This is a genomic window from Psychroserpens sp. S379A (genome assembly GCF_049800755.1).
In the GTDB taxonomy this organism is placed as follows: Bacteria; Bacteroidota; Bacteroidia; order Flavobacteriales; family Flavobacteriaceae; genus Psychroserpens.
The window spans coordinates 812,400-870,070 of the sequence record NZ_JBNAFQ010000001.1; the positions used below are offsets into that span (position 1 = coordinate 812,400).

At 32.3% G+C, this 57,671-nt stretch carries 52 protein-coding genes and 1 tRNA gene (2 of these 53 cut by a window edge); 28 read left to right on the forward strand and 25 right to left on the reverse strand.

The window, feature by feature from the left end; translation table 11 throughout:
• The 3 genes from ACP15M_RS03645 to ACP15M_RS03655 form a co-directional block, all read right to left on the reverse strand.
• Positions 1 to 6, reverse strand: partial view of an outer membrane protein assembly factor BamD gene (locus ACP15M_RS03645; protein WP_425075814.1) — the beginning only. Its footprint begins 810 nt before the window's first position; the window shows 6 of its 816 coding nt (coding positions 1-6); it begins with the start codon at positions 4 to 6; the stop codon falls past the left edge of the window.
• A gap of 123 nt (positions 7 to 129) precedes the next feature.
• On the reverse strand, positions 130 to 1,008 hold the full coding sequence (gene dapA, locus ACP15M_RS03650) for a 4-hydroxy-tetrahydrodipicolinate synthase (protein ID WP_425075815.1): 879 nt from the start codon (positions 1,006 to 1,008) through the stop codon (positions 130 to 132).
• Positions 1,009 to 1,527, reverse strand: coding sequence for a DUF6913 domain-containing protein (locus tag ACP15M_RS03655; protein ID WP_425075816.1), 519 nt, complete (start codon positions 1,525 to 1,527; stop codon positions 1,009 to 1,011).
• Between the two features lie 72 nt (positions 1,528 to 1,599).
• Between ACP15M_RS03655 and ACP15M_RS03660 the strand changes: the two genes are divergently transcribed.
• Positions 1,600 to 2,355 (forward strand): 5'-nucleotidase C-terminal domain-containing protein, encoded by a 756-nt coding sequence (locus ACP15M_RS03660; RefSeq protein ID WP_425075817.1) that lies wholly within the window; start codon positions 1,600 to 1,602, stop codon positions 2,353 to 2,355.
• 4 nt (positions 2,356 to 2,359) lie between these two features.
• The gene (locus ACP15M_RS03665; protein ID WP_425075818.1) at positions 2,360 to 3,271 is read left to right on the forward strand and encodes a bifunctional metallophosphatase/5'-nucleotidase; all 912 of its coding nucleotides are present in this window, start codon (positions 2,360 to 2,362) and stop codon (positions 3,269 to 3,271) included.
• On the opposite strand, the gene ACP15M_RS03670 is transcribed toward ACP15M_RS03665, so the two are convergent.
• Positions 3,272 to 4,057, reverse strand: coding sequence for a hypothetical protein (locus tag ACP15M_RS03670; protein ID WP_425075819.1), 786 nt, complete (start codon positions 4,055 to 4,057; stop codon positions 3,272 to 3,274).
• Between the two features lie 148 nt (positions 4,058 to 4,205).
• On the opposite strand from ACP15M_RS03670, the gene ACP15M_RS03675 reads away from it, so the two are divergent.
• Complete coding sequence (locus tag ACP15M_RS03675; protein WP_425075820.1) at positions 4,206 to 4,601, forward strand: DoxX family membrane protein; 396 nt, start codon at positions 4,206 to 4,208, stop codon at positions 4,599 to 4,601.
• Here ACP15M_RS03675 and ACP15M_RS03680 read toward each other — a convergent pair.
• From ACP15M_RS03680 to ACP15M_RS03695, 4 genes are all read right to left on the reverse strand, one after another.
• Positions 4,586 to 5,326, reverse strand: coding sequence for a hypothetical protein (locus tag ACP15M_RS03680; protein ID WP_425075821.1), 741 nt, complete (start codon positions 5,324 to 5,326; stop codon positions 4,586 to 4,588). The two genes, ACP15M_RS03675 and ACP15M_RS03680, sit on opposite strands and share 16 nt — an antisense overlap.
• A gap of 98 nt (positions 5,327 to 5,424) precedes the next feature.
• Entirely contained in the window at positions 5,425 to 7,419 is a 1,995-nt protein-coding gene (gene ligA / locus ACP15M_RS03685; protein ID WP_425075822.1) for an NAD-dependent DNA ligase LigA, read from the reverse strand.
• Between the two features lie 101 nt (positions 7,420 to 7,520).
• Positions 7,521 to 8,384: a peptide chain release factor N(5)-glutamine methyltransferase gene (prmC, locus tag ACP15M_RS03690; RefSeq protein WP_425075823.1), complete on the reverse strand. Its 864-nt coding sequence runs from the start codon at positions 8,382 to 8,384 to the stop codon at positions 7,521 to 7,523.
• Complete coding sequence (locus ACP15M_RS03695; RefSeq protein WP_425075824.1) at positions 8,381 to 8,872, reverse strand: GNAT family N-acetyltransferase; 492 nt, start codon at positions 8,870 to 8,872, stop codon at positions 8,381 to 8,383. The genes prmC and ACP15M_RS03695 overlap by 4 nt, the downstream gene beginning before the upstream one ends.
• Positions 8,873 to 8,924: 52 nt before the next feature.
• Here ACP15M_RS03695 and ACP15M_RS03700 point away from each other — a divergent pair, with 52 nt between their 5' ends.
• From ACP15M_RS03700 to ACP15M_RS03720, 5 genes are read left to right on the forward strand one after another with little or no spacing between them, the layout of a single operon-like run.
• A complete protein-coding gene (locus tag ACP15M_RS03700) occupies positions 8,925 to 9,380 on the forward strand; it encodes an LEA type 2 family protein (RefSeq protein WP_425075825.1) in 456 nt (151 codons plus the stop codon).
• Positions 9,381 to 10,385 (forward strand): bifunctional diaminohydroxyphosphoribosylaminopyrimidine deaminase/5-amino-6-(5-phosphoribosylamino)uracil reductase RibD, encoded by a 1,005-nt coding sequence (gene ribD / locus ACP15M_RS03705; RefSeq protein WP_425075826.1) that lies wholly within the window; start codon positions 9,381 to 9,383, stop codon positions 10,383 to 10,385.
• The gene (locus tag ACP15M_RS03710) at positions 10,372 to 10,989 is read left to right on the forward strand and encodes an HAD family hydrolase (RefSeq protein ID WP_425075827.1); all 618 of its coding nucleotides are present in this window, start codon (positions 10,372 to 10,374) and stop codon (positions 10,987 to 10,989) included. Before ribD ends, ACP15M_RS03710 begins: the two co-directional genes overlap by 14 nt.
• Positions 10,986 to 11,849 (forward strand): EamA family transporter, encoded by an 864-nt coding sequence (locus tag ACP15M_RS03715; RefSeq protein WP_425075828.1) that lies wholly within the window; start codon positions 10,986 to 10,988, stop codon positions 11,847 to 11,849. The genes ACP15M_RS03710 and ACP15M_RS03715 overlap by 4 nt, the downstream gene beginning before the upstream one ends.
• Positions 11,849 to 12,469, forward strand: coding sequence for an IMPACT family protein (locus ACP15M_RS03720; RefSeq protein ID WP_425075829.1), 621 nt, complete (start codon positions 11,849 to 11,851; stop codon positions 12,467 to 12,469). The genes ACP15M_RS03715 and ACP15M_RS03720 overlap by 1 nt, the downstream gene beginning before the upstream one ends.
• Here ACP15M_RS03720 and ACP15M_RS03725 read toward each other — a convergent pair.
• A complete protein-coding gene (locus ACP15M_RS03725; protein WP_425075830.1) occupies positions 12,466 to 12,876 on the reverse strand; it encodes an acyl-CoA thioesterase in 411 nt (136 codons plus the stop codon). The genes ACP15M_RS03720 and ACP15M_RS03725 overlap by 4 nt on opposite strands.
• Positions 12,877 to 13,069: 193 nt before the next feature.
• On the opposite strand from ACP15M_RS03725, the gene dnaA reads away from it, so the two are divergent.
• The 6 genes from dnaA (at position 13,070) to ACP15M_RS03755 (ending at position 21,564) form a co-directional block, all read left to right on the forward strand.
• A complete protein-coding gene (gene dnaA / locus ACP15M_RS03730; protein ID WP_425075831.1) occupies positions 13,070 to 14,497 on the forward strand; it encodes a chromosomal replication initiator protein DnaA in 1,428 nt (475 codons plus the stop codon).
• Between the two features lie 9 nt (positions 14,498 to 14,506).
• The gene (locus ACP15M_RS03735; RefSeq protein ID WP_425075832.1) at positions 14,507 to 14,971 is read left to right on the forward strand and encodes a low molecular weight protein-tyrosine-phosphatase; all 465 of its coding nucleotides are present in this window, start codon (positions 14,507 to 14,509) and stop codon (positions 14,969 to 14,971) included.
• A gap of 70 nt (positions 14,972 to 15,041) precedes the next feature.
• A complete protein-coding gene (locus ACP15M_RS03740) occupies positions 15,042 to 16,439 on the forward strand; it encodes a PQQ-dependent sugar dehydrogenase (RefSeq protein WP_425075833.1) in 1,398 nt (465 codons plus the stop codon).
• Positions 16,440 to 16,441: 2 nt separating this feature from the next.
• On the forward strand, positions 16,442 to 17,158 hold the full coding sequence (locus ACP15M_RS03745; protein ID WP_425075834.1) for an SAM-dependent methyltransferase: 717 nt from the start codon (positions 16,442 to 16,444) through the stop codon (positions 17,156 to 17,158).
• Between the two features lie 85 nt (positions 17,159 to 17,243).
• Positions 17,244 to 19,751: a PIG-L family deacetylase gene (locus tag ACP15M_RS03750; RefSeq protein ID WP_425075835.1), complete on the forward strand. Its 2,508-nt coding sequence runs from the start codon at positions 17,244 to 17,246 to the stop codon at positions 19,749 to 19,751.
• Between the two features lie 109 nt (positions 19,752 to 19,860).
• Positions 19,861 to 21,564, forward strand: coding sequence for a sodium:solute symporter (locus tag ACP15M_RS03755; protein ID WP_425075836.1), 1,704 nt, complete (start codon positions 19,861 to 19,863; stop codon positions 21,562 to 21,564).
• Between the two features lie 78 nt (positions 21,565 to 21,642).
• Here ACP15M_RS03755 and ACP15M_RS03760 read toward each other — a convergent pair whose 3' ends face one another.
• Positions 21,643 to 22,491 (reverse strand): DUF2911 domain-containing protein, encoded by an 849-nt coding sequence (locus tag ACP15M_RS03760; protein ID WP_425075837.1) that lies wholly within the window; start codon positions 22,489 to 22,491, stop codon positions 21,643 to 21,645.
• A gap of 348 nt (positions 22,492 to 22,839) precedes the next feature.
• Here ACP15M_RS03760 and ACP15M_RS03765 point away from each other — a divergent pair, with 348 nt between their 5' ends.
• Positions 22,840 to 23,163, forward strand: coding sequence for a SnoaL-like domain-containing protein (locus tag ACP15M_RS03765; RefSeq protein ID WP_425075838.1), 324 nt, complete (start codon positions 22,840 to 22,842; stop codon positions 23,161 to 23,163).
• A 114-nt stretch (positions 23,164 to 23,277) separates the two neighbouring features.
• Here ACP15M_RS03765 and murA read toward each other — a convergent pair whose 3' ends face one another.
• The 3 genes from murA to ACP15M_RS03780 form a co-directional block, all read right to left on the reverse strand.
• Positions 23,278 to 24,594 carry a UDP-N-acetylglucosamine 1-carboxyvinyltransferase gene (murA, locus tag ACP15M_RS03770; protein ID WP_425075839.1) on the reverse strand — a complete coding sequence of 439 codons (1,317 nt, stop codon included), beginning with the start codon at positions 24,592 to 24,594 and terminating at the stop codon, positions 23,278 to 23,280.
• Between the two features lie 10 nt (positions 24,595 to 24,604).
• Positions 24,605 to 25,252, reverse strand: a complete 648-nt coding sequence (locus tag ACP15M_RS03775) for a DUF4290 domain-containing protein (protein WP_425075840.1) — start codon at positions 25,250 to 25,252, stop codon at positions 24,605 to 24,607.
• Positions 25,253 to 25,339: 87 nt separating this feature from the next.
• Positions 25,340 to 25,633 (reverse strand): DUF493 domain-containing protein, encoded by a 294-nt coding sequence (locus ACP15M_RS03780; protein ID WP_425075841.1) that lies wholly within the window; start codon positions 25,631 to 25,633, stop codon positions 25,340 to 25,342.
• Positions 25,634 to 25,723: 90 nt separating this feature from the next.
• On the opposite strand from ACP15M_RS03780, the gene ACP15M_RS03785 reads away from it, so the two are divergent.
• The 5 genes from ACP15M_RS03785 to ACP15M_RS03805 all read left to right on the forward strand — a co-directional run bounded on the left by ACP15M_RS03785 (position 25,724) and on the right by ACP15M_RS03805 (position 30,309).
• The gene (locus tag ACP15M_RS03785) at positions 25,724 to 26,263 is read left to right on the forward strand and encodes an AAA family ATPase (RefSeq protein ID WP_425075842.1); all 540 of its coding nucleotides are present in this window, start codon (positions 25,724 to 25,726) and stop codon (positions 26,261 to 26,263) included.
• 2 nt (positions 26,264 to 26,265) lie between these two features.
• A complete protein-coding gene (locus ACP15M_RS03790) occupies positions 26,266 to 28,164 on the forward strand; it encodes a RecQ family ATP-dependent DNA helicase (protein WP_425075843.1) in 1,899 nt (632 codons plus the stop codon).
• A 2-nt stretch (positions 28,165 to 28,166) separates the two neighbouring features.
• A complete protein-coding gene (fmt, locus tag ACP15M_RS03795) occupies positions 28,167 to 29,120 on the forward strand; it encodes a methionyl-tRNA formyltransferase (protein WP_425075844.1) in 954 nt (317 codons plus the stop codon).
• Positions 29,121 to 29,315: 195 nt separating this feature from the next.
• On the forward strand, positions 29,316 to 29,588 hold the full coding sequence (locus tag ACP15M_RS03800) for an HU family DNA-binding protein (protein WP_091424321.1): 273 nt from the start codon (positions 29,316 to 29,318) through the stop codon (positions 29,586 to 29,588).
• A gap of 160 nt (positions 29,589 to 29,748) precedes the next feature.
• Positions 29,749 to 30,309 carry a YqgE/AlgH family protein gene (locus ACP15M_RS03805; protein WP_425075845.1) on the forward strand — a complete coding sequence of 187 codons (561 nt, stop codon included), beginning with the start codon at positions 29,749 to 29,751 and terminating at the stop codon, positions 30,307 to 30,309.
• On the opposite strand, the gene ACP15M_RS03810 is transcribed toward ACP15M_RS03805, so the two are convergent.
• The gene (locus tag ACP15M_RS03810; RefSeq protein ID WP_425075846.1) at positions 30,306 to 31,151 is read right to left on the reverse strand and encodes an aminotransferase class IV; all 846 of its coding nucleotides are present in this window, start codon (positions 31,149 to 31,151) and stop codon (positions 30,306 to 30,308) included. The genes ACP15M_RS03805 and ACP15M_RS03810 overlap by 4 nt on opposite strands.
• A 57-nt stretch (positions 31,152 to 31,208) precedes the next feature.
• Positions 31,209 to 31,601 carry an START-like domain-containing protein gene (locus ACP15M_RS03815; protein WP_425075847.1) on the reverse strand — a complete coding sequence of 131 codons (393 nt, stop codon included), beginning with the start codon at positions 31,599 to 31,601 and terminating at the stop codon, positions 31,209 to 31,211.
• A gap of 129 nt (positions 31,602 to 31,730) precedes the next feature.
• Here ACP15M_RS03815 and ACP15M_RS03820 point away from each other — a divergent pair.
• The 4 genes from ACP15M_RS03820 to ACP15M_RS03835 all read left to right on the forward strand — a co-directional run bounded on the left by ACP15M_RS03820 (position 31,731) and on the right by ACP15M_RS03835 (position 43,786).
• Positions 31,731 to 31,804 (forward strand) — tRNA-Met (locus ACP15M_RS03820).
• Positions 31,805 to 32,082: 278 nt separating this feature from the next.
• Positions 32,083 to 33,207 (forward strand): T9SS type A sorting domain-containing protein, encoded by a 1,125-nt coding sequence (locus ACP15M_RS03825; RefSeq protein WP_425075848.1) that lies wholly within the window; start codon positions 32,083 to 32,085, stop codon positions 33,205 to 33,207.
• A 271-nt stretch (positions 33,208 to 33,478) separates the two neighbouring features.
• Positions 33,479 to 35,872: a M14 family zinc carboxypeptidase gene (locus ACP15M_RS03830; protein WP_425075849.1), complete on the forward strand. Its 2,394-nt coding sequence runs from the start codon at positions 33,479 to 33,481 to the stop codon at positions 35,870 to 35,872.
• 174 nt (positions 35,873 to 36,046) lie between these two features.
• A complete protein-coding gene (locus ACP15M_RS03835; protein ID WP_425075850.1) occupies positions 36,047 to 43,786 on the forward strand; it encodes a choice-of-anchor D domain-containing protein in 7,740 nt (2,579 codons plus the stop codon).
• 62 nt (positions 43,787 to 43,848) lie between these two features.
• Here ACP15M_RS03835 and hisS read toward each other — a convergent pair whose 3' ends face one another.
• Entirely contained in the window at positions 43,849 to 45,219 is a 1,371-nt protein-coding gene (gene hisS, locus ACP15M_RS03840; protein WP_425075851.1) for a histidine--tRNA ligase, read from the reverse strand.
• Between the two features lie 294 nt (positions 45,220 to 45,513).
• Between hisS and ACP15M_RS03845 the strand changes: the two genes are divergently transcribed.
• A complete protein-coding gene (locus tag ACP15M_RS03845; RefSeq protein ID WP_425075852.1) occupies positions 45,514 to 46,752 on the forward strand; it encodes an ABC transporter permease in 1,239 nt (412 codons plus the stop codon).
• 394 nt (positions 46,753 to 47,146) lie between these two features.
• Positions 47,147 to 48,559 carry a T9SS type A sorting domain-containing protein gene (locus ACP15M_RS03850; RefSeq protein WP_425075853.1) on the forward strand — a complete coding sequence of 471 codons (1,413 nt, stop codon included), beginning with the start codon at positions 47,147 to 47,149 and terminating at the stop codon, positions 48,557 to 48,559.
• A gap of 51 nt (positions 48,560 to 48,610) precedes the next feature.
• Here ACP15M_RS03850 and ACP15M_RS03855 read toward each other — a convergent pair whose 3' ends face one another.
• From ACP15M_RS03855 to rpsF, 5 genes are all read right to left on the reverse strand, one after another.
• Positions 48,611 to 49,681: a thioredoxin-like domain-containing protein gene (locus tag ACP15M_RS03855; protein ID WP_425075854.1), complete on the reverse strand. Its 1,071-nt coding sequence runs from the start codon at positions 49,679 to 49,681 to the stop codon at positions 48,611 to 48,613.
• 44 nt (positions 49,682 to 49,725) lie between these two features.
• Positions 49,726 to 50,199 (reverse strand): DUF6495 family protein, encoded by a 474-nt coding sequence (locus tag ACP15M_RS03860; protein WP_425075855.1) that lies wholly within the window; start codon positions 50,197 to 50,199, stop codon positions 49,726 to 49,728.
• Positions 50,200 to 50,271: 72 nt separating this feature from the next.
• The gene (rplI, locus tag ACP15M_RS03865; protein ID WP_425075856.1) at positions 50,272 to 50,721 is read right to left on the reverse strand and encodes a 50S ribosomal protein L9; all 450 of its coding nucleotides are present in this window, start codon (positions 50,719 to 50,721) and stop codon (positions 50,272 to 50,274) included.
• 13 nt (positions 50,722 to 50,734) lie between these two features.
• The gene (gene rpsR, locus ACP15M_RS03870; protein ID WP_033961670.1) at positions 50,735 to 51,031 is read right to left on the reverse strand and encodes a 30S ribosomal protein S18; all 297 of its coding nucleotides are present in this window, start codon (positions 51,029 to 51,031) and stop codon (positions 50,735 to 50,737) included.
• Positions 51,032 to 51,033: 2 nt separating this feature from the next.
• Positions 51,034 to 51,372, reverse strand: a complete 339-nt coding sequence (gene rpsF, locus ACP15M_RS03875; protein ID WP_425075857.1) for a 30S ribosomal protein S6 — start codon at positions 51,370 to 51,372, stop codon at positions 51,034 to 51,036.
• A gap of 199 nt (positions 51,373 to 51,571) precedes the next feature.
• On the opposite strand from rpsF, the gene ACP15M_RS03880 reads away from it, so the two are divergent.
• Positions 51,572 to 52,267, forward strand: coding sequence for a LytR/AlgR family response regulator transcription factor (locus ACP15M_RS03880; protein ID WP_040254020.1), 696 nt, complete (start codon positions 51,572 to 51,574; stop codon positions 52,265 to 52,267).
• Between the two features lie 54 nt (positions 52,268 to 52,321).
• On the opposite strand, the gene priA is transcribed toward ACP15M_RS03880, so the two are convergent.
• From priA to ACP15M_RS03900, 4 genes are all read right to left on the reverse strand, one after another.
• Positions 52,322 to 54,778: a replication restart helicase PriA gene (gene priA / locus ACP15M_RS03885; protein WP_425075858.1), complete on the reverse strand. Its 2,457-nt coding sequence runs from the start codon at positions 54,776 to 54,778 to the stop codon at positions 52,322 to 52,324.
• Positions 54,779 to 54,857: 79 nt separating this feature from the next.
• Positions 54,858 to 55,367 (reverse strand): hypothetical protein, encoded by a 510-nt coding sequence (locus ACP15M_RS03890; RefSeq protein WP_425075859.1) that lies wholly within the window; start codon positions 55,365 to 55,367, stop codon positions 54,858 to 54,860.
• A 101-nt stretch (positions 55,368 to 55,468) separates the two neighbouring features.
• Positions 55,469 to 55,900: a DUF2147 domain-containing protein gene (locus ACP15M_RS03895; protein WP_425075860.1), complete on the reverse strand. Its 432-nt coding sequence runs from the start codon at positions 55,898 to 55,900 to the stop codon at positions 55,469 to 55,471.
• A gap of 1 nt (position 55,901) precedes the next feature.
• Positions 55,902 to 56,822, reverse strand: a complete 921-nt coding sequence (locus ACP15M_RS03900) for a YihY/virulence factor BrkB family protein (protein WP_425075861.1) — start codon at positions 56,820 to 56,822, stop codon at positions 55,902 to 55,904.
• Positions 56,823 to 57,000: 178 nt separating this feature from the next.
• Here ACP15M_RS03900 and purB point away from each other — a divergent pair, with 178 nt between their 5' ends.
• Positions 57,001 to 57,671: the start of an adenylosuccinate lyase gene (gene purB, locus ACP15M_RS03905; protein ID WP_425075862.1), read on the forward strand. The gene runs 673 nt beyond the window's last position; 671 of the gene's 1,344 nt are visible here — the first part of the coding sequence; the start codon lies at positions 57,001 to 57,003; its stop codon lies off the right edge, out of view.

A 57,671-nucleotide genomic window follows, 5' to 3' on the forward strand; every position in this document is an offset into this window, starting at 1 on the left:
CTTCATAAATAAAAAACAGGTTGCAAAAGTACGTATTTATAACGTATTATAAAAACTAATATTTGATGCTAAAATAAACGTTGAGCAGAGACCAAAAGTATGTTTAAGTATATTTTAACTTTTTAGAAATCAACTAAATACTTTAAGGGCTTCTTTTACATCTTGTTTTAAGGATGTTGAAGCTTCTACCAATGGTAATCTTACATGCGATTTGGCTAGATTTAATTCTTCTAGTACTGCTTTAATTCCTGCTGGATTATTTTCAGAAAAGATTAAATTAATAATATCCATTAATTGAAAGTGCAAAGCGTAAGCATTGTTGTTTTTTCCTTCTAAACCTAAACGAATCATTTTAGAAAATTGTTTAGGTAAAGCCTGACCAATAACAGAAATCACTCCTGCTCCTCCTGCTAACACCACACTTAACGCTAAATCATCGTCTCCTGATATAATATCAAAATCATTTGGCGCAGCTTTTAGCAATTCTAAATATTGTTGCATATGACCTGCTGCTTCTTTTACAGCTATAATATTATCAAAATCCTTTGCTAAACGAATTACGGTTTCTGGTAACATATTTGACGACGTTCTACCAGGAACATTATACATAATAACATCTACAGGACAAGCTTTTGATATGGTTTTAAAATGCTGATAAATGCCTTCTTGCGTTGGCTTACTATAATATGGAGATACAGATAAAATCGCATCGATTTGACTTAAATCTGTAGATTCAATTTCATTGACAACCTCAGCAGTATTGTTTCCTCCAATTCCTAAAACCAAAGGCACTCTACCTTTATTTGCTTCAATAATACAAGATACGATTTGTTGCTTTTCTTCTTTTGTAATGGTAACACTTTCACCAGTAGTTCCAGAGATTACAATATAATCTGTACCATTATCAATATTATAATTTACCAGATTAGAAAGTGCGTTATAATCTACAGTTAGGTCATCCTTAAATGGTGTAATTATGGCAACTCCTGTGCCTTGAAATTTTGTCATTTATAATTTATTTAAAACCGTTAAATATTTCTTTAGTTCTATTTTGAATAGCTGAAAATCTTTAGTTTTTACATCTATCATTAAATCAAACATACGTTTATCATCTTGAATCAAACCGACTTTAAAATTGGCTTTTGAAGCTGCAGTAATCAATTTTAATTCTAAGCTTTCTCTTGTATAATAACTTATCAAGACATCAAACTCTGTATTGATAAACGATTGTAAATCGACATTATTGATTTTTCCTCTCCATCCAAAATCTTTAGGGTCAAAATAGGTATCCCAAAGCGGATTAGCATCTTTAGCATCTTCAACAAATGCAATTATTTTTGTTTTAGCTGGCGAAATCCCAAGCGTTTTAAAATAAGTTCTAAAAGCATCAAAATCTGAAAACTCATTCATATTCAAAATCACTCCAACCGAATTCATCTTCAAACTACTAACTGCAACCTGACGTGCATTTAGCAGTTTGTTAACATATTTTTGATTAGAATTTGTCTTAAATACTTTTAAAATCATTTATATTTATGCTTTGTACAAATGTAGTAAAAAAGTCACTGCATGTTTTGTTAACAACGGCATAAATCTCTTATGAAAAACACCTTTTTTTTAATAAGTTTATCCTTTATTCTTTTTACATCCTGTAAGTCAAAACAGCTTTATAAAATTGAAGGACAACAAATAGCTATTACAGATAGTCTTAAAACAAATCCATCTATTGAAGCCTTTGTAAAACCATATAGAATTCAGATTAATAAAAGTTTAGATAGTGTCATTTCTTACGCTAAAGACACCTATTCAAAAAAAGATGGTCAATTTAATACTGCAATTGGCAATATGATGGCAGATGCTGTTTATGAACAAGCCAACCCTGTGTTTCAATCGAGAACAGAAAACAATATAGATTTTGTATTGCTAAATCATGGAGGCATACGTGCTATTATTTCTAAAGGAAACATCACAACAAGAACTGCTTATAATGTGATGCCTTTTGAAAATTCTGTTGTGGTTGTGAAAATGAAAGGAAACAAAGTTAAAGAGTTGGTTGAATATTTAGTTAGAGAACAACGTGCTCATCCGATACATGGTTTACAAATCATTTTAGACAGTTCGTCACAACTAAAGTCAGCTACTATTAATAACAAACCTATTGATGAAACAAAATCGTACTATGTAGCTACAAATGATTATTTATACAATGGTGGAGACCGAATGACGTTTTTTAAGCCTAATGAAGAATTACATGTTCTTAATTACAAAATTAGAAATGTGCTTATAGATTATTTCACAAAAAAAGATACAATTGCTCCAGAAATTGACAAACGATTTATCAAGATAACACAATAACCAAATGAAGAGAAGAGATTTTATACAACAAACAGCAGCTGCTTCTGCGTTAATTTCGTTAGGAGGTTTAGGTTTGTCATCATTTAAATCATCGCAAAAAAAAATTACGATTTTACACACCAATGATGTTCACAGTCATATTGATCCTTTTGGTCCAGATGATGGTAGAAATCCTAACAAAGGAGGTGTTGCAAGACGAGCAAGTTTGATTGAATCTATTAGAAAAGAAAATCCTAACACCTTATTGCTAGATGCTGGTGATATTTTTCAAGGCACTCCATATTTTAACTATTATGGAGGCGAATTAGAATTTAAATTAATGAGCATGCTTAAATACGATGTCGCTACAATTGGAAATCATGATTTTGATAATGGTATTGATGGATTATTTGCGCAATTACCTCATGCCGATTTTGACTTTGTCTCTGCCAATTATGATTTTTCTAATACCATTATGGATACGCATGTGAAACCGTACAAAATCATTTCTAAAGATGGCATAAAAATTGGCATATTTGGTTTAGGCGTAGAACTACAAGGACTGGTAGATAAAGACTTATACAAAGAAACTGTTTATAACGATCCTACCGAAACTGCACAAGAAATGACTCGTATATTAAAAGAAGACCAACAATGCGACCTCATTATTTGTTTGTCGCATTTAGGCTATAAATACAATCATTTACCTAATAAAATTAGTGATTTAAAACTTGCTGAAACGACTAAAGGTATTGATTTAATTATTGGAGGACACACGCATACATTTTTAGACAAACCAACTGTTGTGAATAATCTTGAAGGCAAAAAGACTTTGGTTAATCAAGTTGGTTGCTACGGCATCAACCTTGGAAGAATCGATTTTTATTTTGATTCAAATAAAAATAAATCTGCCAACGGAACATCAATTATAGTATAACTATTCTAACACTCCTCTTACACTAATATCTCTTAATTTTTGAGTGGTTGCTATAAAGTAATCACAAAGATTCATTTTCTTATCATTATTCCTCATTGTATGATGATCAAAAACGAACTTATAAAGTAAGAACAAACCACTAATATGTAGTGCTCTTTCAAAAATTTCAAATATCCAATAGTAAATATATAAGACATTTATATAATGTAATACATCAGAAAACACAAAACAAAATACCATAAGCAAGAAGGTTATTGATTGTCCTGTCTCTTTGCTTAAATAAGCAGCAAAAGAAAAATAAGTTAACGCTATTAGTGTGATGCCATGTAAAATATAAAAAACCAAATTAGTACTATCGACAAAGTTTTCTTTAGCAACTTCATATAAAACATATAAAAAATACGAATTAAGCAAGAGCACTAAAACCAAATAGACTGATACCAAGCCATCAAATTTGATTTTTTTCAATTTTCCGGATAATACAAAAATGAGAAGCAAATAAGCTCCAATATACATGATTTTAGACAGTTTTAGCATGATATCTCCAAAGCTAAATACTGCACAAGCATCACCTATAAAAAACACTAAAAATGTAGTAAGAAAAACATTTGCCATTTTATTTAACTGACAAAAATAAAATGTCATCAATATCGTAACTGCAATAAGTTTAACAACTTTTGGAACCAAAATAGAATCAAAAAAAGTTGCTATTGAAGAACCAACAACAATAGTTACAAATACAATTGCCAAAATTAAATTTGGCTTTAATTTGTGGGCACTTTTCATAATGTTTTTAATAAGCAGGTAAACAAATATACAACAAAATACGCGTTTTATCGATAAAAAATTGCATTTTATCGATAAATATACGACATTTCTCTTTCATATGTAGTTTTTCATGTTTGTTACGTCTAAATAGAAAACTATAATTAATATGAAAAAACACATTCCTTTAGCATTAAGAATTATCGTCGCTTTTATTTTAATTCAAACCTTAAGATTTAAATTTACTGCGCATCCAGATAGTGTTTATATTTTTACAAAAGTTGGTTTAGAGCCTTTTGGCAGAATAGGCATTGGCATTGCAGAACTCATTGCTGGTATTTTTTTACTAGTTAAGAAAACTGCTTGGCTTGGTGCTGTTTTAATACTAGGAATTATTGGAGGCGCAATCATGATGCATCTTACACAATTAGGTATAAACGTAAATAATGATGGTGGAATTTTATTTGTAACTGCTGTCGTTACTTTTATTTTATCTGCAATTATACTATATATTTACAGAAAAGATATTCCTGTATTTGGAAAGCGTTTTTACTCTGAAACATGAACATCCTGATGACTATAGTCAATAACTTCTCTAGGCTTCAAACGAGATTGAAGATAAAAAAACAAAAAAGCTAACACTAAAAACATAGAACACAATACATTTAGAAAATTGATTTCTGCTATATAAAAGTACGCTAATTGAATCACTTCAGAAAACATGATACATATAGTTCCTATAAGTAAATTCATAGATTTCTTATCATCTTTATACATATAATTCACCAATGCAATAGCCATTAAAAACATTACCACAGCATTATATAGCAACTCTAAATAATACTCATTATAAGTAAGCTCTTTTCGTGTGGTGTCTGAAACAAAATACACAAAAAATATCCCAAGAATAGTTAACAACCCTATTTGAATAGGAAATTTGAGAAACGCTTTTTTAAAATTCATTGCAACAGTGATTCTTGCAATTAAAAATAAATAAGATAAAATATAAAGAGTATTGCCTATATAATAAAAATAGTCTACTTCTGGAGTAACGTCTAAGTTAACAACCCAAGTCACATAGTTTAGTATTTCTGATATAGAGAAAAACACTAAGAACAATAGAAATAAAGCATGCTTATCCTTAACTCTAAAAACGTACAATATTGTAAGTAAAGTAACAGTCAGCGCTCTAACACCAGCAGCTTCAATCTCTAACCCCTTAAACTGAAGTCCAAGAAAAAACAAGCTAAATGCCACTATTAGTGTTCCTAAAAATTTCCCTACGTGCATATATCTGTTGAATTAATAACATAGCAAATATATGAAACAGAAACAAATAAACGATTAAAATCTAATTTAATCGATAAAACGAATAAAAAAGTAAGAATTTACCTAATAATGTCTAAAAATTCTGATTCTGTAAGAATTGATATTTTCAACAATTCTGCTTTATTACGTTTACTAGGACCCATATTTTTACCAGCAACCAAATAATTGGTTTTAGAAGAAATTGAAGACGACACTTTTCCTCCATTATCTTCAATAAGTTTTTTAAGTTCGGTTCTTGATACCGATTCAAACACACCAGAAACTACAATTGATTGTCCTTTAAGAATATCTGTTTGGTTGGCTAATTTTTCGGCAGAAATTTCTAACTGAAGTCCATAAGATTTTAATTTCTCTATAAAACCTCTATTGATTTCCGAAGAGAAAAACTCTAAAACACTCTCTGCAATTCGCTCGCCTATCTCATCAACAGAAACCAAATCTTCTTTAGAAGCATTTGCGATGGCATCAATATTTTTATAATGCTTAACAAGTTTTTTAGCAACAGTTTCTCCTACATAGCGAATTCCTAAAGCAAACAACACACGTTCAAACGGAATTTGCTTTGAGGCTTCAATACCAGTAATCAAGTTCTCAGCACTTTTTTCAGCCATACGCTCTAAAGGCAAAACATCTTCTTTTGTTAAGGCATACAAATCAGAATAATTAGAAATCAAACCTTCGTTAACTAAAAGCGCTACTGTTTCTCCTCCTAACCCTTCAATATCCATTGCTTTTCTAGAAATAAAATGCTGTATACGACCAATAATTTGTGGGTTGCATCCATTGTAATTCAAACAATAATGTTTTGCATCTCCTTCCTGTCTAGTTAATTCAGTATGACACTCAGGACAATGCGTAATATATTGCGTTGGTTTTGAATCTGAAGGTCGCTTACTGAAATCTACAGCAATAATTTTAGGAATAATTTCACCTCCTTTTTCTACATAAACCTCATCACCTTCTCGTATATCTAATTTTTCTATCTGATCTGCATTGTGTAATGAAGCACGTTTAACTGTTGTTCCTGCTAATTCAACAGGTTCTAAATTTGCAACTGGTGTAATCGCACCTGTTCGTCCAACTTGATAGGTAATTTCATTGAGTCGTGTAGATACTTGTTCTGCTTTAAACTTGTAGGCCATTGCCCAACGAGGAGCTTTAGCAGTATATCCTAATTCTTCTTGTTGCTGCAAATTATTTACTTTAATCACAACTCCATCTGTTTCGTAAGGCAAATCATGACGATGTACATCCCAATAATTTACAAACTCAATAACTTCGTCGATAGATTTTGCTAGTTTAGCAGCTTTAGGCACTTTGAAACCCATTTGTCTAGCATGCTCTAAACCTTCAAACTGCGTATTAAAACCTAAGTTTCTTCCTTTCATACTATATAACAAGCATTCTAAAGGTCGTTTAGCAACTTCTGTACTATCTTGCAGTTTTAAACTACCTGAAGCTGTATTTCTCGGATTTCTGTAAGGTTCCTCACCTGCTTCAAGACGTTCTTCATTCATTTTATTAAATCCTTCAAAAGGCAATACAATTTCGCCTCGAATGTCAAATTTTTCAGGATAATTACCTTTAAGTTGTAATGGTACAGATTTGATGGTTTTTACATTGGCAGTTACATCATCTCCTTGTGTGCCATCACCTCGAGTTACAGCTCTTACAAGGTTTCCTTTTTCATAAGTCAAACTCATTGATGCTCCATCGTATTTGAGTTCACATACAAATTCAACTGGTCCATCAATATTTTTTTTAATACGTTTTTCCCAATCTAACAAATCATCTTTAGAATAGGAATTATCTAAGGAATACATACGATGCTCATGCACAATGGTTTCAAAGTTTTTAGTGACTTGTCCTCCTACGCGCAATGTTGGTGAATTTGGGTCATAAAACTCAGGATGCTTAGCTTCCAACTCCTGAAGCTGCTTTAGTTTCATATCAAACTCATAATCGTCAATTGTTGGGTTATCTAATACGTAGTAATTATAATTGTGTTCTCGCAATTCGTTACGCAGTGATTGGATTTGTGTTTTTATACTCATCTAAAAATGGTCTAAAAGTTATCTTTTATCTAAAATTTGAAACATTTAAATATACTAAAATGCATGACAAGAAAACTCTTGATTTTAGTCTTTTATCAATCCTATTTAAAACCTCTAATCATTCGGTTTTTCTCAAAAAGGTCTTGTTTTAATTCAATCTTATTAAAGCCAAAATCGTTTAAAAGCTGAATCATTTCTTGTCCTAAATATTCGTTAATTTCAAAATACAAAGCTCCTCCTTCGTTAAGGTACTTCTGTGCAAATTCGCAAATAGCTTTATAAAACTGTAAAGGGTTTTCATTATCTACAAACAGAGCCAAATGTGGTTCATAATCCAAAACATTAGACTTTATTTCTGCTTTTTCTAAATCACGAACATATGGTGGATTTGAGACAATGACATCATAATTATAAGCTTCTGAAAGTTCTGTATGATGTGGACTTAAAATATCATCGTGAATAAATTTTACGTCAACGTCATTTAACATTGCATTTTGTTTGGCAATTTGTAATGCTTCCTCTGAAACATCTATACTAAAAACTTGAGCGTTTGCCATATGTTCAGCCAAAGTAATAGGTATACATCCTGTTCCTGTTCCGATGTCAAGTATTCTTGGAGATTCATCGCTTCGCTCTGTATGACATTTTATTATCCAATCTACAAGCTCTTCGGTTTCAGGTCTTGGAATTAATGTGTGTTCATTAACCTTAAATGGCAAGCCGTAAAATTCAGTTTCTCCAATGATATATTGTATTGGTTTATAAAGTTTCAATTCTTGTAAAGCTTTAAAAAAAAGCTCATGTTCTTCAGTGTCAATCTCATATTTAGGATTTAAAGCTAAATCAATTCGTTTGATTTTTAAATAATGCTCCATTAGCAAATCAAAGAAAGAATTAACTTCATCTTTACCATAGTATTCATCCAAAGTAGAATGAAAATCATTAAGAACAGTTTTTAATCTCATAATGCTTTTGTCATCCAAACACCACAAGAATAATGTCCAGTATTTCCTAAAGGTTCTGTTCTATGCTTAAATCCGAAATTTTCATAAATATGAATTGCAGCTTTTAATTGTGAAGCCGATTCGAGATAGCAGGTTTCAAATCCGAAATCTTTGGCTGCCTTTAAACATTTTTCAAATATTTTTTTACCAAATCCTTTTCCTCTAATTTTTGGTGAAAAATACATTTTTTGAAGCTCACACACATTGCCATCAAAATCTTTGAGTTGCTTGATTCCAGCTCCTCCAAACACTTCAGTGTTATTAGCTAAAACATAATACACTTCTCTATCTCCTTGATAAGATTCATACATAAAAGGAGTTTCGGCATCTTCATAAGCTGTACCTTTTAATGGAATTTTAAACTCTGGAAAACATCCTTTAATAACTGCTTCAATTTGCGGATTATCTTCAGGTCGAATTTCTCGAATAACAATGTTATCTTTGCTCACTTTAATAGTCTATTTTTACGCTGTGAAGATAGCACAAATCTAAAATTCTAGAATGAAGAAGCTTACAATCTTATTAACACTAATCGTTACATTTACATCATGTACAGTTAAGGAGAAACCAGAGTTTTTACGAGTTAAAAACATTAAAGTTCTTGAATCTACTAGCAAAACCATTATCATATCGGCTGATGCTTTATTTAAAAACCCTAATGATATAGGAGGCGAACTAAAAACCGATGAGATTAAAGTTTTTATAAACGATAATGAAATGGCTTCAGTGTCTACAACATCTTTTGATGTTCCTGCAAAAAAAGAGTTTTCTATTCCTTTAAAAGCAAGCGTTCCTACAGACAGCTTATTTAGCGATAAAAGTTTAAGTGGTTTATTAGGAAGTATTTTTAGTAAAAAAATAAAGGTGCAATACAAAGGCGATATTAAATATAAAGTATTTGGTTTTTCACATTCGTACTCCCTTGATGAAACCGAAGATGTAAAAATTAAATTTTAATTGACAACTCACGAAACTTATATAAAACGCTGTATTAGCGTAGCAGAAAACGGATTAGGAAACACTGCGCCTAACCCAATGGTTGGCTGTGTTATTGTGCACAATAACACAATTATTGCTGAAGGTTTTACAAGTCCTTTTGGTGGATCTCATGCCGAAGTTAATGCAATCAATTTGGTAAATGACAAAGCGCTTCTTAAAACAGCAACACTCTATGTTACTTTAGAGCCTTGTTCTCATTTTGGAAAAACACCTCCTTGTTCCGATTTGATTATTAAACATCAAATCCCTAATGTTGTTATTGGATGTATAGACGATAATCCTAAAGTTGCTGGAAAAGGTATTTCTAAACTAAAAGCCAGTGGATGCAACGTTACAGTTGGTGTTTTAGAAGACGAATGTAAAGCTCATCACAAACGTTTTTTTACATTTCACAACAAAAAAAGACCTTATATCATTTTAAAATGGGCTGAAACTCAAGATGGTTTTATAGCTCCAGCTACAAAAGAAAACAACAAACCTGTTTGGATTACCAATACATTTTCTAGACAATTGGTTCATAAATGGCGTGCTGAAGAACAAGCTATTTTAGTTGGCACCAACACTGTCATAGAAGACAATCCGAGTTTAACGGTTAGAGATTGGACAGGAAACAATCCAATTAGAGTTGTGATTGACAAAGATGAAAAGCTAAACAAAACTTATAGTGTGTTTAATTTGGAAGCAGAAACCTTAAAAATCACATCTAAAACTATCAACTTCAATAAGCCTGTAGCTCAAGAGATTTGCAGCTACTTACACAACAATAATATCAATTCTGTTATTATTGAAGGTGGAGCACAAACCCTTCAAACGTTTATAAATGAAAACCTTTGGGATGAAGCTCGTGTTTTTAGTGGAAATGCAATTTTTAAAACAGGAATAAAAGCGCCTTTATTTAATGGTCAGCTAGTTTCTGAACAATCTATATTAAAAGACACCTTAAAAATATATGCCAACAATTAAAACCATCATATTCGATTTTGGAGATGTATTCATCAACTTAGATAAACAAGGTGCTATGCAAAATGCTCTTGATTTATTTGAAGTTGAAGAGCTTCCAGAAGAGCTCATTGCTGTTAACACTTTATATGAACAAGGTCTAATATCCTCTGAAGAGTTTATAGATTTCTATACTGAAAACTTTCCGAAGCTATCCAGACAAACCATTATTGAAGCTTGGAATTGTATTCTAAAAGATTTTCCTGAAGAACGTCTAGCATTTCTTCAAAAATTAAAAAAAGAACACCATTACCAACTCATACTATTAAGCAATACAAACGAATTACATATTGACTGGATAAAAAAACAGATTCCTTTTTACACCGAATTTAAATCGTGTTTTGATCAGTTTTATTTATCGCATGAAATTCAATTAAGAAAACCCAACCACGACATCTATCAGTTTGTACTAAATGAAAATCATTTAGAAGCAAAAAACTGTCTGTTTATTGATGACACCAAAGAAAACACTGATGCAGCTTCTGCACTTGGTATTCACGTTTGGAATATTGATGAAACCAAAGAAGATGTAAAAGACCTATTTTTTATTAAATCCGATTTATTTTGATATATCTACTTCTCAGCATATCTGCTTCAACATGCATTTTTATCATTTTTAAACTCCTTGATAAATACAATATTGACACACTTCAAACTATTGTTATAAATTACATAGCTGCTTGTTTGTTTGGACTTTGGAGTTACGAAGCACCAATTAGTATGACTTCAATTTTAGAATCAAAATGGGTTTATGGAGCACTCGGACTAGGTTTTTTATTCATTACCATTTTTAATGTCATGGCACTTACAGCACAACGCAACGGATTATCGGTTGCTTCGGTAGCTTCAAAAATGAGTGTCATTATCCCTATCATTTTTGGAATTTACGTCTATAAAGAAGGCATTGGCATTCAAAAAGTAATTGGCATCATTTTAGCTTTAGTTTCGGTATATCTTACTTCGGTTAAACCTAAAGTTACAGGAAACGCTTCAAAAGGACTTTGGTTGCCTATATTATTATTTTTTGGCTCAGGAGTGATTGACACTTCAATTAAATACTTTGAAACCACCTATGTACCTAAAAACGGGATTCCTTTATTTTCTGCAACTATTTTTGCTTTTGCTTTTATTATGGGTTTTGTATTTCTCATTTACAAATCCATTAAAAAACCGAAAAAATTCACTGTAAAAGCTGTGATTGCTGGAAGTATTTTAGGTGTTGTAAATTATTTTTCTATTTACTATTTATTAAAAGCTCTTAATCATGAAAGTTTAGAAAGTTCAACCTTATTTACGGTTAATAATGTTGCAATAGTTATGGTATCGACACTTCTAGGCTTACTTATTTTTAAAGAGTCTATAACCAAAAAAAATTGGTTAGGAATCGCTCTAGCTATTATATCAATAGTATTGGTAACTTTGGCTTAATGTTAGAAAAAGATACTTATAACACCATATTAAAAGCTTCTCCTGAAGTGCTCTTTAAAGACAAAAACAGTAAGTTTTTTGGATATGCCTTCCCAATTACAACCGAAGATGATGTAAAGTTTCATATAGAAGCCTTAAAGAAACAACATCATCAAGCAAGGCATTGGTGCTATGCATATCAGTTAGGTACATCTGAAAAAAATTACAAGTTTAGAGCTAATGATGATGGCGAACCAAATAATAGTGCTGGTATGCCAATTTATGGTCAGATACAATCATTTGATGTTACCAACATCCTCATTGTTGTTGTTCGCTATTTTGGTGGTGTAAAATTAGGTGTTAGCGGACTTATCAATGCTTACAAAACTGGAGCTCAATTAGCACTAGAAGCCTCAAAAATTGTTTTAAAAACAATCAATATTGAATACCTAATCACTTTCGATTATAAAAACATGAATAAAGTGATGCGCATTATAAAAGAAAAGCAAATAAACATTATAAATCAAACTTTAGAATTACGATGTGAACTTCTCATTTCGGTAAGATTAAAAGAAGCTGCTTCTATCTTTGAAATATTTGACCGACTTTATGAAATTGAAATCAAAACGTTTAACGATTAAATTTGCAGTTGGTCTAAAACATAATCAGGACATCTTGTAGGTCGATTCTTATGAGTGTCCATAAATACTAAAACAGAATTTCCTGTTGTTAGAATTTCATCATTCTCATTTAAAATTTCATAATCAAATTCAATTTTTGCCGTTGGCATTTTTACCAGTTTAGTTTTTACTTTAATGAGATCATCATAACACGCTGACTTTTTGTAATTTACAGTTAAGCTTATAACTGGCAACATAATTCCATTATTTTCCATTTCCTTGTAAGACAAACCCATTTTTCTTAACCATTCTGTTCTTCCCATTTCAAAATATTGAGCGTAATTACCATGATACACAACTCCCATTTGATCGGTTTCTCCATAACGTACTCTAAATTGGATTTCATCAGATTTGGTAAGATTGCTCATCGTTTTTGATATTTTTTTTGTAATTTCGAAATCGATTTAAACATGAGGAAAAAAATCTAGAAAATCAATATATTTTGATTTTTTTATTAAAAAATTTGTTCACATATTTGTCATGTAAAAATCAAGCAAGAGAAAACCTAATTTCTCTTTTTTTTGCTAACTAACTAACAACTTAAAAAATTACACTTAGAGAATGGATATAACTGCGCAATCGGTTTGGACTAGCTGTCTGTCTTTTATTAAAGACAACATTCAACCTCAAGCCTATAAAACTTGGTTTGAGCCTATAGTAGCAGTAAAACTTTCAGATAACGCATTAAGTATACAAGTTCCTAGTAAGTTTTTTTACGAGTGGTTAGAAGAACATTATGTAAAAATTCTCAAGGTTGCTTTAACCAAGCAGTTAGGTGAAACAGCAAAACTGGTTTATGTTATCAAAATGGAAAACACCTATGGTAACAAACAACCGTTTACAGAAAAAATTCCGAGTTCTAATCGTGGTGCTTTAAAATCTCAAGATGTAGATGTACCACTAAACAACAAAAACCCTGAATTAAAAAATCCGTTTGTAATTCCTGGCATTAGAAATGTTAAGATTGAATCACAATTAAATCCTAACTACAGTTTTGAAAATTTTTTAGAAGGCGATTCAAATCGATTAGCTAGAAATGCTGGATTAGCAGTAGCCAACAAACCTGGAGGGACTTCTTTTAATCCTTTATTAATTTTTGGTGGTGTTGGTTTAGGTAAAACACATTTGGCTCATGCTATTGGTGTGGATATAAAAGATAAGTATCCTGAAAAAACCGTTTTATATATTTCTGCCGAAAAGTTCACACAACAATATATTGATTCGGTTAAAAAGAATAATCGAAATGATTTTATTCATTTTTACCAGATTATTGATGTTTTAATTATAGACGACGTACAATTCTTGTCTGGTAAATCTGGAACACAAGATGTATTCTTCCATATTTTCAATCATCTACATCAAAACGGAAAGCAAGTTATTTTAACAAGTGACAAGGCTCCTGTTGACATGCAAGATATTGAACAACGCTTATTATCTCGTTTTAAATGGGGACTTTCTGCTGAATTGCAAAGTCCAGATTTTGAAACCAGAGTTTCAATCTTAAAGAATAAATTGTATCGTGATGGTGTTGAAATGCCTGAAGATATTATTGAATATGTTGCAAAGCATATTAAAACCAATGTTCGTGAATTAGAAGGTGCAATTATATCATTAATAGCACAATCCTCTTTCAACAAAAAAGAAATTACTGTTAGCTTAGCTAAAGAAATTGTTGAAAAATTTGTTAAGAATACTAAACGTGAAGTTTCTATTGATTATATTCAAAAAGTAGTGTCTGATTATTTCCAAATGGATGTGAGCACACTTCAGTCTAAAACAAGAAAGCGCCATATTGTACAAGCAAGACAATTGGCTATGTTTTTTGCAAAAAAATACACCAAAGCGTCTTTAGCAAGTATTGGTTCACAAATTGGAAAACGAGATCATGCAACTGTACTTCACGCTTGCAAAACTGTAGACAACTTATCATCTACTGATAAGCAATTTAGAAAGTATGTTGAAGACCTTTCTAAAAAGCTTTCTTTATAACAACCTATTATGACAAGTATAATAATGGTTTGCTTAGGCAATATTTGTCGCTCACCATTAGCTCATGGGATTTTAGAATCTAAATTACCTTCCGATCAATTTTATATAGATTCGGCTGGAACTGCAAACTATCATGTTGGCGACAGTCCTGATCATCGTTCAATCGCTGTAGCCAAACAAAACGGAATTGACATCTCTAATCAACGTGGTAGACAATTCAACGTATCAGATTTTGATACATTCGATTATATATTTACGATGGATGATTCTAATTATCAAAACATCATCGCTTTAGCTCGAAACCATAATGATACCACAAAAGTAAAACGTATTTTAGAAGTCGACGAAAGCATTCAACTAACACATGTTCCTGATCCTTATTATGGAGATATTTCAGACTTTGAAAACGTTTTTCAAATTTTAGACAACGCCTGTGACGTCTTATCAAAAAGATTGCTACACAATAGCTTATAAGAATTTTCTTTATTCAATTATAAGTTTTTTTGTATTTTTAGCAAAAAAGAGTCCTAAAAATTACATTGTTATGAAAAAAATTACACTATGCTTAATGTGTATGCTATATGCATTTAGTTATTCTCAAGATATTGAATTAGAAACATTTGCTACTGGTTTTTCTAGTCCAGTAAACGTCAAACATGCTGGAGATGACCGACTCTTTGTCGTTGAACGTGCAGGAGTCATTAAGATATTAAATTCTGATGGCTCTACTAACTCTACTCCATTTTTAGACATTAATCCTCTAGTTATTAATAATGGTGGTGAACAAGGATTACTGGCTATGGCATTTCATCCAGATTATGCTACAAATGGATATTTTTATGTCAATTATATCAACAATTCTGGAGATACAGTAATCTCGAGATTTACCAGAAGTGATTTTAACACTGCAGATTCTGGTTCTGAAGTCATCTTAATGACCATTTCACAACCTTTTGGAAATCATAATGGTGGCGACATGCATTTTGGAGCTAATGATGGCTACCTATATATCTCAACTGGTGATGGTGGATCTGGTGGAGATCCTGGAAATAGAGCTCAAAACCTTACATTATTATTAGGAAAAATACTTCGCATAGATGTTGATGGCACTAGCAACGGCAACTATGGTATTCCTGCAGATAATCCATTTGTAACCAATTCTGCTGTTTTAGATGAAATTTGGGCTTACGGATTAAGAAATCCATGGAAATGGTCCTTTGATCGTGATAATGGAGATATGTGGATTGCTGATGTTGGACAAAGTTCAAGAGAAGAAATAAATCGCGTACCAGCATCTAGTGTTGGTGGAGAAAATTACGGTTGGAAATGTTTTGAAGGCACTTCAACCTTTAGTAATGTTTCTGGTTGTAGCACAATTACACATACACCTCCTGTAGCTGAATATGATTATGGCGGAAGTCCATTTAAATGTTCTATTACTGGTGGATACAGATATAGAGGCACACAACAATCAAGTTTACAAGGTCTTTATTTCTTTGCAGATTACTGTAGTGATCAAATAGGAGTTGTTAGAGAAACCTCTCCTGATGTGTTTCAATTAACTTTTGAAGATCAATTTAGTGGTGGATTTTCGGCGTTTGCTGAAGATGTTAATGGCGAATTGTTTGTAGTTGGTCTTTCTTCTGGTGTAATTTCTAGAATTGTAGATGCAAATTTGAGCGTTGAAGAAGAGAATTTCAAAGCTGTAAAAATGTTTCCAAACCCTTCAAATAATCTCCTAAATTTTGACGCAACAGGAACATCTATTGAAATTAGTTCTATTGTATTTTATAATATCTTAGGTAAAAATGTTAAAACCGTTTCTGGCTTATCAAATCAACACATTACTATATCTACCAAAGATATGTCTAATGGTATTTACCTTGTTAAAATTTCGGATACAAACGGAAAAATTGAAACTCGTAAACTTGTAGTGAATTAGAAATGAACTCAAATTTTGGAAAACTTTACCTTATCCCAACACGTCTTGGAGACAATCCTCCTTTAGAAGTTTTGCCCATTTCTGTAAAAAAAGTAATTGAAACCATTGACGATTACATTGTTGAAAATGAAAAAACTGCGAGACGTTTTATTAAAAAAATAGATTCTAGAAAGCAGCAATCAACTTTAAAGTTTAAAGTTTTAAACAAATACACTCAGCCAGAAGAAGTTCAACATTTCCTCAATGCTTGTAAAGATGGCAAACCTATGGGATTACTTTCTGAAGCAGGTTGTCCTGGCATTGCAGATCCTGGAGCTGATATTGTAAAATTAGCGCACGAAAACAACATTCAAGTTGTTCCGCTTGTTGGACCTTCATCAATTGTCTTAGCCTTAATGAGCTCTGGAATGAATGGTCAAAGTTTTGCTTTCAATGGCTATATTCCTATTGATAAAAGCGAACGAAAAGCAACTCTAAAAAAAATGGAACGCTTATCATTCGAAAAAAATCAAACGCAGCTTTTTATTGAAACGCCTTATCGCAACAATAAAATTATAGAAGATTTTTGTAATGCCTTACATCCAGAAACAAGAGTATGCATAGCTTGTGACATTACTTTACCTTCAGAATTTATTAAAACATTAACCGTTAAAGAATGGAAGCATACTAAAGTAGATCTACACAAACGTCCAGCCATTTTTGTCATTCATAAAGACTAATTTTCTTTTAAGTTAAAGAAACATTAAAACAAACCATTTCACTAGATTACTTTGCTATATTTGATTTTTAGCTAACTAATCTATTATGCGAAGACATCTACTTTTTATAGTACTACTAGTATTTACTTCATTACAAACTCTAGCCCAACAACCCAAAAAACCGAATTCTTCAGAGATTTATGAATCTATAAAGAAGCTCAATTTTCTTGGTTCTGTTTTATATGTTGCAGCTCATCCTGATGATGAAAACACACGATTAATTGCTTACATGTCAAATCATGTAAAAGCAAGAACAGCCTATTTATCATTAACTCGTGGTGATGGAGGTCAAAATCTTATTGGCCCTGAACTTAGAGAATTATTAGGCGTATTAAGAACTCAAGAATTACTTGCTGCACGTCGTGTTGATGGTGGCGAACAATTGTTTACTAGAGCTAACGATTTTGGCTTTTCAAAACATCCAAACGAAACTCTAGCTATTTGGGATAAAGATAAAGTGCTTAGTGATGTTGTGCTAGCGATTAGAACTTTTAAACCAGATATTATTATTAATAGATTTGACCACAAAAGAGCAGGAAAAACACATGGTCATCATACAAGTTCGGCATTGTTAAGTATGGAAGCTTTTGATTTGGTTAATAATCCTTCAGCTTATCCTGAACAATTATCAAGAACAGAATTATGGCAACCTAAACGTTTGTTTTACAACACTTCTTGGTGGCGTTATGGAAGAGAAGCATTCGAAAAACTCGATAAAAGTAATATGATGGCTTTAGATGTTGGCGTGTATTATCCGCTAAAAGGTTTATCTAATAATGAATTAGCATCTATTGCAAGTAGCCAACATTTGTGTCAAGGGTTTGGAAGACCAACAACTCGCGGAACACAACAAGAATATATTGAATTACTTAAAGGAGACGATTTAAACTTAGAAAACAACAATGTGTTTGAAGGCATAGATACAAGTTGGAATCGTATTGAAGGTGGTTCAAAAATTGGTGAAATTTTGTATGAAGTGGAAAACCATTTCAATTTTGAAAACCCTTCAAAGCATCTTCCTGAGTTATTACAAGCTTATCAATTATTATCAAACATCAATAATAAGCATTGGAAAACAATTAAAACCAAAGAATTAAAATCAATTATTGAAGCTTGCGCAGGTTTATATTTAGAAGCTTCTGCTGAAATTAATTGGGCTACTGAAAACGAAACTATTAATTTAAACATTGAAACGCTTAACAGAAGCGAACAACCAATACTGCTTCGAAGCATTAAAACTTCAAACAATATTGAAGTTTCAAAAGACATTAATTTAAATGAGAACACCAAATTCAACTTTAAAGAATCAATTACAATTCCTAATAATCAAAAACCTACAACACCTTATTGGCTAGCCAAAAAAGGTTCACTAGGAATGTATAAAGCTGATGAAGAATTTATAGGGAAACCAGAAACTCCGAGAGTTTTTAATGTAGATTTTAATGTGCTTATCAATAAAGTTCCAATCACATTCACCAAACCAATTGTATATCGTTATTCTCAACCAGATAAAGGAGAACTTTATAAACCTTTTGAAATCATACCTGAAGCAACTGCAGCTCTAACAGATAAAGTTTACATTTTTGAAAACGATCAACCTAAAGAAGTTGAAGTGATTGTAAAAGCAGGAAAAGAAAACCTCGAAGGCACTATAGAAATGGCATATCCTAATGATTGGGAAGTGTATCCAAAAACTCAAAAAGTATTTATCAAAAATAAAAACGATATTCAAAAAGTAACATTTACCATCATTCCTCCCAAAGAGCAAAGTGAAGGTCTTATTACGCCTATGGTAAAAATTAAAGATAAAATCTATACTCGTCAACTTGAAGAAATTGATTACGACCATATTCCTTTTCAAACTGTTTTATTACCTAGTGAAAGTAAAATTGTTCGCCTTGACATTAAAAAACGTGGTAGCAACATAGGTTATATAAAAGGCGCAGGAGATGTAATTCCTGAAAGTTTAAGACAAATTGGATACAATGTCGAAACAATAGAAATAGAAAACATTACACCTGAACTTCTTAATAAATTTGATGCCATTGTACTCGGAATTAGAGCTTACAATACCGTTGAAGGTTTAGAGTTTAAACAACAACAGTTGTTTGATTATATAGCTCAAGGCGGAAATATGATTGTACAATACAACACCAGTTACAGTCTTAAAACAGAACAGTTGGCACCTTATAATCTGAAAATTTCAAGAGATCGCGTTACCGATGAAAATGCCGAAGTTCGCATCCTTGCTCCTGAACATCCAATATTAAATTATCCAAACAAAATTACCTCTAAAGATTTTGAAGTTTGGACGCAAGAACGTGGTTTGTATTTTCCAAATGAATGGTCAAAAGAGTTCACTCCTATCCTGTCAATGAACGACAAAGACGAAAGCGCAAAAAAAGGAAGCTTATTGGTGGCCAAACATGGTAAAGGTTATTATGTTTATACAGGCTTGAGTTTCTTTAGAGAGTTTCCTGCTGGAGTTCCTGGTGCTTACAGATTATTTGCCAACATACTATCTCTTGGTAAAACCGAAACAAAAACTAACTAATCTAAAACATCATGGAAAAACGCAAATGGAATAACATGTACACATTAGTTTTAGTAGCAAATGTTATTTATATTATTATGTTTTACCTCATCACTAAAGCCTTTTAAGAATGCAAACATTAGACTGGATTGTACTTATTGGAACATTATTACTTATTGTTACCTACGGAACTTACCAATCAAGAGGTAGTAAAAATGTAAAAGATTATTTAAAAGGCGGAAACACCTCAAAATGGTGGACCATCGGTTTATCGGTTATGGCTACTCAAGCCAGTGCTATCACTTTTTTATCAACGCCTGGACAAGCCTTTAATGACGGAATGGGTTTTGTGCAATTCTATTTTGGATTGCCTATTGCTATGGTCGTCATCTGCATGGTATTTATTCCCTTATACCATCGACTGAAAGTGTATACAGCTTATGAATTTCTTGAAAATCGATTCGACTTAAAAACAAGAACGCTTACAGCTATTCTGTTTCTTATTCAACGTGGTTTAGCTGCTGGAATCACAATTTTTGCTCCAGCCATTATTCTGTCTGCAGTTTTAGGATGGAATCTTTTACTACTTAACATTATTATAGGTGTTTTAGTTATTATTTACACCGTTTCTGGTGGAACAAAAGCTGTAAACGTAACTCAAAAACATCAAATGGTTGTCATTTTTACTGGAATGATTATCGCTTTTGTTTTAATCTTAAACAAGCTTCCTAACGATATTACGTTTACCAATGCACTTGAAATTGCTGGTGCAAGCGGAAAAATGGAAGTCTTAGATTTTTCTTTCGATTTTAATAATCGTTATACTGTGTGGAGTGGACTCATTGGCGGAACGTTTTTAATGCTCTCCTATTTTGGAACAGACCAAAGTCAAGTACAACGTTATCTCTCTGGAAAATCGTTAAAAGAAATGCAAATTGGAATGATGTTTAACGGACTCTTGAAAGTACCTATGCAATTTTTTATTTTGATGGTTGGTGTTATGGTATTTGTATTTTATCAATTTAATAAAGCTCCTGTTAATTTTAATCCTACAGCTACAGAAGTGGTTTTAAATTCTGAATATGCTGAAGATTATAAATCCATTGCAAACCAACAAGACCAACTATTTGAAGAAAAACAATTGCTTATCAATTCATTTGTTTCAAATAATAGCGAAGAAACATCTAAAGAAATTGCAATACTAAATCAGAAAAATGACGACTTAAGAGCCGAAGCTAGACAACTTATTGAACAAGCTGGAGATTCACAAAACATTAAGGTTGAAAGCAACGATAAGGATTACGTATTCATTCATTTTATACTAAATAATCTTCCAAAGGGATTAATCGGATTGCTTTTAGCTGTAATTTTAAGTGCAGCAATGTCTAGCACTTCTAGTGAACTCAATGCACTTGCCAGCACAACAACCATGGATTTATACAAACGAAATACCGCTGAGAAGTCAGATACTGAAATGGTAAAAGCATCCAGATGGTTTACTTTAGCTTGGGGAATTATAGCCATTGGAGTTGCCTGTGTTGCTAATCTTGCTGAAAATTTAATTCAGCTAGTTAATATAATTGGCTCCATTTTCTACGGAAATGTTCTTGGTATATTCTTATTAGGCTTCTTCTTTAAGTTTGTTAAAGGAAATGCTGTATTTATGGCTGCCTTAATCACGCAAGTTCTTGTTATTGCTTTATTTTTATTGAATGAATTTGAAGTTATTAACCTTCCATTTTTATGGCTAAACTTTGTAGGTTGTGTTATTGTTATCGGAATTGCATGTTTAATTCAAAGCTTGAATAGAAACAACTCTCTTTCTGAAGTATAAAAAAGAAAGTTTACTCATAAAAAAAAGACCTTTTTAAAATTCAAAAAAGGTCTTTTTTATGATTAGGAGAATCAAAAATTACATTGCTCCCCATTCTTTTAACGAATCCATGTTCATTTTAACATAGTCATCATTTTTAGCTTCTTTCGCACCTGCAAGAGATGCTTTAGCAGCAGAAATAGCTTTGTCTTTATTTCCAGCTTTTGCATGAATTAAAGATTGTTGACGCAACCACCAAAAACGAGGCTGATCTTTAGACATATCAATAGCCATATCAATCCATTTTACAGCTTGATTAATATCCTTGTCTGCTTCTAAATAATAACGAGCAGCAGCATAATAATCATCTGCACCAGGACCAGCCATAACCTTATCAATTGAAGCTGCAACAGCTTTATCGGTTGGCACTTCAAATTTTACACCTACATAAGATTTCTCCCACATCATTCCAATCATAGCAGAATCATTTGTTAAATCATCAAATGAAATGGTAAATGTTTCAATTGGCATTGGAATAGGAAATACATTAGCAGTTACTTTAGCAGCAACTTTTGAATCATCCCAATTTCTTGGTGTTCCCCAATTTTCAGCGTCAGAATAAAAAACTACTTCCCATGATTTTTTAGAAGGTGTTACATAAATAGCATAAGATCCAGCTTTTAATTCAGAACCTCCTATTGTTACATCATCACTAAATGTGATCATGGTATTTTTGTTAGCTCCTGTTCTCCATAGCTTTCCAAATGGCACTAGATCTCCAAAAATAGTTCGACCTCGCATATTTGGTCTTGAATATTCAATAGTCACATCAGTCAGTCCTACTTTCTGCTCAACTTTAGCAGAAGGACTAGGTTGTGGTGTTTCAATTTGTGCATTGACACTGAATGTCATAGCAAATACAGCGCATGCTAGTAATAATTTTTTCATTGTATTCGTTTTAATGATTAGTTTTAAACTCCTGTAAATTTACAAAGGAAGTCATCCTTTGGATGTTAAGAAAACCATAAATTAGCAATTCTAATTCGAGTTAAATTGCACTCACATCAACTAAAACAAGCCTCTAACAGTAATATTTATTTAATTGACAACTTGAGTGATTATTTGCAATTAAAAGCATTAGCTACACTAAAATCTAGTGTCGGCTTTTTGAAATCTCAGCTTTATACAAGATTAATATTCTTTTAAAACTTCTGATTTTATTTTTGGTTAACTTTAGTAACAATCTAAAAATCAATCATAATGAATACAAATGATGTTGCTTAAAAATGGGCAAAGATGTGCAGAGAAGGTAAAAACTTAGACTGCATTAACGAACTATATGCTGAAAATGTAATCAGTAAAAAAATGCCAGGAATGCCAGGAGAATTAATTACTGGAAAACAAAATGTTTGGAATAAAAGTAAAGAGTGGCTAGACAGCGTTGAAGATTTTCACACAAGTTCTGTTAATGATCCTGTTGTTGCTGGAAATTGGTTTACTGCAAAAATGGGATTTGACTGTACTTTTAAAGATCGTAGACGACAACAAATGGAAGAAGTCTGTGTTTATGAAGTAAAAGATGGTAAGATTGCTAGTGAGCAATATTTTTACACTATGTGATAACACTATTTAGTTATTTAGTGTAAAGTAGAAAAAGTGTAAAGTGCTGTTACGATTTTTAAACAAGCATACCTTACACTTTTTACTTTTTACTTATTACTTTTTACTAAAACATCAATTCCCTTCTACTCTTGTTATCTTTGCTCCAATAGCTCTTAATCGTTCATCAATATTTTCGTAACCTCGATCAATTTGTTCTATATTATGAATCGTTGATGTTCCTTTAGCTGATAAGGCAGCAATCAATAACGAAACTCCTGCTCTAATATCTGGAGATGTCATTGTTGTAGCTTTTAATTGTGATTTAAAATCATGACCAATAACTGTAGCTCGATGAGGATCACAAAGAATAATTTTTGCTCCCATATCAATTAACTTATCGACAAAGAACAAGCGACTTTCAAACATTTTTTGATGTACTAAAGCAGAACCTCTTGCTTGAGTTAAAACTACTAAAATAATACTTAACAAATCAGGCGTAAAACCTGGCCAAGGCGCATCTGATATTGTTAAAATCGAACCATCAATATAGCTTTGCACTTCATAACCATTGGTATGTGCTGGAATATGGATATCATCACCTTGACGCTCAACTGTAATTCCGATTTTACGAAATACATTAGGAATCAATCCTAAATCATCCCAACTCACGTTAGTAATAGTTAGTTCACTTTTTGTCATTGCAGCAAGACCAATCCAACTCCCAATTTCAATCATATCTGGAAGCATTCTATGTTCTGTTCCACCAAGCTTATCAACACCATCAATAATCAACATATTTGAGCCAATTCCACTAATCTTAGCTCCCATTCTATTCAGCATTTTACAGAGTTGCTGCAAGTATGGTTCGCAAGCTGCATTATAAATGGTTGTAGTACCTTTAGCTAAAACAGCTGCCATAACAATATTTGCTGTTCCAGTAACTGAAGCCTCATCAAGAAGCATATAGGTTCCTTTTAATGTATCGGCTTCCACACCATAGAAATAGTCTTCTCTGTTGTATCTAAATTTTGCTCCTAAATTAATAAAGCCTTCAAAATGAGTATCTAAACGACGACGACCAATCTTATCTCCTCCAGGCTTTGGAATGTAACCTTTTCCGAAGCGACCTAATAACGGACCAACAATCATAATTGAACCTCTTAGGCCTTTGCCATCTTCCTTAAATTCTGCAGATTCCAGATATTTTAAGTTAACCTCATCTGCTTGAAAGGTATAAGATCCTTTTCCTATGTGATTGACTTTAACACCTAACTTTTTGAGTAAGGCAATTAATTTGTTAACATCAATAATATCAGGTATGTTATCTATTCTAACTTCTTCGGCAGTAAGTAACACTGCACACAAAATTTGTAAAGCTTCATTTTTGGCTCCTTGAGGTTGAATTCTTCCTTTTAATTGGTGACCTCCTTCAATAATAAATGTTGACATGTACTAGGTATTAGTAACGTTTTCTATTTCGGTTAGAATTATTTTTCTTGTGATGAGATTTCTTATTATTAGAATATTTCTTTTTATTTCTCATCAAGCTTGAAGCATCTGATAAATCTTCAGTACTTCCTTTTAAATTGATTTTACCGTCTGATAATTCATATAAGTGGTTAAAAATCACATCATCTTCAACAGTATCTTTATTCCAATTTAAAAAACACTTTTTCATGTGATTGGCAATGGTATAAACCAAAGCTTCCTTTAATTCGCCTTCTTCCCATGTATTTGCAACATCTATCATAGTTTTGATGTTGTTTCCATAAAAACGATATTTAGGATGATTTTGAGGATATCTAAGAGGCTCAGGTCGCTCTGATAATTCTTCCTTTGAAGGCATTGGGTATGGCGAATCTGCATCTAATTCAAAATCAGACATAATAAAAAGCTGATCCCATAATTTATGTTGAAAATCAGGCACATCACGTAAATGTGGTTGAAGATTTCCCATGACATTAATGATAGATTTTGCAACCTTATTTCGTTCTTCTTTTGTTGGAAGTTCTTTACAGTGATTGATCATTTTTTGAAGATGTCTTCCGTATTCTGGAATAATCAAATGTTCACGTTCTGTGTTGTACTCTAAATTGTCTATTAACATGTAATTTATGTGTAGAATTTATAAATGCTGCATGAAGTTTTTCTGCATGCATGCAAAATACAAAAAAATAGTTAGTCAAGTAAAAAATTAAAGTGAAATAACTCCTTCAACTTTATCTGCAACTTCTTTATATTTTGAGATTACAGCGTCTGGATCTTTCATACCTACATTTACAGATACACTTGTATAAGTTCCTTTACCAGATTCTTTTGTAGTGATTACTGCACCAAGATTGTTAAATAAATCTTCTATTTGAAGTATTTTTTTTTCATCGGTAGGTACAATAAACTTATATAGATACACAGATGGCCAACTTGTTGTTTCATAAAGCTGGCTTCTCAATTTTTTATAAAATTCTTCAGATTTTTTATTTGAACTCATACTATTTCTTCTTCGGAAGCAAATATACACTTTACTTACATTTTGCTTTGCATAATTAATTGTTAATTTTACAACCAAAACCTTGCCAATTTGAATACACGCAAAATCGTCATTACAGGTGGACCAGGAACTGGAAAATCGTCTATCATAAATGAACTCTTAAAACGAGAATACAATTGCTTTGAAGAGATTTCAAGGCAAGTTACTTTAGATGCCAGAAAAGATGGTATTGAACAATTGTTTTTAACTAAACCATTACTTTTTAGCGAGTTACTTCTCAAGGCTCGTACAGAACAATATATTGAAGCAGCAGCTTCAACCGAAAATCTTGTGTTTTTAGATCGAGGCTTACCAGATGTAGTTGCTTATATGGATTATGCAAAAAGTGATTATCCTGAGCATTTTAACAACATATGCACAACTCATGTTTATGACAAGGTATTTGTTTTAGCACCTTGGCAAGAGATTTTTGTAAGTGATAGTGAACGTTATGAAAATTTTGACCAAGCAGTAGAAATCCACCATGCACTATTAGATACTTATAAACGATTTGGTTATGATCTTATTGATGTGCCTTTTGACACTATTGAAAAACGTGCCGATTTTATTATAGATGCGTTACATTTGTAGTAATGTCACATCCTATAAACATACTAGAACACTATTGGAATCACACCTCTTTTAGACCGCTTCAAGAGGACATTATCAATGCTGTTTTAGATAATGAAGACACCTTTGTTTTGTTACCAACTGGAGGCGGAAAATCGATTTGTTTTCAAATTCCTGCATTAATCAAAGAAGGTATCTGCATTGTAGTTTCTCCTCTTGTTGCTTTAATGAAAGATCAAGTACAAAGTCTTAAAGAGAAAGGTATTAAAGCTATGGCAATCACTAGCGGAATTAGTTATAATGAGCTAGACACCTTATTAGATAATTGTATTTACGGCAACTATAAATTTCTGTATTTATCTCCTGAACGATTACAACAAGACATTGTACAACAACGCATTCAACAAATGAATGTTAACCTTATTGCTGTAGATGAAGCCCATTGCATTAGTCAATGGGGAAACGATTTTAGACCTACTTATAAAAAAATCTCAGTTTTAAGAGCATTACAACCTAGTGTTAATATTATTGCACTTACAGCAACTGCAAAACCAAAAGTTGTTGAGGACATTATTTCTGAACTTGATTTTATATCGCCTAAAATTTTTAAAGCCTCATTTAAAAGACCAAACATTGCTTATCATGTTGTAAATAGTGAAGATAAATTTTATGATTTAAAACGATTACTTAAAACACATAAAGGCGCATCTATTATATATGTAAGAAGTAGAAAACTATCTGTTGAAATACACGAACAGTTAGAAAAATCTGGTTTTAGTTCTACCTTCTTTCATGGAGGTATTCCAACAAAAGATAAACAAGAACGTCTTAATCAATGGATGAATAACCAAAAAGAAATCATGGTCGCAACTACTGCTTTTGGTATGGGAATTGATAAACCTGATGTAAAAACAGTATTTCATATTAATTTACCCGAAAGTATTGAGAGTTATTATCAAGAAGCTGGTCGTGCTGGAAGAAACAACAGTGATGCTTATGCTATACTACTAACCAATGCATCTGATGAGCAACGCTTAAAAAATCAATTTATAAACACATTACCATCTATAGATGATATTAAAATCATTTACAGAAAACTCTGTAACTATTTTCAAATTTCTTATGGTGAAGGCGAATTTTCTTCGCATCAATTTAACTTTAATGATTTTTGCAAAGTTTATAATTTTAAAGTAACGCAAGCTTTCAACACGCTTCAAATTCTAGATAGAAATAGTATTATTAAGTTATCACAACAGTTCAATTATAAAACGACATTACAATTTACGATTAGCAATACAGCTTTATTTTCCTATTTAGAACGTCAAAAAGATGTAGAATTGATTGTGAAGTCAATTCTTAGAACTTATGGTGGCATTTTTGAACATGCACTTGCCATTAATCTATCATTAATTGCCAATAAAACATCAAAAAACGAAAAAAAAATCATACGTGTTTTACAACAATTAGATGCAGATAATGTTGTTGATTTCTCTTATTCTAATACAGATTCTGAAGTTGTATTTTTGCAACCTAGAGAAGATGACAAAACCATTAATCGAATAGCAAAAAGCATTGAGCAACAACATGAACTGAAACAGCTTCAGGTAAATTCGGTATTGCAATATGTTGCAAATGATTCAGATTGTAAGCAACGACAACTTTTAAAGTATTTTGGTGAAAACACTAATGAAGTTTGCAAAAAATGTTCTGTGTGTATATCAAATTCAGATGAAACAAGTACTACTGATTTAATAACCGTTCAAAAACACATCATCACAATTTTAACACAAAAAAGTTGTAATTCAAGACAACTTACTGAAGCATTGCCATATAAAGACACTCAAATTGTTGAGGTTTTAAAACGATTACTAGAACATCAAATTATTGAAATGACACCTTCAAACACCTATAAAATAAAGTAATTATGAGTAAAGACAAGTTAAGAATTGTATTTATGGGCACACCCGATTTTGCTGTAGCCACTTTAAAAACTTTAGTAGATGCAAAATATCATATTGTGGGTGTGATTACTGCTCCAGATAAACCTGCAGGTCGAGGTAGAAAATTAAATGAATCTGCAGTTAAAAAGTATGCACAATCTGAAGGTTTACCTATTTTACAACCGACAAATTTAAAAGCAGAATCTTTTTTAGAAGAATTAAGAGCTCTTGAAGCCAATTTACAAATTATAGTAGCTTTTAGAATGTTACCTGAAGTGGTTTGGAATATGCCAAAGTACGGAACATTTAATCTTCATGCATCGTTATTACCAAATTATAGAGGTGCAGCTCCAATACATTGGGCTATTATAAATGGCGAAACAAAAACTGGTGTTACCACCTTTTTTATTGATGAAAAAATAGACACAGGAGCAATGATTCTTCAAGATGAGATTGATATAGAACCTACCGAAACTGTAGGCTCGCTTCATGACAAACTTATGAATATTGGTAGTGCCTTAGTTTTAAAAACCGTTAAGCTCATTGAAAAAGGCAACATTGAAACGACTATTCAGCCTAAAGTCGAAAATTTAAAAACTGCATATAAGCTCAATAAAGACAATTGCAAAATAGACTGGACATTACCTTTAGATGATATTTATAATAAGATAAGAGGTTTGAACCCATTTCCTGCGGCTTGGACTTACCTCAACAACGGAAATGATACATTAAGTGTGAAAATTTTTAAAGTTGAAAAATTAAAAGAAACACATGATTTAGACATAGGAAGTCTTGTAACGAATAAAAGTGAACTAAAGGTTGCTGTAAAAGAAGGGTTTATAAATATTAAAGAAATCCAGTTGCCAGGTAAACGAAAAATGGAAGTGAAATCTTTATTAAATGGATTTCATTTTGAAGAAAACGCAAAACTGCTTTAAACCCTTATTATCATTGATATTACAAAAAACCCGATAAAATGCACATCCTTTATTAACAAATATGTTAAGTTATCAACAAATATTCGTATTTCCCTTGCTATTACTTGCGTAGATGGATTTTACATATAAATTTGTAGACGGATTTAACATTATGTTTAACCCAACTATATATTAATAATTTAAAATTTAATTTTTATGAACAAAACAGATTTAATCAATGGAATGGCAGAAAATGCTGGAATTACAAAAGCAGCTGCTAAAAAAGCATTAGATTCATTATTAATTGACATCGAAGGATCATTACAAAAAGGAAATAGAGTTTCTTTAGTAGGATTTGGTTCATGGTCAGTATCTAGAAGATCTGCAAGAGAAGGAAGAAACCCTCAAACTGGTAAGACTATACAAATCAAAGCTAAAAACGTAGTTAAGTTTAAAGCTGGTTCTGATTTAAGTAATGCTGTTAACTAAGCATCACCTAAAATAGAAGAAAAGCCCACTTTTATAAAAGTGGGCTTTTCTTTTTTATACAACTTTGTAATACTAATTAAACTGCAGTAGGTGCTTTAGTTGTTGAATTTATTGGTTTTTAAAGAAATATGTTTTAGATTTAGTATATAAATCATATGCTATGATTACTATAAAGCCCAAAAAAGGCGATTTATTAATTGCTGAGCCATCAATTATTGGCGATTTATCTTTTAATAGATCTGTTATTCTTCTTGCAGATTATAACAGCATGGGTTCTATTGGTTTTATTTTAAACAAACCATTAGACTATACGCTTCATGATTTAATTCCAGAAACAAAAGCCAACTTTAAAGTCTTTAATGGTGGACCTGTAGAACAAGACAATTTATATTTTATTCATCAAGTTCCAGATTTAATTCCAGATAGTATAGAGATTTCTCTTGGGATTTTTTGGGGAGGAAACTTTGAAGTTGTTTTACAACTCCTTGAAGAAGATAAGCTTTCGAGCTCAGATATTCGATTCTTTTTAGGCTATTCGGGTTGGGACCCACAGCAATTAGAAAATGAATTACTATCTAATTCTTGGATTGTGACCAAAAACATCTACAAAAAAGAGCTCATGGAAAAATGCTGTGATTCGTTTTGGAAAGAAAAAATGCTCGAACTAGGCGGAAACTATTTACTATGGTCTAATGCGCCTGAAGATCCGAGTTATAATTAAGACACTCTTAATTTAATATTCAAGCGTCTTAATATATCTTCAGAGATTGTTGTAGAAAATTCTTTTTTGCGATATTTCAATATAGGCTGAATACCAATAATAACATTACTAATAAATAACTCATCAGCTTTTTGAAGTTCAAAAGGAGAAATTGAGGTTTCTTCAATAACATAATCTCCAGAATTAACAATCACTTCTATAAGCTGTTTTCGCATTATTCCCTTTAAACAACCATCTTCTAATGGTGGTGTTTTTATCGTTTCGCCAGAAACTAAAAACAAATTCCCATTTAATGCTTCAACAACATTTTTATTGGTGTTTAACAACAAACAATTGTGCCAACTATTTTCTTCGGCATAAATACTTCCTAAGACATTAATGGCTTTATTATTTGTTTTTAGAGTAGACAATAAACCTGGAGCTATAAAAAAATCTTTATACAAATCAACGGTATATTGACTTTGTTTAGAGATAGTGTAAAAATCTGAAGATAATGTTTCGGCTGAAATATTATAACTGATTTTTTGTTCAGACGGAAGGTACTTTCCACCATTACCTCTATCGACATTTAATCTAATTCTCGCAGATGATTTAAGAAGAGAGTTTGCTTCAAGCGTTTTTAGAATTTCAGACTCAAGAAATTCCATAGTAAAATTCATTGGTATTTCCATACGCATGATACGCATAGAAGCCATCAGTCTAAAGTAATGATCTTCCCAAAACAATAGTTTGCCATGAACAGCTTTTACAGTTTCAAATACAGCATCTCCATATTTGTAGCCTCTATTTTCGCTAGTAATTAAACTTGAATCCTTTAGTAATTCGCCATTGAGATTTATCATAAAAAAAGTCTCGATTAAACATCGAGACAAATATAAAACTTATATTACTGTGAAATCTTACGCAGACCCTAAAACTTGTTTTAAATCAGAAATTTGATTATCCCAAAGCATTTTAGCTTCATCTAATTCATCTTCTTCGGTAAAATCGGTAACAATAATTGAAACGTCTTTAGTAATCTCATCTACCTGAATTCTAATTTCAAAAAAGTAACTATCACCTTCTTCCTCATCAGTCATCCATCTAAATTTAATACGCTCACCACTTTTTTTGCTAAGTAACTTTGCTTTTTCTTCAGAGCCATCCCAGATAAATGTAAAAAACTCACCTCGCGAATTTACGTTGTCGGCAAACCATTCAGACAAGCCTGAAGGTGTTGATATATATTGATATAAAAGTTGTGGAGAAGCGTGAATAGGAAACTCCATTTCGAACTTGATTTTGTCTTCCATTTGTAATTTTATTATGAGGCTCAATATATATAAATAATTGTGGAGATTAAAACTAAACAGTAAAAAATATTTTAATCATTTAATGTTTGTTGCCATAGATTTTGTTTTTATATTTGCAGCCGAAATTATGGCGAGGTAGCTCAGTTGGTTAGAGCGTCGGATTCATAACCCGGAGGTCACGAGTTCAAATCTCGTTCTCGCTACAAAATTTTAAATTATTAATAATAAACGGTTTAGCTCACGCTAGACCGTTTTTTTATGAAAAACATTTATGAATTAACTACTCTAGGTATTGGAAATGAATACGTTTTAACACACAAAAAGAACATTATTTCAACATGAAAGTATTTAATCGAAAATTATAAATACTCTATAACTTAAATAAGATTTTTACTACATTGCGATTCAAAATGATGCCGCTTAAACTTAGCACATTATAGTTAACATTAAACCCAAATATTATTCAGTTAAATTTAATCAAATGAAACAAACCTACTTATTACTTGTCTTAGTCGTTTATTTTTTCTATACCAACACTATTAATGCTCAAACCGATTTAATATACCATGTTGATTCTGGAGAAGGTGTATTTACTACTCTTTTAGATGGCACTTCAAAAAATTCATTGGCTTCTTACACAGCTAGCGCTTCTTCTTTAGCTCACGATATTGAACTAGATGTCACAAATAATCATATGTATGTGCTTGACGTAAATGGTAGAAATTTAATACGATATGACTTAGATGGTAACAACTCAACACTCGTCTACTCCTACTTAACTACACCAAGAGATATGGAGCTAGATACCACAAACGGTATTATTTATCATATTGTTAATGGCGAAGTATTCTCGACAAGTTTAGTTGGTAGTAACAAAAACTCTCTCATAACGTATACACCTTCGTCTACTAATTTATTAGATGAACTCGAGTTAGATGTAAATAATAATCATATGTATATTCTAAATATTAATGGAGATCATTTAACACGATACAATTTAGATGGTAGCAATAGTACTCTCATATATAGTTATACAGGTGGAACACAATACCCAAGCGACTTTACCACAGATTTTACTAATAATTTAATTTACCACATTAGTAGAGATAATACCGCTGGAGAAATTTTTACAACAGACCTGTTAGGAAATTCAAAAACTATATTAACGACTTTTACTGCAGGTGCTTCACTTTTGTATGTTGATATTGAACTAGATATTGAAAATAACCATATGTATCTACTTTCAACAAATGGAGATTTACTAGATCGATATGATTTAGATGGCTCTAATAAAACTTCAATACAGAGTTATTCTGGTAGCTTTCCAAAAGATATTGTTATTTTTAAAGTTGACTCTACACTATCTTTAAATGACTCTGAAGTTTTTAATGATAAACTATCCCTTTTTCCAAATCCGTCAAATGAATTTATTCAAATTATGAACTTAGAATCTAAGCTTTATTATGCTATTTATAACACATTAGGAGCAGAAATTCAAAACGGTAGGATTACTAGTGAAGATCAAATTGATGTTAGTGGATTCGAAAATGGATTGTATTTCATAAAATTTGAGAATGGAACTACACTTCAGTTTATAAAAAAATAAGACTTATTTTGTCTTTTAGAGCCAAAAACCACAACAAGTAAAACACGTTGTGGTTTTTGTTTTTATATTCTTTTATACTATAAAATATAACTACAACAAACTTTACTTTAAAAGTAGAGTTTATCAAAAATCAGAAATCTCTATTTAAGCTTAATTCATAAAATACATGCATTTCATCGGATTTTATTGTATTTCATAGATGATTATTCAAATAAAATCATATCTTAGCCACAAATTTAGATCTCCAAATCTATCTAAAACTCCAAAACCTATGAGAAAAATTACATTCTTATATGTATTACTTATGTGTGTAACAATAAGTCTACATTCTCAAACTAATAATTTACAAAAAGCTCAAAACTATATAGAAACTCGTGGTGAAGTATGCTTTGTATTTACAGCAAATAGCGAACAACAAGTGCATGAAATTTCACAATTTCTTTCTATTGGTCATAATGTAAATCACGAAACCCTAGAAATTGAAGCTTTTGCAAACGCTGAAACATTTCAACAATTTTTAACTTATGGAGTACCATTTGTAGTTAATGAAAGTGACAATGAATTTACAACTAGTACAAATTCCAGTTTAGAAACTACAACTTGGGATACAGACTGGAACGCATATCCAACATACACCCAATATGTAGACAAAATGAATTACTTTGTTACTACATATCCTAATCTATGTTCTTTAGAATCTATTGGAAACTCAGTTAACGGAAGACAGCTTTTGATGCTTAAAATTTCTGATAATATAAATTCTAATGAAGCTGAACCAGAATTCATGTATACATCATCTATGCATGGTGATGAATTGGCTGGTTTTCCTTTAATGATAAGGCTAGCCGAATATTTATTAAGTAATTATGGTTCTGATAGTGAAGTTGATGGTATTGTAAACAATACCGTAATATACATTAACCCATTAGCAAATCCTGATGGAGCTTACCGAAATGCTGGCAATAACACCATTACCAATCCTATTAGAGCAAATGCCAATGGTCAAGATTTAAACAGAAATTATGTCGATAATATAGCTGGACTACATTACGAAGGTACTTACGAACCAGAAACATTAGCTTTTATGAAATTTGAAGAAGCTCACAATATTGTGATGTCTGCAAACTTTCATGGTGGTACTGAATTGGTAAACTATCCTTATGATAACACCTACGACCAACATGCAGATCACGACTGGTTTGAATACATATCTGTAGAATATGCTACAAATGCACAAAATAATAGTCCATCAGGTTATATGACTGTTGATGAAGATGCAGATGTATATCCAAGTCCTGGTGTTACTCATGGTGCAGAATGGTATCGTGTTTATGGTGGTCGTCAAGATTATATGAATTATTACAGAGGTGGTCGAGAGGTGGTTGTTGAATTATCTGATACCAAATGGATTCAAGGCAATGCTATTAATAACCACTGGAATTACAACAAACAAGCCTTTTTAGATTATATGAAACAAGTTAACTATGGATTTCAAGGTATTGTCTCTGATGAGTCTGGAAACCCTGTTGTTGCTAAAATCTCAATTGCTGGACATGACGCTTTAAATTCATTCATATTTTCAAATGCAGATTTAGGTGATTATTATAGATTAATTAAAGGAGGAAACTATAATGTTACTTTTGAAGCTCCTGGTTATGTAACTCAAACTATAAATGTGAATGTTACAGATAATGCTCAAACCATTCAAAATGTTACTATGGCTTCTATAACTGCTAAACCTGTTAGTAATGATGTTACAATTAATGAAAATGAAAGTACAACTTTAACAGCTACAGGATTGGGCACTATTAATTGGTATGAAAACATTGACGACACAACTCCTATAGCAACAGGAAATAGCTACACAACTCCAAATTTAACTGATACTAGATCGTACTTTGTTGAAGATGTTATTACTAAGAGTAATGCTGGCTCAACTAATCATTCGGCAAATGGAAGCTTTTTTGCTGGAGGAACAACAGATCGCTATTTGGTTTTTGACAATACTGAAGCAGTTATGCTAAAGAATGTAACAATCAACACAGATAATATAGGAGAAATGGAGGTTCAATTACAAGACGATTCCGGAAATGTATTAGACTCAAGGCTTATATTAATCGAAAACTCAGGTGTACAACAAATTGAACTCAATTTCACACTTCCAGTAGCAAATAATTTAAGGTTAGTAAGTGCAGAATTATCTGCAGGCTTTAGATTATGGAGAAACAATACTTCAGCTGGAACGTCTTATCCATATACGAGTGGTTCTATTACAATTAAAGACAATAATATAAATAATTTAGATTACTATTATTTCTTTTATGATTGGAATCTTGAAGACTTTAAAAGTGCTAGAGAAGAAGTCGTTGTAACTGTTGAAGATACTCTCAACATTGTTAATGAAACCTTAGAACAAGTAAGTATATTTCCTAACCCATTCAATAACTCGATTACAATTAAAATGCCAAATACTGAACACTTCAAAATTAGTGTCGAATTATATGATATCAGTGGTAGAATTATTTTTAATTATTCTAACATTAATATTGACAACGGAGTTTACAGTCTTCAAAACATGGGAAGCTTATCAAAAGGCTCTTATTTCTTAAAAATTACTGATAATGAAAATGATAGCTTTATAACAAAGCAAATAATAAAACAATAGAGAAAACATTGTACTTTATAAAAAAGGTTGAAATTTTAACTTTTTTCACATCATTGATTTACAGCACATTAAAAATCATGAGATGTATTTCATCGAATTTATTTGCATTTCATGGAGTTACACCTTATGTTTGTATCATTAAATAGTTAGTCCCAAACTAAAATTTAACCGCTTATGAAAATTTCAACACTTTCACTAAGAAAGTATACCCTAGTCACAGGTATACTTGTGTTGAGTACTTTTATGTATTCACAAACAGCAGATTTTAACGTCCAGCATTTACAAAATGATGTTGGAAATTCTGGAGCTACTAACACCAGTTTTACAGCTGTATCATCATTAAACAATGCATTTGCATTAGCAAATAATAATAGAAAAGTTAGTGCTGGACCAAGCTCTTCAACTGGAACCTTTAATGGTGATGATTTAGCTGGAGCTAGAGTTCTAACTGGAACAAATACTTTAACTTATTATAGAGAATCTGGTTCTACTAGTTCAACTACAAGATTCAACTCTTCTATTTGGGAATATGTTGGATCACCTGGTGGAAATAATGAAATGATTGTAAGAGGACGATATGCTGTCACTTTAAATGGAAGCACAAATAGTACAACACAAGCTTTATCTGGTATCACTAATGCCAATAAATGTATCCCATTTATAACTGGTATTATGAATAACGCAACTAGTCAAGATGCAGATTCTGGTACAGCAATAGCGTATTTAGAAAATACTACAACACTTAGAGTTCAAAAAGGTTCTAATGCGAATAATGTAACTGTATATATAACAGTTGTAGAATTTACAGGTAGCAATTGGACTGTACTTCATGGAGATTCAGGAAATGCTTCCGCAGACACTGGAACTATGACACTAAGAAGTAATTCAGATGGTACAGGAACAGCAACAAACGTAAGCTCATGGAACAACGCTATAATCTTTGGTCAACACAGAGGTGATATGACTACAAGCGGTACAAATGATGCTTTAGCAGATAATTGGCCTGTATTCGATCCAGGATCTAACAACCAGAGAGTAGATTGGACATTCCATTCAAATCATGATTCAAATGCTACAAATAGTAACCGTCATTTTGTTCATATTTTAGTCAATTCTGGAATGAATGTAACAAGATTTCAAGATACTAGTAACACAGCAGGAGCTACAACTATTAATATTACTAGTGCTGGCTTATCAAGTATTGATGAAGCTTTGATTATTGGGTCATCTACATCTAGTGGGTCAGGTACAGCTTATGCTAGGGGATGGAGAAATTATTATTTAAACTCAACAACTCAAGCTGCCCATTGGTCTCATAGATCGGGAAACACTATGAGTCACGAAATCCAAATAGCTGATTTATCTGGACTAACAAGCTCTACTATATCTTGTGCCTCAACAGTAAACACCTTTCCATACAATGAAGGTTTTGAGTCTGGTTTAGGCTTATGGATTCAAGAAACTACTGATGATAACAATTGGACAAGAGAACAAGGAGGAACGCCATCTAACAACACAGGTCCTTCTGGTCCAAATGAAGGCTCATGGTATATGTTTACCGAAGCTAGTAACCCTAATTATAATGACACATTTATACTAAAAAGTCCTTGTTTTGACTTATCTGCCGCTACTGCTGGTACGTTCTCTTTCTATTATCATATGTATGGAGCAATAATGGGAGATCTTTTTGTTGAATTAAGTACTGACAATGGAGCTTCGTGGCCTACAACTGTATGGTCTCAAAGCGGACAAGTGCAAACAAGTCATGGACAAGCATGGAATCAAGCTAATATCAATTTAGATGCTTATGCTGGTCAAACTGTTATGCTTAGATTTAGAGGAGAAACTTCTTATGACTATAGAAGTGATATGGCTATAGACAATTTTAGCTTTACAACAACATCACTTTCTGGTCCAGAAATAAACATTACTGGTTTGGGTCAAAGTATTCTTGATGGAGACACGACACCTAATATTACTGATGATACAGATTTTGGAAATATTGATGTAGCTTCGGGTTCTAAAGTAAACACTTTTACTATTGAAAATATAGGCACACTTAATTTAACTGTTGGAGCCATAACAATTTCTGGAGCACATGCTTCAGATTTTACTGTAACTAGCGCTCCTGCAAGTTCAGTTGCTGCTTCAGGAAACACTACTTTTAATATCACATTTAATCCAAGTGCAACTGGACTAAGAACAGCTTCAGTTAGTATTGTTAATGGAGATAGTGATGAAAACCCTTATAATTTTGATATTGAAGGTAATGGTACGAACACAACATATTCTAACGTTATTGTTTCTGTTGATTGGCCTAGTTATGCTAATGAAAACACTGTCGAAATTTATTCGCCTAGCGGAACACTAATCAATACAATTAATTCTGGAGGAGCTAGTCCTTTTGATACTATTCTTAACCTTGGTTGTTTAGAAGATTTGAATAACTATTATATCATAATGTATGATTCTTGGGATGATGGATGGCAAGGTGCGGACAATATAACTGTGACAGTAGGAGGTACAAATGTAATTAATCAAAATGGGAATTCAGCTTCTTTAGGAGGAACAACAGTCTTTTTTAATGTGTCTGGTGGTGGTAGCGTAAATGAAATAGAAATTACTGGAAATGGAACTGAAATTGCAGATGGTGATACAACTCCTGCTATTGCTGATGACACTGATTTTGGAAGTGTTAACGTTTCAGGAGGAACTGATACTCACACATTTACAATTAATAATATTGGATGTACCAGTCTTAACCTAACTGGCTCCTCTCCATATGTTACAATATCAGGAACTCATGCTGCAGATTTTTCTGTAACTTCAATTCCTTCTGCTTCTATTTCAAGCGGAAGTAATACAACTTTTGAAATAACATTTGATCCTAGTGCACCAGGCTTAAGAACTGCTTCAATAAGTATTGCAAATGATGACAGCGATGAAAACCCTTACAACTTTAATGTTCAAGGTATAGGTTTAATTCCTAGCCCTGAAATAAATATTACAGGTAATGGTATATCAATAGCAGATGGAGATACAACTCCAGACGCTAGCGATGACACAGATTTTGGCTCTATATCTATTGTTGGCTCAACTAATCCTAATACTTTTACAATTGAAAATACTGGTGCCGCAACACTCTCAATAGGTTCAATTACAATATCTGGCGCAAACGCAGGAGATTTTACAGTAACCTCAAGTCCTTCTTCATCTGTTGCTCCTTCAAGTAGCACCTCTTTTGAAATCACATTCGATCCAAGTGCAATTGGTTTAAGAACTGCATCTGTTAGCATCGTCAATGACGATAGTGATGAAAACCCTTACAATTTTAACATTGAAGGTTCAGGAACTTCTGCAGGTGTTTGTTTAACCACAATATCTTCATACCCTTACGAAGAAAGTTTCGAATCTGGCTTTGGGTTATGGACTCAAGACATTAATGGAATAGGTGATGATTTTGATTGGTCAAGAACAACAAACTCAACACCTTCTGGACCTTATACTGGTCCAACAGGTGCTCAAGATGGCAACCATTACATTTACACCGAAGGAAATGGTAATAACAATAGTGAAGCTATACTATTCAGTCCTTGCTTTGATTTGACTAGTGCTACTAACCCAAGATTAACATTCTTCTATCACATGTTTGGATCTGGAATGGGAGGTTTACATGTTGAATTGAGTACCGATAATGGATTATCTTATCCGAATGTACTATTTACCAATTCAGGTGAAACTCATGAATATTCAAATTCTTCATTCACACCAATTAGTATTGACCTAAGTAGCTATGTAGGTCAAACTATTAAATTAAGAGTGAGAGGAGAAATTAATGGAAGCAATAGTAGTGATATGGCTATTGATATGATTACTATCGAAGACAAGTCTTCTATAACTATTGCTCCAGGTGGTGTAACTGCTGACCTTGCTCTTTGGTTGAAAGCTGATGACGGTTTGAGTTACACTAGTGGACAAAGAGTATCATCTTGGATTGATCAAGGTTTAGGTAGTGATGCAAGGGTAAACAATACAAACCAAAGACCAACCTACTATGATAATACAACTAAAAATATAAACTTCAACCCAGTTATTGAGTTTGATAATTCATATACATCTGTTTCTGTAGATGGTGATTATTCTCATGATAGTACATCAACAGAATTTTTATCAGGTGATTATGGTTTTTATACTCAAGACATTTTTATTGTAGTAATTCCTGATGGTACATCTATCAACCGTAATTTTGGTTTTATGGATGTATTTTGTAGTGATGCTCAATTACTTGATCAAGCTACTGATGCTACAGGTATTGGCTTTGGAAATTATACTGGTAGAGTTGATAATGAAGTAATATGCTACGCATACGACTCTTATGATAACAATCCAAACGATGGTTATGGCGTCGCTCAAACAGGAAGCTCTAGCTATAATAATGTTGGTATCATCAACACAAGAAACAATGCTGCAGATACAAGACAAGAATTATACTACAATGCCAATGATATTGAAAATTATCAAAATGATATTGCTGAGTATGCGAATGCGAACGATTCTAGATGGTGGATTGGACGTAGTGAAGGCTGGGAAGCCTCTCTAAATGCAAGAGTTGCTGAAGTCATCACTTATTCTGCTAGAAAAGATGACGCTAATTTAACTCAAGAACGTAATAGAATTCAATCGTATTTAGGTATTAAATATGGTATTACTCTAGGTGTTAATGGAACATCTCAAGATTATGTTAATAGCGACGGAACAGTAATTTGGGATCAATCTGCAAATACTGGATACAATTACGATATTGCTGGTATCGGTAGAGATGATGCTTCTGAGTTAAACCAAAAACAATCCAGAAGTGTTAACAATGCAGCTGATGGTTCTGGTAGAACAGAAGGAATATTAACTTTTGGATTGACAGATATTTATGACACAAATAAATTAAACCAATCTAATAATGGAACAACCCTTAATGACAAAGAATATCTTGTTTGGGGAAATAATGGTGCAGATCTAAACTTAGCATCTACAACTGTTAATATCAATATGAGTTCAGGTATTACTCCCGCTTTAAATACTGATGTAAGTTTTACAGCTATGCAACGTGTTTGGAAAGTTGTAGAAAATGGTGGTGATATTCCTGCAGTTAAAGTGAGAATTCCTCAAAATGCAATTAGAAATATCACACCTCCTGGAAGCTACTATATGTTTATTTCAAGTACAGGTGTGTTTGATCCAACAGCAGATTACAGAGTTATGAAAGATGATGGATTTGGAAATCTAGAAACTGAATATGATTTTGACAACACAAAGTATATCACTTTTGGGTATGCTCCTCAGGTTATTGTTGAACGTTCTATTTATTTTGATGGTGCTGTTGATTATATTGACATGGAAGACGCTTTAGATTTAAATCCTTCCGAATTTACAGTCTCAGCATGGATTAAAAGAGATGCCACAGATACCGGAACTAAATCTATAATGTCAAAAAGAGGAACTACGTTTAGCAATGGTTATGATTTTAGAATATTAGATGATAACAGAATACAAATTAGATGGAAAACCCCATCAAATCAAACACTAACATCTACAGTATCGATTCCAGACGATGAATGGCATCATGTTGCCGTTACCTATGGTTCAGGTACAGGTAGAATGTATATAGATGGAATAGAAAATGTGGATAGAAGTAGCTTATCAAACCCTATAGATAACAATGAATCATTCCTTATTGCAGCTGCAGGTAAAGGAACTATTGTACAACACTTCAAAGGAAATATTGATGAAGTTAGAGTTTGGGACAGAATGTTGACACCTTCTCAATTAAGGTTCATCATGAATCAAGAAATTGAGAATAATGCAAGTATAGTTGCTGGTAAAATAATCCCAACAACTATTAGCAAAAATGAAGTAGCAACTATTCCATGGAGCGACCTTGCTGGTTATTACCCAATGTCTGTCTACACATACACCAATACCGAAGATGCTTCTGGCAAAGGAAATCAAGGCGCTTTAAGAAACTTAAACACAGTAGATAGACAAACTGCTCCACTACCATATGAATCAACTCAAAATGGTAATTGGGATGTGCAAAGTTCTTGGATGAACGGAACAGTTCAAACCATTCCAGGTACAACATCTATTGTAGATAACACTCAAACTGTTGACTGGAATATTGTTAGAACAAACCATAACATTACTATTGATGATGACTCAGATTTACCTTCTGGTAAAAACGGAAACAGAACTCTACTAGGCTTAATGGTCGATAGCAATGAATTAGAAGTAAGTGGAGTTACTGATGCCACTACAAATACAGGCTACGGACTTACAGTATCACATTATTTAACGCTAGACGGAACGATTGACCTTGAAGGAGAATCACAATTAATACAAGATAACAATAGTGACTTGATTGTTGGTACCACAGGACGATTAGAACGTGACCAACAAGGTACTGCAGATACATTTACCTACAACTACTGGTCGTCTCCTGTTGGACAAACAGATGTAGAGACAAATGAATTTAGCTACAACTTAGCTAATGTTATACAAAATGCTGGTTTCTTAACCTCTGGCCACAATGGCTCAGCATCTCCTCTTAGAATTGCTGATTACTGGATTTGGAAATTCTCTAACCTAGCCAATGGCGATTATTCAGCATGGCAACACACAAGAAGCACAGGTACTATTCTTGCTGGTGAAGGATTTACAATGAAAGGTCCTGGTTCAGGTCCATTAACCTCAGATCAAAACTATGTGTTTAGAGGAAAACCAAACAATGGAGTCATTAACCTAACCATAAACCCTGGAAATAATTATTTAGTAGGTAATCCTTACCCTTCAGCTATTGATGCTGTTGAATTTATAAATGATAACCTAGGAGTTACAACTGGTACTCTATATTTTTGGGAACATTGGGGAGGCGGATCTCATGCTCTTAATGAATATCAAGGTGGTTATGCTTTAATGAATTTATCTGGAGGCACTCCAGCAGTTACATTAGGTGTTCCAGTATCTGGTGTAAGCAATATTGGTACAGCCAGAAAAACACCTGGAAGATATATTCCTGTAAGTCAAGGCTTCTTTGTTGATGCCAACTCAGGAGGACAAATTGTATTTGAAAATGACCAACGTATATTTCAAAAAGAAGATGGTTCTTTAAGTGGAAGCTCTGTATTTGTTAGAAATAGTGAAGCTAATGCAAATTCTAATGAAACTCAAACTTCTGCAGATCCAAGAATGAAATTTAGAATTGGTATTTATACAGTTAACGAGATTAACCGTCAATTACTACTTACCATAGATGAAAATGCTTCTACTGCTGTAGATTTAGGATATGATGGTATTGTAAATGAAACGCAAATGGATGATATGTACTGGATGATTGATGATGGAAAATACATTATTCAAGGTAGTAATGATGTAGATATAGATACAACTTATCCACTAGGAATAGAAACCGATTCAGACGGAATAAACACTATTAGCATCAATGCTCTTGAAAATGTACCCGATGACATGGATATTTTTATTCATGATATGCAAAATGCAACGTATCACAATCTAAGAGAAAGTGATTTTGAAATCTATCTTGATGCTGGTGAGTACTTAGAAAGATTTGAAATGACGTTTAGAGATGCTGACGACACTTTAAGTGTTGATGATAATGAGTTAAACACACTAGAAGTGTTTTATAATAATGACATTGAAAGTCTAGTGTTATTTAATCCTAATTATAAAGAAGTGAAGTCTATCGAGCTTTTCAACATTGTTGGACAATCGATTCATACTATAAAAGACATTTCAGAACTGGACTATTCTGAATATGAAGTTAAGCATTTAAGTACTGGAACTTATATTGTGAAAGTAAATACTGTAAGCGGTTCAGTATCCAAGAAAGTTTTAGTAAAATAATAGACCCAAATCTACCTTAAACTTAACTTACTAAAAAGCCTCAAATTTCTTTGAGGCTTTTTTTATTGTAAAGATTTTAACATATCATCAAAAGAAAGCGACTCTTGATTTCCTGTTTTCATATTTTTTAAGGTATAAGTATTTGAGTTCATTTCAGATTCACCCAACAACACAACAAACGGAATCTCTCTTTTATTAGCGTAGTTAAATTGTTTAATAGTTTTTTTGTTATCTGGAAATAATTCTGCACGAATTCCTTGCGCTCTTAGCTGTTTTATAGCTTTCATACTAGCCATTGCTTCAGCATTTCCAAAATTAAGAAACAGTACTTTTGTACTTTCGCTTATCGTCTTTGGAAACAATCCCAATTCTTCCAAAACGAGATAAATGCGATCTAATCCAAAGCTAATACCAATTCCACTAGTATTAGGTTTACCAAAGATTTCAGTAAGATTATCATAACGACCTCCTCCTCCAATTGATCCCATCTTTACACCTTTTGGTGCTGAAACTTCAAAAATAGCTCCTGTATAATAATTTAAGCCTCGAGCAAGCGTCACATCTAATTGAAGCTGAGCTGTATTCAGTTCAAGAGTTTCAATGCCTTGATTGATAAACTCGAGTTCTTCAATCCCTTTTTTACCTTCTTCAGAAGTGTTAAGAATCGTTTTTAATTCTGAAATTTGAGCTCCAAAATCACCTTTTAAACTAAATAAAGGTTGTAATTTATCAATTCCAGATTGAGGAATTCCCTTATCTAGCATTTCAGCTTTTACTTTCTCCTCTCCTATTTTATCTAACTTATCTAAAGCTACTGTAAAATCGATGAGCTTATCTTGAGCGCCAATCACTTCAGCAATTCCGGATAAAATTTTACGATTGTTAATTTTTATAGTTACACCTTTCAAACCTAAAGCCGTAAATACAGCATCATACAACTGAACAAATTCTACTTCTTGCCAAAGGGAATCACTACCAACCACATCTGCATCACACTGATAAAACTCTCTATAACGTCCTTTTTGTGGTCGATCTGCTCGCCAAACTGGCTGAATCTGATAGCGCTTAAACGGAAAATCAATCTCATTTTGGTGTTGCACTACATAACGTGCAAATGGAACCGTTAAATCATAACGCAAGGCTTTTTCAGAAATTTTTGTTGTTATTTTACTTGAACTTTTAGTCTGATATAAATCATCACTAACTTTATTCAAATAATCACCGGAATTCAATATCTTAAAAATCAATCGATCACCTTCGTCTCCATACTTTCCCATTAACGTGCTTGAATTTTCAAAGCTTGGTGTCTCAATAGGTTGAAACCCGAAGACTTCAAATTGCCTTTTAATGGTGTTAAAAATATAGTTTCGTTTTGCAACGTCTTCAGGATTAAAATCTCTTGTGCCTTTTGGTATACTTGGTTTTTGTGCCATATATATCTTCCACAAAAATGGAAGTCTCTTTTAATTAAAACTTGTACATCAAGCTTGGTCTATTCATCGTACTCATAAAGAGATTTTTCGACTACTTCGTAGTGTGCTCTCAATCAAAATGTATTTTGATTTCAACCAATGCTCGAAATGACAGATTACTTTTATTCCGTCGTTAATAACTTCACAAAAATATTATAAAATTTAAAGGCAATCGAAAGTTATTTCAATTTTATAGTAACTTTATAGGTGTTTTGTAGTCTTACATAAAAACACCATCAAGATTTAAGGCCTATTATGTTTTCATTAGTTAGAGAAAATATCCGAATTGCTTTTGATTCAATCAGAAGTCAGTTACTTCGTACTATCCTTACCGTTTTAATTATAGCGATTGGGATTACGGCTTTAGTTGGAATTTTAAGTGCTGTTTCTGCTCTTGAAAATACCATCTCAAGTGATTTTTCATCTATGGGAGCAAACACCTTTAACATTCAGCGTTACGAATTTAATACCCAACGTAGAAGTGATGAAAAACAAAAGATAAATCCTGTTATAAGTTACAGACATGTTAAAGAGTTTGAGGACAGTTATAAATTTCCATTTACAAAAACCTCCATCTCTTTTGTTGGTACTTTTGGAGCTGAAGTTAAATATGAAAATGAAAAAACAGATCCTGAAGTACAAGTCTTAGGTATTAATGAAAACTACATTACAAATTCTGGTCTTGAAGTAGAATTAGGCAGAGACCTCAACTACTTTGATGTGCAAAATAGTAATAGTGTTTGTGTTATTGGTAGCGATCTTAAAAAAGCATTACTTGACGATGTAAACCCAATTAACAAAACCATAAGTATTAGAGGAGCTAAATTTAAAGTAATTGGTGTTTTAAAGGAAAAAGGTGCCACATTTGGAAACAATCAAGACCTTAGAGTGTTTTTACCTTTACAAAAAGCACGTACCATTTTTACAAACCCAAATATCAATTACAGTTTAAGTGTAAAAACGGATAAAAAAGACATGCTTGAAGGTGCTCAAGATGAAGCCATTTTATTATTTAGAAACATTAGAGGACTCAATCCTGTAGAAAAAAACAACTTTGGTTTAGAACGCAGTGATGATTTGATTAATCGCATTGGTTCAATAACAATATATTTAGAGTCAGCTGCATGGATTATTAGTATTATTACAATTTTTGGATCTACTATTGCGCTTTTGAACATGATGTTAGTGTCTGTTACAGAACGAACTAGAGAGATAGGTGTTAGAAAAGCTTTAGGTGCTAAACGAAGCACTATTGCCTTTCAGTTTTTTATTGAAACTATTATTATTGGTCAGTTAGGTGGTATTGTTGGTATTATATTAGGTATTCTAATTGGACTAGCTGTTTCTGCTGCTGCGGGTTTTCAATTTGTAACTCCATGGTTAGCAATGATGAGTGCAGTAATCACCACATTTATAGTAGCAGTCGTATCAGGTTTGATGCCTGCTATAAAAGCCGCAAGACTTGATCCTATTGAATCGTTACGCTACGAATAGCTTTCTTAGAATCACAACCAAAGGTAGTTTTATAAACGCTTTAGCTTTTAATCATATTTTACAGTTTTAAAAAAAATATATAGCGAACTAAAAAATCTATTCTAAAACTGTTTTAAGGATATTAGCCATTCCCTATTTTTAAAAGAGAATTAAACTCAAACTCCCCTAGACTTTTTAAAACTTGTACTAAATTATTTTTATACTTTTTATTTAATCTGCGTTTGCTACAACCATTAACACTCTATTAAAATTAGTAAGCTTATTACTTTTAAAAAATAAAATTAGCACTATAAGTAGGAGTTTCCTTAAGTAAGTTGTTTTTATTATATAAAATCCTTTAAGTGACTCTAGTATTATTACAGATAATTTAGAGCCTTTTATTAATTTTATTTTTATGAAAAACTATTTACTTATCACTCTTCTTTTCACTTATTTTTCAATTAATTCGCAATGTGCAAGTAATGTTTCTTCGGGCAGAAACCATAACTTACTTATACGAGACGACGGAACGCTATGGGGTTTTGGCTATGGCTTAGACGGATATTACGCCCTAGGCACATTTGCCAATATTACAGAACCTACCCAAATTGGCACTGATACAGATTGGTCTAACATTTATGCTGGTGCCATCTACACTATTGTACAAAAAAATAACGGTAGTCTTTGGGGGTTAGGAGACAATAGTCGAGGCGCTGTAGGGACCGGACCAAATGGATCATCTCAAGTTATAGAAGTTTTAACCCAAATAGGCAATGATTATGATTGGTGGAAAGTTTCTGCTGCTAGCGGTCATACTTTAGCTATAAAAACAGATGGAACACTCTGGGGTTGGGGCTCTAACCAGTCTAAAGCTTTATTATACAGCGAAAGCTCAAATACAATCTTTAATAGCCCTATACAAATAGGAAATGACACAGACTGGATAGAGGTTGAAGCAGGTTTACATTCTAGTGTGGCTATTAAAGAAGATGGCACCTTTTGGTCTTGGGGTAATAGTGTTTTACACAGTAATACAAATCAAATGCTAATGGCACCTTTAGTATCAGGATTTTCAAAGCTAAGTAGGTTTTCATCTGGATTACATACTTTGGTATTAAAGGATGACGGAAGTCTGCATGTTTTTGGCACCGTATGGAACAATGCAAATGCTTGTTTAGGATTAGGACCTGATACTATATCTGCACTCTATTTTTTTCAGATTGGCACTGATACAGATTGGCAATATATTTCTGCAGGTTTTATGGCCTCTTATGCAATTAAAGAAGATGGGACACTTTGGGCATGGGGTGTTAACGAACATGGCCAGGTTGGTGATGGCACGACTGAAGATAAATTTTATCCTACACAAATAGGAACAGATACCGATTGGGTTATGGTTAAAGGAGGTATGAGGCATGCCATTGCTTTAAAAGCTAATGGAGATTTATATAGCTGGGGCAGCGGACAAAACTATCAACTTGGTAATAATGCTTCAAGCCAAACTAATATTTTAACTCCTACACTTATAGACACTTGTATAACAATGTCTACAGAAGATATAATGCAAAATGAAACTAAAAGCACCAGTTATCCTAATCCTTTTTTTGAAGAAATTAACCTTTATCTTAAAAATGTAAATCTAGGAACTACTGTATCTGTAGATATAATGGATTTAAAAGGCGCACTGGTTTTACGTAAACAAAAATCAATAGATAATTATAATAAGGTTAAAATCTCAACTCAAAACCTATCAAAAGGTGTGTATTTTTTAAAAGTTAAAAATGAAAATGGTACTACACTATTACAAAATAAAATAGTTAAGAAGTAAGTTTTAAAACAGGAAGTTAGCTTATGAATTTTTAGAGCAATAAAATTTATACTATTTATTAGCTTTGTTGTTAACTATAATCTTTTCAATTTCATCGTCAGTAAGGTTAATTCCTACGATCTCACCTTTTTGATTAAGCAAAAAACTATGTGGTATTGCCATAACACCTAACTCATCACTTACTTCACCATTCTTGTCAATTACATTTTCCCAAACTAGTGCATCCTGTTGGATTGCTTTCTTCCAATCGTCTTCATCTTCATCTATAGACAAACTAATAATATCAAACGTCTCTCTATCAGTTTTAGAGTATAATTCGATTAAACCAGGATGTTTTTGTCGACAAGGTCTACACCAAGATGCCCAAAAATCAACTAAAGTATATTTTCCTTTATAATTTGTTATACTTATAAGTTCAGAATTTTGATTTGGCAATTTAAAAGCAAGAAATTCATGCCCTATATTGTATTTTTTTAAGCTTTTAATTCCTGTATTATAGAATTCCAAATCAAATTTATTTTGGTAAGTTGTATCAAGTAAAGTGTACAAATGTTCTAACTCATCAACCTTTAATACTCTATTATAAGATGCTAACTCTCCCAAAATTTTTCCACTGAAAGAATGCTTTGGATGCTCTTTAAATAATCTGATTAGCTCCTCATTCAATAATTCATCAAAATTATCTTTCTCTTCATTTTTTCTCCAAAAATTTTGATACTTTTCTTGTATAATTGCAGTTTTAGAACCTTTTATATCCTTCAAATCAAGAATATTCATGTTGTATCCATATTCATCTACTTCTTGACGATAATCCATTACAAGTTCAATAGTACTACTTTCTAGATAAACAAAAAGACTATTTGCACCTGGTCTTAAATTCAACCAACCTTGTTGCGTTGGCAAATCTAGTTCTCCTGTAAACTTAAATTTACCATCAATAACTTTTGCACTATCTTTATGCTTACCATAACCAAGGAATATATAATCGTTATATGCTCCATTAATAGTTCCACTTAAACTGAAGTTTTTTAATGCTGTTTCAACAGTAGTTTCAACAGATGCTTCTTTTTCTTTACACCCAAGAATTAGAAGTAAAAGCAATAGACTAAGTTTTCTTATCATCTTATAAAATTTGCAAGTAAAGTTTTCGTTATTAAATATATAACTTATTTACTTACTAAATTTTCAAAATACTGATAAAGTTCTCCTTTAGTAATGCTAGCTCCTTCTTGAATTAACTTAAACTTGTCTTGATTCTTGCTATCAGAATAGTCTTTTGCTGCTGTAAAAAACTCAACATCATCAGACAATAGATTGTTTCTAAACCAATCGTAACCTTCAGTAGTTGTGATATCAATATCTGAAGCTTTGATTTTAAGTGCTATTAATCGCATTTGTTTTTCAGTACAATGAAACAAGTGCATCTGTTGAGGAGAAATATGCTCTAAATATTCAACTTTAGATAAGACACCTTCCCAAATCAAGTCGCTAAACACATCTAACTCCTGCTCTGCTACTTCTGGTTTATTCGTCTTGATATCAGACCATTCTTCGGCTGTAATCGATTGTGTAGCCAAAAAATTAATAAACTCTTGGTGCAACTCTTCAAACTGCTCTTTTGTAAGTCTAGAATATTTCATTTTGTTATTTTAAACATAAATTGAAAAAGCCTCAACGTAACGCTGAGGCTTTAATTATAATGTATTTGAGTTTTAAGCTTCAGCTACAACCTCAAATGGTAAATCTACTGATACTTCTCTGTGTAATCTAATTACAGAATCGTATTTTCCTAAACGTTTTACAGATCCACCAGCAATAGAAATGAATTTTTTATCAATTTCATGACCAGCTTTTTGTAACGCATTTGCTAAATCTATATTGTTAACAGATCCAAATAATTTGTCTCCTGTACCAACTTTAGAAGCAATCTTAATCTCTAATGTTTTAAGTGCTTCAGCAGTTTTATTAGCTGCATCAACAATACTTTTCTCTTTATAAGCTCTTTGCTTTAAAGTTTCTGCTAATACTTTTTTAGCAGAAGGTGTCGCCATTACAGCTTGACCTTGAGGAATTAAAAAGTTTCTACCATAACCGTTCTTTACTGTTACAATATCGTCTTTAAATCCTAAATTTTCAACGTCTTGTTTTAATATAAGTTCCATAGTTATTGGTATTTTATTTTAATAAATCTGCTACGTAAGGCATTAATGCCAAGTGACGTGCTCTTTTTACTGCAACAGACACTTTTCTTTGGTATTTTAAAGAAGTTCCTGTTAAACGTCTTGGCAATAACTTACCTTGCTCATTTACAAAACCTAATAACCAGTCTGCATCTTTATAATCAACATACTTGATACCAGATTTCTTAAAACGGCAATACTTTTTAGTTTTGCTTGTATCTATATTTAATGGAGTAAGATATCTAATTTCTCCATCTTTTTTTCCTTTTGCTTGTTGTTCTATTGAAGACATAATTACGCTTTTTGTTTATCTCTGTTTCTTCTCTTTTCTGCCCAAGCAATTGCATGCTTGTCTAATTTTACGGTTAAGTAACGCATAAAACGCTCATCACGTCTAAACTCCACTTCTAATGGATTAATTACTTCTCCTGCAACTTGATACTCAAATAAGTGATAAAAACCACTTTTTTTGTTTTGAATTGGGTATGCTAATTTTTTTAAGCCCCAATCTTCTTTGGCTACCATCTTTGCTCCTCTAGAAACAAGAAAATCTTCATATTTCTTTACTGTTTCCTTTATCTGATCTTCAGATAAAACGGGATTTAAGATGAAAACAGTTTCATAATGATTCATAAAATATTATTTATTGTGTTAAAAATGAGTGCAAAAATAACTATTATTTCTGTTTCTGGCAACGTTTTTGCTTATAAAATTTTGAAGATTTTAGCCGTGTTAAAGAAAAGTTAAAACAAACACTTTACCGATGTTTTTTGGTTTTTATCCGAATTTTTTGTAACATTGTCGATATCTTAACCTAAAATATAATAATGTTATGACTTTAAACTGTGTAGTAGTTGATGATTCTGCGATTCAACGATTATCGATTGTAAAGTTAATTGAGAATCATTCCTCTCTTAACCTTATTGCAGAATATAGCAGCGCTTTAGAAACTAAAAATGGACTTAACACTCACAAGGTAGATTTAATCTTTCTTGATATTGAGATGCCAGTTCTTAATGGTTTCGAGTTGCTTGATGTACTCAACAACAAACCCCAAATTATTTTCGTTACAGGTAAAACTGAATACGCGTTTAAAGCTTTTAATTATGATGCAACCGACTATCTACAAAAGCCTATTACTAGGGAACGTTTTAATACCTCTGTAGAAAAAGCACTTGAGCAACATAAATTGAAGCTTGATTTTAATGAAACAGATGGCGAACACATATTTGTGAAGAGTAATCTAAAAAAACGTAAAGTTTACATTAAAGATATTAAATGGATTGAAGCTCTTGGAGACTACGTAAAATTAGTTACCGAAGAAAACAGCTTAGTCGTTCTATCTACAATGAAAGCTTTTGAGCATGAATTACCAGAAGGTAAATTTTTAAGAATCCATAAATCGTACATTGTCAATTTAGATAAAGTTGATCGATTTAACAGTAAAAATGTTGAAGTTGGTGCTTATGAGATTCCGTTAAGTAGAAACAAGAAAACCCAACTTGTTGATGCTTTAAACAATATTTAAAAGGCAAAATAAGATTATTTCGTTTGAAGATATAACGTTAAACCTAACTTAACTTTAATAATTATCGACATTTAAAATTACTCTTACTGCCCTAAAATCTTTTATACTTAAGAAGCTGTTATTTATTTTAATGATGGCTTCTTTCGTTTTTGTTAACGATTGTTTTTGAGGAATTTTAACCAAAATATGTTTTAAATACTGATTGCGTATTCTTGCCACAGGTGGAAATTCTGGACCTAACACATGAGTTTTAAAAACCGTTCTCAAAGATTTAGCATACCAATCTGCTCCTACATTCACTTTTTGATAATTTTTATGCTTTAAAGTAATTTTTATCATCCTGTAAATCGGAGGATACTTAAAAGTATGTCTATCATCCATTTGTTCGACATACATCTGTTCATAATCATTAGTAGACACTTGCTGCAAAATACGATGAAACGGATTATAGGTTTGAATCAAAACCTTACCTCGTTCCTTTGTTCGACCTGCTCTACCAGATACCTGAGCCATCAATTGATAACTACGCTCGTGAGCTCTAAAATCTGGAAAATTGAGCATGTTATCAGCATTCATCACACCTACCAGCTTAACATTTCTAAAATCCAAACCTTTAGTTAGCATTTGAGTTCCTACTAATATATCAATTTCACCTTGTTCTAAGGCTGTTATTATTTTTTCGTAACCATATTTACCACGAGTTGTATCTAAGTCCATACGCGCTACGTTATGATCGGGAAACAACAACTTCGCTTCCTGCTCTACTTGTTCTGTTCCAAAGCCTTTAGAATCGAGTTCTACACTTTTACATACTTCACAAGTTTTATGCATTGCAGAATTATAACCACAATAATGACATCGCAATTGATTTTTATACTGATGATAGGTCAAACTCACATCGCAATTAGGACACTGAGGCGAATGACCACAAGTATTACACTCTACAATTGGCGAAAATCCACGTCTATTTTGAAACAAAATAACTTGATGACCTGCTTTTAAAGTCTCTTGCATCTCTAGAATCAATCGATCGCTAAAATGACCAGTCATACGTTTACGCTTATGTTTATCTTTAATATCAATAAGCTCAATATCTGGCATTAATACATTATTATATCTATGCTTTAGTGTTGCTAATCCGTATTTTCCTTGTTGTGCATTATAATAACTTTCTAAACTTGGTGTCGCAGAACCTAACAAAGTTTTAGCTTTAAACAGACTAGCCAAAACAATGGCAGTATCTCTTGCATGATATCGAGGTGCTGGATCGAATTGTTTGTAAGATGATTCATGCTCTTCATCAACAATCACTAAACCCAAATTTTGGAATGGTAACAGTACCGAAGAACGTGCTCCTAAAATAATTTGAGCTTTAGACGAATTATGCAATACATTATTCCAAACTTCAACACGCTCATGAGATGAATATTTGCTATGAAATACTGCAACCTTTTCTCCAAAATAATTCTGAAGTCGCTCTACTAATTGTGTTGTTAACGCAATTTCAGGCAGCAAATACAAGACCTGATTCCCTTGAGACAATTGTGTTTCAATGAGTTTTACATAGAGCTCTGTTTTTCCAGAAGATGTAACTCCATGCAACAAAGTAATGTTTTGTTTTTCAAAGGATTGAATTATATTGTTTAAAGCTGTTTCTTGATAATTATTCAACTGTTTTGAAGTTGAATCATCCTCACCATCATACTGAACTCGATCGGTTTGAATATGATATTCTTCTAAAACTCCTTTGTCAATTAATGCTTTAATTATGGCTGAAGATGTATTGCTTTCAGAAATCAATTCTGAAACTTTTACAGGTTGCTTTGTTTTTGCAGAAATAGAAAACAAAGTCATCACCACATCACGTTGTTTAGGAGCTCTAGTTAAGGTGTTATTCAACAAGTCTTGCAATGCTTCTTCAGATGAATGTGCGTTTGATAATTTGACATACCGAACCAGTTTAGGTTTATACTTTTCGTAAATTTCTTCCTGCACATGTATCACTTCCTTTTCAAGAAGACGTTTAATTATCGGAAGCACATTCTTCTTATCTAAAATCGCCATTAAATCCTGAATTTTTAGTGACGACTGATGATGCAAGGCTTCATAAACTATAAACTCATCATCTTTTAAATCTTCATCATTAATTTTAATGTCAGTATTTCTAGAAATTACGGTTTCACTTTCTAAAATAAAAGCACTCGGTAAAGCTGCTCGCATCACTTCACCTATCGTACACATATAATATGTTGCAATCCATTGCCAATGTTTTAGTTGAATTGCAGTCACCAAAGGTGTTTCATCTAAAATTTGATGAATTTGTTTTGCTTCATACACTAAAGGTGCAACTTGATGAACAGACTCCACAAGTCCTGTATAAATTTTACGCTTCCCAAAAGGTACAGACACTCGCATGCCTGGTTTCAAGAACTCAGCTTCAGCTTGCGTTATTGCATACGTAAAGCTTTGCTCTAAAGGAATTGGCAATATGACATTAATAAAGTAATTCACATGTCAAAGGTAATGTGTTTGTATAAAAAAACCACCTCAATTTGAGATGGGTTTTTATTTAAAAAAATAACTCTATTTTTTAAAAATCAATGTTTGTAAATATACCATCTGTTATTATATAGGTTTCATTGGTATTATCATCAAAAACAATAAAATTAAACTCACCAGAAACCAACCTGTTTTCATAATCAATCTCTGTTATTCTAAGATTATAACTAACGGCATCACTTTCAGACCAAGCATTTATAATTCCATCTAAATAATAGTAATTAGCCAATGCATAAGAGGATTGAGAATCACTATTAATCTCTTGTCCAGAAAACAATAACTCATCAGATTCTATTAAGATTTCAATAACTCTAACGTTAGATTCGTCACCAGCATTCCCTCCAATACTTAATGTAGGATTAGGTACATTCTCTTCCACTCCAAAACCATATACTAAATCTTCATTAGCTATAAAATCTACACCATCTATTTTAGCTCTAAAAGATTTAGCATTGTTAGTACCAGATGAGTTGTCATCATCACTTCCACCACAATTCAATAATAAGGCAGTAAAACAAAATAAGCAAATTAGTTTTTTCATTGTAAAGAATATATTGTTTAGTCAGATATAACAAAGCTAATCAACTAATTGAACAGACAATCACTTATTCGATAAACTACCTAAAAGCACACATATATCAATCAACCTTCAATTCTAACCCAATACTGAGTTCTAAAGAAGAATGCTACATAACCTCTAACCTCAAGTTGATTAGGATTGTTATCATCAAGTTTTAACCGACACGTATAGATTTTACCATCTTCAGGATTTGTGATGGTTCCATTTTTATAAACATTCTTACCAGCTTCTTCCATAGATTTAATGATTTCAAGACCTAAAACTGGTTTGTTATAATCATCACCTACACATAATTTACAGATTCTATCTCGTTTAGAAGCATCAAATATTTCAATCACTTTTCCGAAGAGTTTGCCATCTTTCTTATAAATCTCAACAATAGATTTTTCAATTCCTGTTTCATCATCAATGGTTTTCCATTTACCAATCACACTTTGTGCTACTGAAGGCAACACCATTCCGAAGCAAAAAAACAATATAAAGAGATTCCTCATGCTATCTATGTTTTCTTAATTTAGTTAACGATACATTAAGTTCAAAACCTAATAAAAGTATATTCGCATTGAGCCAAAAATAGAACATCAATATCAATAACGCTCCAATAGAACCATATAGTTTATTGTATTGCGCAAAATTTTCAATGTAGATTCCGAACAAATATGACGTAAGAATAATTAATAATGTTGTAAATAATGCGCCTATTGAGAAAAACTTAAATTGTTTTCCTTCGTGCGTTCCAAAATAATACAAAATTGCTGTAGCAACATATACCATAATTACAAAAAACAAATACTGAGACCACAACAGCAAAGTGTTGCTGTTTTCATTTTTAACATGAGCTAATTCTACAATATTCTCAACCACATAAATATTAAAATACCCAAGGACAGCTACAGTCAAAATCAATAAAAAAGCAAGTATGATAGCGACACCTAGTGCAAACATGTATTGCTTAAAAACATTGCGTGTAAGTTGTTCATGATACGACGTTTCAAAACCAGAAAATACGGCATTGACACCATTTGCCATTAACAAAATAGAAATCAAAAACACCGAAGAAATAAGTCCGCCTCCTTTAATATTTTCAAAAATACTTTCGTAAAAAAAATCGGTTGTTGTAGGTGGCAAAAAGGATTGCAAAAAATTTAAAAACTCGGTTTCAAAACCTTCAATAGGCACATAAGGAATAATTATAATGACAAATAATAAAAATGGAAATAATGCCATAAAAAAACTATAGGCAATCGCACTTGCTCTTGTACTTAAAGCACCTTTTACAATACCAATAGTATAGAGCTCTAGCAAGTCGTACAACGAAAGCCCTTCTAAGACTTTAAGCTTAATTCCCTTAAAAAACTTTACCAGTAAATTCACTACTGGTATTTTTTCTAATTTATCTTCAATAGGTTTAGACATGTATTCTGTTAGGCATTTTATTTCTCAAATTTAACAGATTTGAGTACTTGTAAAAGTAGAAAACTTCTTTCTAGAAATTAAAGAAAAGTAGAAAAACTTATACTGACTTTTGCCTTGCTTCCAACGAAATCAGTTATCTTTACCAACTTAAAATTTGAGTCAAAAAACAACACAACCAATGTCAATATCATCATTAAACGCTATATCACCAATAGATGGTAGATACAGAAATAAAGTAGATCGTTTAGCGCCTTATTTTTCGGAAGAAGCTCTTATTAAATATCGTGTTTTAGTAGAAATTGAATATTTCATTGCACTTTGCGAATTAAAACTACCTCAACTTTCTGATATTGACACTTCAATTTTTGAAGACTTAAGAGCAATTTACACTAATTTTACTTCAGAAAACGCTCAAGCCATTAAAGATATTGAAGCTATTACAAATCATGATGTAAAAGCTGTTGAATACTTTATTAAAGAGCAATTTGACACCTTAGGACTTTCAAAATACAAAGAATTCATCCATTTTGGATTAACGTCACAAGACATCAATAATACAGCCATTCCTTTAAGTATAAAAGAGGCTATGAACGATGTGTATGTTCCTGAGTATTTTAATGTACTAGAAAAACTAAAAGAGCTTTCTACAGAATGGAAAGCCATTTCGATGTTAGCTAGAACACATGGTCAACCTGCTTCTCCTACTCGCTTAGGAAAAGAAATTCAAGTATTTGTAACGCGACTAGAAGAACAATTCAATTTATTAAACGATATTCCTAGTGCTGCAAAATTTGGTGGTGCAACAGGAAATTTCAATGCGCATAAAGTGGCTTATCCTGATATTGATTG

Bases quoted from the DNA above. Each gene is read 5' to 3' on its own strand.
- dapA (WP_425075815.1), bottom strand. From the start codon at position 1,008: ATGACAAAATTTCAAGGCACAGGAGTTGCCATAATTACACCATTTAAG.
- ACP15M_RS03655 (WP_425075816.1), bottom strand. From the start codon at position 1,527: ATGATTTTAAAAGTATTTAAGACAAATTCTAATCAAAAATATGTTAAC.
- ACP15M_RS03660 (WP_425075817.1), top strand. From the start codon at position 1,600: ATGAAAAACACCTTTTTTTTAATAAGTTTATCCTTTATTCTTTTTACA.
- ACP15M_RS03665 (WP_425075818.1), top strand. From the start codon at position 2,360: ATGAAGAGAAGAGATTTTATACAACAAACAGCAGCTGCTTCTGCGTTA.
- ACP15M_RS03670 (WP_425075819.1), bottom strand. From the start codon at position 4,057: ATGAAAAGTGCCCACAAATTAAAGCCAAATTTAATTTTGGCAATTGTA.
- ACP15M_RS03675 (WP_425075820.1), top strand. From the start codon at position 4,206: ATGAAAAAACACATTCCTTTAGCATTAAGAATTATCGTCGCTTTTATT.
- ACP15M_RS03680 (WP_425075821.1), bottom strand. From the start codon at position 5,326: ATGCACGTAGGGAAATTTTTAGGAACACTAATAGTGGCATTTAGCTTG.
- ligA (WP_425075822.1), bottom strand. From the start codon at position 7,419: ATGAGTATAAAAACACAAATCCAATCACTGCGTAACGAATTGCGAGAA.
- prmC (WP_425075823.1), bottom strand. From the start codon at position 8,384: ATGAGATTAAAAACTGTTCTTAATGATTTTCATTCTACTTTGGATGAA.
- ACP15M_RS03700 (WP_425075825.1), top strand. From the start codon at position 8,925: ATGAAGAAGCTTACAATCTTATTAACACTAATCGTTACATTTACATCA.
- ACP15M_RS03710 (WP_425075827.1), top strand. From the start codon at position 10,372: ATGCCAACAATTAAAACCATCATATTCGATTTTGGAGATGTATTCATC.
- ACP15M_RS03720 (WP_425075829.1), top strand. From the start codon at position 11,849: ATGTTAGAAAAAGATACTTATAACACCATATTAAAAGCTTCTCCTGAA.
- ACP15M_RS03725 (WP_425075830.1), bottom strand. From the start codon at position 12,876: ATGAGCAATCTTACCAAATCTGATGAAATCCAATTTAGAGTACGTTAT.
- dnaA (WP_425075831.1), top strand. From the start codon at position 13,070: ATGGATATAACTGCGCAATCGGTTTGGACTAGCTGTCTGTCTTTTATT.
- ACP15M_RS03735 (WP_425075832.1), top strand. From the start codon at position 14,507: ATGACAAGTATAATAATGGTTTGCTTAGGCAATATTTGTCGCTCACCA.
- ACP15M_RS03740 (WP_425075833.1), top strand. From the start codon at position 15,042: ATGAAAAAAATTACACTATGCTTAATGTGTATGCTATATGCATTTAGT.
- ACP15M_RS03745 (WP_425075834.1), top strand. From the start codon at position 16,442: ATGAACTCAAATTTTGGAAAACTTTACCTTATCCCAACACGTCTTGGA.
- ACP15M_RS03750 (WP_425075835.1), top strand. From the start codon at position 17,244: ATGCGAAGACATCTACTTTTTATAGTACTACTAGTATTTACTTCATTA.
- ACP15M_RS03755 (WP_425075836.1), top strand. From the start codon at position 19,861: ATGCAAACATTAGACTGGATTGTACTTATTGGAACATTATTACTTATT.
- ACP15M_RS03760 (WP_425075837.1), bottom strand. From the start codon at position 22,491: ATGAAAAAATTATTACTAGCATGCGCTGTATTTGCTATGACATTCAGT.
- ACP15M_RS03765 (WP_425075838.1), top strand. From the start codon at position 22,840: ATGTGCAGAGAAGGTAAAAACTTAGACTGCATTAACGAACTATATGCT.
- murA (WP_425075839.1), bottom strand. From the start codon at position 24,594: ATGTCAACATTTATTATTGAAGGAGGTCACCAATTAAAAGGAAGAATT.
- ACP15M_RS03775 (WP_425075840.1), bottom strand. From the start codon at position 25,252: ATGTTAATAGACAATTTAGAGTACAACACAGAACGTGAACATTTGATT.
- ACP15M_RS03780 (WP_425075841.1), bottom strand. From the start codon at position 25,633: ATGAGTTCAAATAAAAAATCTGAAGAATTTTATAAAAAATTGAGAAGC.
- ACP15M_RS03790 (WP_425075843.1), top strand. From the start codon at position 26,266: ATGTCACATCCTATAAACATACTAGAACACTATTGGAATCACACCTCT.
- fmt (WP_425075844.1), top strand. From the start codon at position 28,167: ATGAGTAAAGACAAGTTAAGAATTGTATTTATGGGCACACCCGATTTT.
- ACP15M_RS03800 (WP_091424321.1), top strand. From the start codon at position 29,316: ATGAACAAAACAGATTTAATCAATGGAATGGCAGAAAATGCTGGAATT.
- ACP15M_RS03805 (WP_425075845.1), top strand. From the start codon at position 29,749: ATGATTACTATAAAGCCCAAAAAAGGCGATTTATTAATTGCTGAGCCA.
- ACP15M_RS03810 (WP_425075846.1), bottom strand. From the start codon at position 31,151: ATGATAAATCTCAATGGCGAATTACTAAAGGATTCAAGTTTAATTACT.
- ACP15M_RS03815 (WP_425075847.1), bottom strand. From the start codon at position 31,601: ATGGAAGACAAAATCAAGTTCGAAATGGAGTTTCCTATTCACGCTTCT.
- ACP15M_RS03825 (WP_425075848.1), top strand. From the start codon at position 32,083: ATGAAACAAACCTACTTATTACTTGTCTTAGTCGTTTATTTTTTCTAT.
- ACP15M_RS03830 (WP_425075849.1), top strand. From the start codon at position 33,479: ATGAGAAAAATTACATTCTTATATGTATTACTTATGTGTGTAACAATA.
- ACP15M_RS03835 (WP_425075850.1), top strand. From the start codon at position 36,047: ATGAAAATTTCAACACTTTCACTAAGAAAGTATACCCTAGTCACAGGT.
- hisS (WP_425075851.1), bottom strand. From the start codon at position 45,219: ATGGCACAAAAACCAAGTATACCAAAAGGCACAAGAGATTTTAATCCT.
- ACP15M_RS03845 (WP_425075852.1), top strand. From the start codon at position 45,514: ATGTTTTCATTAGTTAGAGAAAATATCCGAATTGCTTTTGATTCAATC.
- ACP15M_RS03850 (WP_425075853.1), top strand. From the start codon at position 47,147: ATGAAAAACTATTTACTTATCACTCTTCTTTTCACTTATTTTTCAATT.
- ACP15M_RS03855 (WP_425075854.1), bottom strand. From the start codon at position 49,681: ATGATAAGAAAACTTAGTCTATTGCTTTTACTTCTAATTCTTGGGTGT.
- ACP15M_RS03860 (WP_425075855.1), bottom strand. From the start codon at position 50,199: ATGAAATATTCTAGACTTACAAAAGAGCAGTTTGAAGAGTTGCACCAA.
- rplI (WP_425075856.1), bottom strand. From the start codon at position 50,721: ATGGAACTTATATTAAAACAAGACGTTGAAAATTTAGGATTTAAAGAC.
- rpsR (WP_033961670.1), bottom strand. From the start codon at position 51,031: ATGTCTTCAATAGAACAACAAGCAAAAGGAAAAAAAGATGGAGAAATT.
- rpsF (WP_425075857.1), bottom strand. From the start codon at position 51,372: ATGAATCATTATGAAACTGTTTTCATCTTAAATCCCGTTTTATCTGAA.
- ACP15M_RS03880 (WP_040254020.1), top strand. From the start codon at position 51,572: ATGACTTTAAACTGTGTAGTAGTTGATGATTCTGCGATTCAACGATTA.
- ACP15M_RS03890 (WP_425075859.1), bottom strand. From the start codon at position 55,367: ATGAAAAAACTAATTTGCTTATTTTGTTTTACTGCCTTATTATTGAAT.
- ACP15M_RS03895 (WP_425075860.1), bottom strand. From the start codon at position 55,900: ATGAGGAATCTCTTTATATTGTTTTTTTGCTTCGGAATGGTGTTGCCT.
- ACP15M_RS03900 (WP_425075861.1), bottom strand. From the start codon at position 56,822: ATGTCTAAACCTATTGAAGATAAATTAGAAAAAATACCAGTAGTGAAT.